Annotated in this window: 44 protein-coding genes and 1 pseudogene (1 of these 45 running past the window's edge); 19 read left to right on the forward strand and 26 right to left on the reverse strand. The window is 39.0% G+C overall.

All coding sequences use genetic code 11. The features are described 5' to 3' along the window. Positions 1-538 carry the 5' portion of a pirin family protein gene (locus tag NRL14_RS12955; protein ID WP_008135012.1) on the reverse strand. It extends 305 nt beyond the left edge of the window, so the window shows 538 of its 843 coding nt (coding positions 1-538); it begins with the start codon at positions 536-538; its stop codon lies off the left edge, out of view. A gap of 482 nt (positions 539-1,020) precedes the next feature. On the opposite strand from NRL14_RS12955, the gene NRL14_RS12960 reads away from it, so the two are divergent. Then, the gene (locus NRL14_RS12960) at positions 1,021-1,902 is read left to right on the forward strand and encodes a LysR family transcriptional regulator (RefSeq protein ID WP_008135010.1); all 882 of its coding nucleotides are present in this window, start codon (positions 1,021-1,023) and stop codon (positions 1,900-1,902) included. 39 nt (positions 1,903-1,941) lie between these two features. On the opposite strand, the gene NRL14_RS12965 is transcribed toward NRL14_RS12960, so the two are convergent. Further along, a complete protein-coding gene (locus NRL14_RS12965; protein WP_008135009.1) occupies positions 1,942-2,895 on the reverse strand; it encodes a YihY/virulence factor BrkB family protein in 954 nt (317 codons plus the stop codon). Between the two features lie 116 nt (positions 2,896-3,011). Here NRL14_RS12965 and NRL14_RS12970 point away from each other — a divergent pair, with 116 nt between their 5' ends. Further along, on the forward strand, positions 3,012-4,091 hold the full coding sequence (locus tag NRL14_RS12970) for a mechanosensitive ion channel family protein (protein ID WP_149606501.1): 1,080 nt from the start codon (positions 3,012-3,014) through the stop codon (positions 4,089-4,091). Positions 4,092-4,302: 211 nt separating this feature from the next. Next, positions 4,303-4,770: a YcxB family protein gene (locus tag NRL14_RS12975; protein WP_149606502.1), complete on the forward strand. Its 468-nt coding sequence runs from the start codon at positions 4,303-4,305 to the stop codon at positions 4,768-4,770. Between the two features lie 212 nt (positions 4,771-4,982). Here the strand turns inward: NRL14_RS12975 and csrA are convergent, their stop codons facing one another. From csrA to ribA, 6 genes are all read right to left on the reverse strand, one after another. After that, positions 4,983-5,174: a carbon storage regulator CsrA gene (csrA, locus tag NRL14_RS12980; protein WP_011327236.1), complete on the reverse strand. Its 192-nt coding sequence runs from the start codon at positions 5,172-5,174 to the stop codon at positions 4,983-4,985. A 91-nt stretch (positions 5,175-5,265) separates the two neighbouring features. After that, on the reverse strand, positions 5,266-6,483 hold the full coding sequence (locus tag NRL14_RS12985) for an aspartate kinase (protein ID WP_306724816.1): 1,218 nt from the start codon (positions 6,481-6,483) through the stop codon (positions 5,266-5,268). A 6-nt stretch (positions 6,484-6,489) separates the two neighbouring features. Further along, positions 6,490-9,090 carry an alanine--tRNA ligase gene (gene alaS / locus NRL14_RS12990; RefSeq protein WP_024594513.1) on the reverse strand — a complete coding sequence of 867 codons (2,601 nt, stop codon included), beginning with the start codon at positions 9,088-9,090 and terminating at the stop codon, positions 6,490-6,492. A 19-nt stretch (positions 9,091-9,109) separates the two neighbouring features. Then, entirely contained in the window at positions 9,110-9,562 is a 453-nt protein-coding gene (locus NRL14_RS12995) for a regulatory protein RecX (RefSeq protein ID WP_306724817.1), read from the reverse strand. Then, positions 9,562-10,350 (reverse strand): BPSS1780 family membrane protein, encoded by a 789-nt coding sequence (locus tag NRL14_RS13000; protein WP_306724818.1) that lies wholly within the window; start codon positions 10,348-10,350, stop codon positions 9,562-9,564. Before NRL14_RS13000 ends, NRL14_RS12995 begins: the two co-directional genes overlap by 1 nt. An 81-nt stretch (positions 10,351-10,431) precedes the next feature. Continuing rightward, positions 10,432-11,055 (reverse strand): GTP cyclohydrolase II, encoded by a 624-nt coding sequence (ribA, locus tag NRL14_RS13005; RefSeq protein ID WP_007378959.1) that lies wholly within the window; start codon positions 11,053-11,055, stop codon positions 10,432-10,434. Between the two features lie 260 nt (positions 11,056-11,315). On the opposite strand from ribA, the gene NRL14_RS13010 reads away from it, so the two are divergent. Then, the gene (locus tag NRL14_RS13010; RefSeq protein ID WP_306724819.1) at positions 11,316-12,428 is read left to right on the forward strand and encodes an energy transducer TonB; all 1,113 of its coding nucleotides are present in this window, start codon (positions 11,316-11,318) and stop codon (positions 12,426-12,428) included. 61 nt (positions 12,429-12,489) lie between these two features. On the opposite strand, the gene NRL14_RS13015 is transcribed toward NRL14_RS13010, so the two are convergent. Further along, the gene (locus NRL14_RS13015) at positions 12,490-12,999 is read right to left on the reverse strand and encodes a hypothetical protein (RefSeq protein WP_149606505.1); all 510 of its coding nucleotides are present in this window, start codon (positions 12,997-12,999) and stop codon (positions 12,490-12,492) included. Between the two features lie 419 nt (positions 13,000-13,418). Between NRL14_RS13015 and galE the strand changes: the two genes are divergently transcribed. Next, on the forward strand, positions 13,419-14,435 hold the full coding sequence (galE, locus tag NRL14_RS13020; RefSeq protein WP_306724820.1) for a UDP-glucose 4-epimerase GalE: 1,017 nt from the start codon (positions 13,419-13,421) through the stop codon (positions 14,433-14,435). 630 nt (positions 14,436-15,065) lie between these two features. On the opposite strand, the gene NRL14_RS13025 is transcribed toward galE, so the two are convergent. Further along, positions 15,066-15,746 (reverse strand): Fe2+-dependent dioxygenase, encoded by a 681-nt coding sequence (locus NRL14_RS13025; RefSeq protein ID WP_007378971.1) that lies wholly within the window; start codon positions 15,744-15,746, stop codon positions 15,066-15,068. 75 nt (positions 15,747-15,821) lie between these two features. Further along, on the reverse strand, positions 15,822-18,002 hold the full coding sequence (locus tag NRL14_RS13030) for a TonB-dependent siderophore receptor (protein WP_008134679.1): 2,181 nt from the start codon (positions 18,000-18,002) through the stop codon (positions 15,822-15,824). A 196-nt stretch (positions 18,003-18,198) separates the two neighbouring features. Here NRL14_RS13030 and NRL14_RS13035 point away from each other — a divergent pair, with 196 nt between their 5' ends. Genes NRL14_RS13035 through NRL14_RS13060 form a run of 6 tightly spaced genes read left to right on the forward strand, consistent with a single transcriptional unit; the run spans position 18,199 to position 23,166 of the window. Beyond that, the gene (locus NRL14_RS13035) at positions 18,199-18,972 is read left to right on the forward strand and encodes a DUF3450 family protein (protein WP_306724821.1); all 774 of its coding nucleotides are present in this window, start codon (positions 18,199-18,201) and stop codon (positions 18,970-18,972) included. Beyond that, positions 18,972-20,285, forward strand: coding sequence for a MotA/TolQ/ExbB proton channel family protein (locus NRL14_RS13040; protein ID WP_306724822.1), 1,314 nt, complete (start codon positions 18,972-18,974; stop codon positions 20,283-20,285). The genes NRL14_RS13035 and NRL14_RS13040 overlap by 1 nt, the downstream gene beginning before the upstream one ends. Then, positions 20,278-20,658, forward strand: coding sequence for a MotA/TolQ/ExbB proton channel family protein (locus tag NRL14_RS13045; protein WP_007378976.1), 381 nt, complete (start codon positions 20,278-20,280; stop codon positions 20,656-20,658). The genes NRL14_RS13040 and NRL14_RS13045 overlap by 8 nt, the downstream gene beginning before the upstream one ends. A 5-nt stretch (positions 20,659-20,663) precedes the next feature. Further along, positions 20,664-21,068 (forward strand): biopolymer transporter ExbD, encoded by a 405-nt coding sequence (locus NRL14_RS13050; protein ID WP_306724823.1) that lies wholly within the window; start codon positions 20,664-20,666, stop codon positions 21,066-21,068. A gap of 1 nt (position 21,069) precedes the next feature. After that, complete coding sequence (locus NRL14_RS13055; RefSeq protein WP_033031925.1) at positions 21,070-21,726, forward strand: energy transducer TonB; 657 nt, start codon at positions 21,070-21,072, stop codon at positions 21,724-21,726. 27 nt (positions 21,727-21,753) lie between these two features. Beyond that, positions 21,754-23,166 carry a lipopolysaccharide assembly protein LapB gene (locus tag NRL14_RS13060; RefSeq protein ID WP_306724824.1) on the forward strand — a complete coding sequence of 471 codons (1,413 nt, stop codon included), beginning with the start codon at positions 21,754-21,756 and terminating at the stop codon, positions 23,164-23,166. Between the two features lie 762 nt (positions 23,167-23,928). Here NRL14_RS13060 and zapE read toward each other — a convergent pair. Further along, positions 23,929-25,038, reverse strand: coding sequence for a cell division protein ZapE (gene zapE / locus NRL14_RS13065; RefSeq protein WP_306724825.1), 1,110 nt, complete (start codon positions 25,036-25,038; stop codon positions 23,929-23,931). Positions 25,039-25,097: 59 nt separating this feature from the next. On the opposite strand from zapE, the gene rsuA reads away from it, so the two are divergent. Next, entirely contained in the window at positions 25,098-25,796 is a 699-nt protein-coding gene (gene rsuA, locus NRL14_RS13070; protein WP_306724826.1) for a 16S rRNA pseudouridine(516) synthase RsuA, read from the forward strand. Positions 25,797-26,224: 428 nt separating this feature from the next. Here the strand turns inward: rsuA and NRL14_RS13075 are convergent, their stop codons facing one another. Both NRL14_RS13075 and NRL14_RS13080 read right to left on the reverse strand, forming a co-directional pair. After that, positions 26,225-26,998 (reverse strand): YggN family protein, encoded by a 774-nt coding sequence (locus NRL14_RS13075; protein WP_007376785.1) that lies wholly within the window; start codon positions 26,996-26,998, stop codon positions 26,225-26,227. Positions 26,999-27,740: 742 nt separating this feature from the next. Next, positions 27,741-30,170 carry a zinc-dependent metalloprotease gene (locus tag NRL14_RS13080; protein ID WP_306724827.1) on the reverse strand — a complete coding sequence of 810 codons (2,430 nt, stop codon included), beginning with the start codon at positions 30,168-30,170 and terminating at the stop codon, positions 27,741-27,743. Between the two features lie 154 nt (positions 30,171-30,324). On the opposite strand from NRL14_RS13080, the gene NRL14_RS13085 reads away from it, so the two are divergent. Beyond that, positions 30,325-31,293 (forward strand): class 1 fructose-bisphosphatase, encoded by a 969-nt coding sequence (locus NRL14_RS13085; RefSeq protein ID WP_008137851.1) that lies wholly within the window; start codon positions 30,325-30,327, stop codon positions 31,291-31,293. Between the two features lie 185 nt (positions 31,294-31,478). Here NRL14_RS13085 and NRL14_RS13090 read toward each other — a convergent pair whose 3' ends face one another. After that, on the reverse strand, positions 31,479-31,805 hold the full coding sequence (locus NRL14_RS13090; RefSeq protein WP_306724828.1) for a hypothetical protein: 327 nt from the start codon (positions 31,803-31,805) through the stop codon (positions 31,479-31,481). 43 nt (positions 31,806-31,848) lie between these two features. Here NRL14_RS13090 and NRL14_RS13095 point away from each other — a divergent pair, with 43 nt between their 5' ends. Further along, the gene (locus NRL14_RS13095; protein WP_306724829.1) at positions 31,849-32,208 is read left to right on the forward strand and encodes a DUF5522 domain-containing protein; all 360 of its coding nucleotides are present in this window, start codon (positions 31,849-31,851) and stop codon (positions 32,206-32,208) included. A gap of 286 nt (positions 32,209-32,494) precedes the next feature. Here NRL14_RS13095 and NRL14_RS13100 read toward each other — a convergent pair whose 3' ends face one another. The 8 genes from NRL14_RS13100 to NRL14_RS13135 form a co-directional block, all read right to left on the reverse strand. Then, entirely contained in the window at positions 32,495-33,328 is an 834-nt protein-coding gene (locus NRL14_RS13100) for a sulfurtransferase (RefSeq protein WP_306724830.1), read from the reverse strand. Positions 33,329-33,331: 3 nt separating this feature from the next. Then, positions 33,332-33,757, reverse strand: a complete 426-nt coding sequence (locus tag NRL14_RS13105) for an adenylyltransferase/cytidyltransferase family protein (RefSeq protein WP_007376780.1) — start codon at positions 33,755-33,757, stop codon at positions 33,332-33,334. A 70-nt stretch (positions 33,758-33,827) separates the two neighbouring features. Continuing rightward, positions 33,828-34,892, reverse strand: a complete 1,065-nt coding sequence (locus NRL14_RS13110; RefSeq protein WP_306724831.1) for a CDP-glycerol glycerophosphotransferase family protein — start codon at positions 34,890-34,892, stop codon at positions 33,828-33,830. Between the two features lie 64 nt (positions 34,893-34,956). Continuing rightward, positions 34,957-35,376, reverse strand: a complete 420-nt coding sequence (locus NRL14_RS13115; RefSeq protein ID WP_306724832.1) for a group 1 truncated hemoglobin — start codon at positions 35,374-35,376, stop codon at positions 34,957-34,959. Beyond that, entirely contained in the window at positions 35,376-36,209 is an 834-nt protein-coding gene (locus tag NRL14_RS13120) for a DUF3034 family protein (RefSeq protein WP_306724833.1), read from the reverse strand. The genes NRL14_RS13115 and NRL14_RS13120 overlap by 1 nt, the downstream gene beginning before the upstream one ends. Further along, the gene (locus tag NRL14_RS13125) at positions 36,196-38,511 is read right to left on the reverse strand and encodes an EAL domain-containing protein (protein ID WP_008137361.1); all 2,316 of its coding nucleotides are present in this window, start codon (positions 38,509-38,511) and stop codon (positions 36,196-36,198) included. Before NRL14_RS13125 ends, NRL14_RS13120 begins: the two co-directional genes overlap by 14 nt. Beyond that, positions 38,504-39,160 (reverse strand): methylamine utilization protein, encoded by a 657-nt coding sequence (locus tag NRL14_RS13130; RefSeq protein ID WP_306724834.1) that lies wholly within the window; start codon positions 39,158-39,160, stop codon positions 38,504-38,506. The genes NRL14_RS13125 and NRL14_RS13130 overlap by 8 nt, the downstream gene beginning before the upstream one ends. A gap of 122 nt (positions 39,161-39,282) precedes the next feature. Then, positions 39,283-40,386 (reverse strand): phosphoribosylaminoimidazolesuccinocarboxamide synthase, encoded by a 1,104-nt coding sequence (locus NRL14_RS13135; RefSeq protein WP_033038686.1) that lies wholly within the window; start codon positions 40,384-40,386, stop codon positions 39,283-39,285. 390 nt (positions 40,387-40,776) lie between these two features. Between NRL14_RS13135 and NRL14_RS13140 the strand changes: the two genes are divergently transcribed. The 4 genes from NRL14_RS13140 to NRL14_RS13155 all read left to right on the forward strand — a co-directional run bounded on the left by NRL14_RS13140 (position 40,777) and on the right by NRL14_RS13155 (position 44,908). Beyond that, positions 40,777-41,463, forward strand: a complete 687-nt coding sequence (locus NRL14_RS13140) for an ABC transporter ATP-binding protein (protein ID WP_149606516.1) — start codon at positions 40,777-40,779, stop codon at positions 41,461-41,463. Then, positions 41,460-42,746: an FtsX-like permease family protein gene (locus tag NRL14_RS13145; RefSeq protein WP_007376771.1), complete on the forward strand. Its 1,287-nt coding sequence runs from the start codon at positions 41,460-41,462 to the stop codon at positions 42,744-42,746. Before NRL14_RS13140 ends, NRL14_RS13145 begins: the two co-directional genes overlap by 4 nt. Before the next feature lie 14 nt (positions 42,747-42,760). Then, positions 42,761-43,261 carry a DUF3299 domain-containing protein gene (locus NRL14_RS13150; RefSeq protein WP_306724835.1) on the forward strand — a complete coding sequence of 167 codons (501 nt, stop codon included), beginning with the start codon at positions 42,761-42,763 and terminating at the stop codon, positions 43,259-43,261. Between the two features lie 582 nt (positions 43,262-43,843). Then, complete coding sequence (locus NRL14_RS13155) at positions 43,844-44,908, forward strand: CDP-glycerol glycerophosphotransferase family protein (RefSeq protein ID WP_306724836.1); 1,065 nt, start codon at positions 43,844-43,846, stop codon at positions 44,906-44,908. A gap of 400 nt (positions 44,909-45,308) precedes the next feature. Here the strand turns inward: NRL14_RS13155 and NRL14_RS13160 are convergent, their stop codons facing one another. From NRL14_RS13160 to NRL14_RS13170, 3 genes and pseudogenes are all read right to left on the reverse strand, one after another. After that, the gene (locus tag NRL14_RS13160; RefSeq protein WP_007376768.1) at positions 45,309-45,722 is read right to left on the reverse strand and encodes an adenylyltransferase/cytidyltransferase family protein; all 414 of its coding nucleotides are present in this window, start codon (positions 45,720-45,722) and stop codon (positions 45,309-45,311) included. A 346-nt stretch (positions 45,723-46,068) separates the two neighbouring features. Continuing rightward, positions 46,069-46,542, reverse strand: a complete 474-nt coding sequence (locus tag NRL14_RS13165) for a peroxiredoxin (RefSeq protein WP_033041057.1) — start codon at positions 46,540-46,542, stop codon at positions 46,069-46,071. 76 nt (positions 46,543-46,618) lie between these two features. Next, a pseudogene (locus tag NRL14_RS13170) lies at positions 46,619-48,550 on the reverse strand (methyl-accepting chemotaxis protein). Positions 48,551-48,847: 297 nt separating this feature from the next. Here NRL14_RS13170 and NRL14_RS13175 point away from each other — a divergent pair. Then, a complete protein-coding gene (locus NRL14_RS13175; protein WP_306724837.1) occupies positions 48,848-50,284 on the forward strand; it encodes a capsule assembly Wzi family protein in 1,437 nt (478 codons plus the stop codon). The last annotated feature ends 294 nt before the right edge of the window (positions 50,285-50,578 follow it).

The following is a 50,578-nucleotide window of genomic DNA, read 5'->3' on the forward strand; positions in this document are numbered from 1 at the left end:
TGTCAGCAAGTAGAGCATTAGCAGCTAAACCCTGCAAACTACTTGTAAGCGTTTCACTTTCGAACTGCCACGATCCCGCAAGTGCTTTTAACGTCACACCGTGCGTATTTGTAAAACTCGGAGCTGAATTTTGCGTAGTATCTTGATAACGTGGATCGCGCATCTTATCCAAACTTGGCATGTTGATCCAAATTTGAAAGCCATGCAATCCATCAACGGTATCAGCGAGTGGCATCTCACTGTGCATAACGCCGCGCCCTGTACTCATCCATTGCACATCACCTGCTTTAATTGCTTTTTTGTTACCCATTTGGTCACGATGTTCAAAGCCACCTTTTAAAATATAAGTAAACGTTTCAATTCCTCGATGGGGATGCTCTGGAAAACCTCCCATATAATCTTTTTTGTCGTCTGACTTAAGTTCGTCAATCATTAAAAATGGATCTAAATATTTACCATCAAATCCTGGGATACGACTAATACTTACGCCATCGCCATCTTGAGTTGCATAAGCTGTAAGCACTTTTGATATTTTCATTTTTTAATTCACTTTAAAAAAGAAGTTGATGAGGGTATTAAATCATTCATTAAATAAAACAACTATGTCTTTAAATTGGCCATAACATTCTAAAAAATAGAAAGCTATGCTTTATTGTTCATATTTCAAACCTTGTATTACCGTGGTTATTTTTACTTATTTTTTAAATATCCGCTTTATCAATTACTTAAATTGCTGAGTAATTGATTGTTAATCCTGAAGTACTAATGCAAAGTTGTTTAATAATGATTAGTAAAATTAGAATGCAGCTTGCTTTCGACGGCTTTGATACAGGCTCCTCATCACTTACTTACAATAAATGGATACGACTACTTAAAAATAGAAATGATTTTATGGCGTTTCGAAAAATAAAAAATCATTCTATCTAAATAATCCAACAAAAAGTTTAACTGTTACGCAATAAATAATGAGTCTATGCGGTCAAGTTATGCAATCAGATAAAAGTGGTAGTAGGATAAAATATGGCGAAAGCAACACTAGAGCAGTGGAGAATGTTTAAGGCTGTTGTTGACCATGGTGGATTTGCTGGTGCAAGTGCAGCTGTTCATAAAAGCCAGTCAACGGTTCATCACGCAGTGCAAAAACTAGAAGTCGCTTTGCAAATTAAATTACTTGAAGTAAAGGGTCGCAAAGCCTTTTTAACAGACAGCGGGAAACTTATTTTACGCCGCGCAGAGTTTTTAATTGAAGAAGCGAGTAAAATAGAATCTGTCGCCAATACGCTCAGCGAAGGTGTGGAGAGCACATTAAAAATTGCAGTTGATGAAGTATTCCCCCACCCCATTTTGTATCAAGCACTGGCCAGAACCAGTGAACTTTATCCGCTTTTAAAAATCGATTTAATAGAAAGCGTGTTAACGGGCGCTAACGAGTTATTAAATAATGCCGTTGTTGATTTAGCTATTTCTTCAATTCCTATTTACGGTATTAGTTGTAACCAGCTTTGTGATATAGAATTTGTCGCTGTAGCACACCCAAATCATCCGCTGCATCAGCGCACAGAGACTTTGTCATTTCGTGATTTAAAATTGTATAGGCAAATTGTAGTTCGTGATTCTGGCACGCAAACTAGCCATGATGAAGGTTGGCTAGGCGCAGATATGCGCTGGACGGTTAGTCATTTACGAAACTCTATTGATATGGTTAGCCAAAATTTAGGTTATGCATGGCTTCCTCGTACACAAGTATCTCACCTAATTGAAGAGGAAAAATTAAAAGTACTAAATCTAGAGCAAGGGACAACCCGTGCCCTTAAGTTATATTTAATGTGTAATGACACAGACAGACTAGGGCCTGCTGCACAAGAGTTTAAAGAGCAATTAATTAACCTGAGTTTAGATTAACAATCTTTAACTCATCGCCCTAAGTTATAGTAAATTAAATCACTTGTTTTTCACATCGAGGTGGTCGGCTACATATGCGCCTCGATTGCCTCTTTTTTTTGCGGGGCCTATTGTGCTGTCTATCGCCGTTTGTTGTTCCGTTGCGGCGTTAGTCGAAGCGCCTAAAATAACAATATAGGCACTTATATAAAGCCACATTAACATAATAACTACCCCACCTAACGAGCCATAGGTTTCGTTATAGCTCGAAAAACGCGACACATAAAATGAAAAACCAATAGATGCCAAAATCCAAAGCACGGTAGCAATGGAGGATCCTATTGTGATCCAACGCCATTTAGCTGGCTTTCGGTGCGGGGCGTAGCGATATAAGAGCACTAATGTAAAATTAAATATTAAAGCCAATAATGGCCAAGAAATAAGCTTGATCAGTAAATCTATGCCTTCTTTAAGTCCAACTAAGTTAAGTACAATTGGCAAGATACCAATAATTATAAGTGAAAAAATAGCAACGATAATCGCACCCATAGAAAATAAAAAGCGCACTAGTAACGCTTTAAAAAATGAGCGTTTTTCGTATTCTCGATAACTAATATTACACGCAGTAATAAGCGCCTGACTCCCTTTAGAGCTACTCCAAATAGTAAGTACTAAAGTTCCCAATGCACTGATACTTAAACTAGCGTTTGAACTTTGAGCAAGACTTGAAACTTGAGACAAAATGAGTTCTCGTGAGCTGTCAGGTAATAACGTAACAAACAAACTCAAATGTTCACTAATATCAGTAGGAGAGGAAAAATAAGCATAAATAGAAACAACGGCGGCAATAGCCGGAAAAATAGCAAGCAGTGCATAAAACGCAACTCCTGCAGCAACAAGCGATAAATTGTCCTCGTTCATTTGCTTAAAAATACGCTTAACAATATCCCACCAACCTACTACAGGAATATGCACAGGTTGCGCTGCTTGCTGCCCTCGTTTAGTCTCTTTCATTCTAAATCCCAAAATTTGTGTTACGTTATCTCAGCAAAATGTTTGCCAAGTTATATTGAACATTTGGTACTAAACTTGCTGCTAACAATTATAAAAACTAAACACGGATGACAGCCATGCCCAGTAGCCAAGCAAACAACATAGTACAAAATAATGCCCCTCTCATAACACATAGTTTTGAAGGTGATATACTTTCATGGCATTTTTTCCACGAACAAAGTCTGCAATTACTGCACGCAACAGCGCAAATATTACCCACTCTATTACTTGGCACAGTCCTTTTAGTACTAAGCTATTTAATCGCAGGGCCGCTTTCGCGACTACTTATAAAACCCATCGATTATATGACCGACAGTAAACTCGTTCACTTAGTCGCAAGGCGCAGTATTAGCACCTTAATTATTTTATTAGGCGTGTACTTATTTTTACGTTTAGCTGGGCTTACTGAGTTTGCAGTCGCTATTATGAGTGGAACAGGATTAATAGGCTTAATATTAGGTTTCGCTTTTAGAGACATAGCAGAAAATTTCATCGCCAGTTTATTACTAAGCATACAAAGACCTTTTAAAATTGATGATGTAATAGAGGTAGATAATCGCTTAGGGATCGTTAAAAAAGTAACCGCACGGGCAACAACACTAGTGGATTACGATGGTAATCATATTCAAATACCAAATGCGACTGTGTACAAAAACACCATTAAAAATCTCACCGCCAATCCCAAAATGCGCGGTAAAGTAGAAATAGGTATTGGCTATGATAACGATATACGCAATGCACAAACTCTCGCACTCGACATTGCCAATCAGCAAAGTGCCGTACTAAGCGACCCACCAGCGCAAGTATTAATAAAAAACCTTGGCTCATCCACTATTAACTTTACCTTGTTCTTTTGGGTTAATAGCGAGCAGCACAGCCCATTAAAAGTAGGCTCACAACTTATGCGAGAACTTGTAAACGAATTTACCAAGCACAATATCAGCATGCCTGACGACGCAAGAGAGCGTATTTTACTTACCCCTTCTAACGAAACTATTTTTGGTTCAGAGCAAAAACAATCACCAAAAGTAAAAAACATAGTTAACGAAACAGACGATAAAACTAAAACACTCGATGATGTGAGCAGTGATACTGACGAAATACGTGAACAAGCAGATAAATCAAGAGATCCTGAACAAGGAAAAAATATTATTTAACCTGAGCTCTGATTAAGAGATTTTCAGTGAAAACAAGGCTAATTTACGCGTTAATAGCTGGCCTACTGCAAATAAATTTATTGCAGTTCGCGCTGACAATAACTGCTTGAGATAGATTTATTATCCAGAGTTCAGGTTCTTTATTATAAACACTGCGCATTTGCAGCTTAGCTTGCTAAAATAGGAAAAAATATGTTTTAAGTAAAACAATATGGCATTAACTACTACCTATACACTTGATAGACCTTACTTTTATGAATGCTTCGATGAGTCGCTTCCTTATAGTAAACGTGCGCAACCTAAATATTTTCTACTCATGCTATTAACAGCACTGGGTTTGTTTGGTATTTATGGTTTAAATGATCATTACTTAGGTTCTTTTTTAATCATGCTGGCAATTCTTGAATGCGTTGCCTTTTACTATCGCCGTCCTTGGTGGGTAACCAGACAAATGCTCAGCAGAGCATCTGGCTCAGAAGTCACCCTTACTTTTGATGACGAAGGCATTAAATCGGTTAATCATTACAAAAACTATCAATTAGTATGGCAAGATATAAACGAAGTTATAGATACAGAGCGCGGATTATTATTAAAAAATAAACGTGGTATGCAATATATTTCAAAACAAATTTTAAGCCCCGAAATTATTAATTATATAAACAAAAAAGCCACTCGATGAGTGGCTTTTTTGTTTAGCTAAGTAAATTACTCAGCTATTTTATACCAATCTGCTTATATATGAGATCTATTTAACGTTGAGAAAATTACGCTAGAACTAGGCAAAAATTTTTGTATCTAATTGTTCTAAATAAAAAATTTTTAACGACGTTATAGTGCAATTTAATTCGTTAAATTGATCAAGGATTTATGCAGTTTGGTATTACATGTTGATTAAGCATTGCCCGGCTCAGGGTTAGACTTTTCAGCTTGTATACGCATGTAAATTTCTTCACGATGCACTGAAACGTCTTTTGGTGCGTTAACACCGATTCGAACTTGATTTCCTTTAACACCTAGAACGGTAACTGTTACTTCGTCACCAATCATTAGGGTTTCACCTACTCTACGAGTTAGTATTAGCATTCTATTGCTCCCATGTTCCAATAAAAATTATAAGATTCCGCTTAAACATACTAATAAAAATTAGACTGAAAAGTAAGTAAAAACTCCCAATCTATTCATTTTCTGTTAAAAATACTTTGTGTAATGCACGAACAGCCAACTCTAAGTACTTTTCATCTATTAAAACTGAAATTTTAATCTCGGATGTTGAAACTAAAACTACATTAATGTTTTCTTGCGCTAATGCTTCAAAAAATAGACTCGCGACACCAGAATGCGATTTCATACCCATACCAACAGCAGACACTTTTGCCACTGTGGTTAATCCGCATATACTTTGAACACTTAATTGAACTTGCTGCTCAGTGAGCAATTCAATTGCTTGCAGGTAATCATTCGTGTGCACAGTAAAAGCATAGTCTATTTTTTCAAAGTTATGATTAACTTGATTAATCATATCTATTTCGATGCCATTTTCGGCAAAAAGTTTCAATATTTTTGAAAGATATTGCGTACCCGTTGGCACACCTTGTACCTTAATTAAACATTCGTCACGATTAAACGCAATCCCCGATACAACCTTGCTTGGCATATCGTTCTCCTCAAAACTTATTAATGTACCTTCATCGGGATTAAAGCTCGAAAGCACCCTAAGTGGCACATTATGTTTGCCTGCGGCTTCTACTGAGCGAATATGCAAAACTTTCGCCCCTAAACTTGCCAGTTCTAGCATTTCGGCAAAGGTAACTTGGCTCATTCTGCGCGCGTTAGGTTCAACACGAGGATCTGTAGTATATACGCCGTCAACGTCTGTATAGATCTGGCATTCGTCAGCTTTTATAGCCGCAGCTATTTCCACAGCCGATGTATCGGTGCCACCACGGCCAAGGGTTGTAATATTGCCCTCAACGTCACGCCCCTGAAAGCCAGCAATAATAGCAATGCGGTTATGCTCAAGTTCATGCTTTAAACGTGTAGCAGCAACGTCTTCAATACGGGCTTTACCAAACATGTTGTCGGTTTGAATATTGACTTGATCGGCTAATAAGCTCACTGCTGAGTGGCCACGTTTAATAATAGCCATAGCAAGCAGTGATACAGAAACCTGCTCTCCGGTGCTAATAAGTACGTCTAGTTCACGGTTACTCGGGCGAGTATCGATTTGTTTGGCGAGGTTAATTAAGCGGTTGGTTTCTCCCGACATAGCCGAGAGCACCACAACCACTTGATGTCCTTGTTGTCTGGTTTTAACAACAAGGTCGGCGACTGCTTCAATTCGCTCTATTGAGCCGACCGAAGTGCCACCGAATTTTTGAACAATAAGCGCCACTTAGGCTTAAGTGCGCTCTGTTAACCAAGCTGTAACGCTATCTAGTGCAGCAGCAAGGTTTTGTGGCTCACTACCACCGGCTTGTGCCATATCTGGACGACCGCCGCCTTTACCACCTACTTGGCCTGCCATGTGATTAACTAACTCACCGGCTTTTACTTTGCCTGTTAAGTCTTTAGTTACACCGGCAATTAGGCTTACTTTGTCACCACTGGCAACACCGAGGGCAATAACACCTGAGCCAATCTTGTTTTTAAGGTCATCAACCATACCGCGAAGTGCTTTAGATTCAGTACCTTCAACGTTTGCTACAAGTAGCTTAACACCATTAATTTCAACAATCGAATCAAGTAAAGACGCGCCCGCTGCACTTGCGAGCTTATCGCTAAGTTGTGCAATTTGCTTTTCAAGACCTTTAGACTTTTCAAGCAACGCGGTTACTTTTTCAAGTACCGATGCGCTATCGCCTTTAACTAAAGCTGCAACATCGCTAAGTTGTTGCTCTTGCTCGCTAACGTACGCTACAGCCTCTGCACCAGTTACCGCTTCAATTCGGCGAACACCTGCGGCAATACCGCTTTCAGATACAATTTTGAATAAACCAATATCGCCAGCGCGCTCAACGTGAGTACCACCACAAAGCTCAATAGAGTAGTCGCCAATAGTAACTACACGTACTTCGTCATCGTACTTTTCGCCAAATAATGCCATAGCGCCTTTCGCTTTAGCATCATCAATAGCCATAAGCTCAGTATTAAGTGCAAAGTTACGACGAATTTCGTCATTAACTACACGCTCAATTTCACGTAGCTCATCTTTAGTAACTGCTTCAAAATGCGAAAAGTCAAAACGTAAACGATCTGGCTGAACAAGTGAGCCTTTTTGGCCTACATGGTCGCCTAATAATTGGCGTAGTGCTTCGTGTAAAATATGCGTAGCTGTGTGGTTTTTCTTAATGCTGTCGCGGCGCGTATCATCAATAGTTGCATCCACTTTATCGTTAACACCAATGCGGCCTTGCACAGTACCGTGGTGAGCAAAAGCATTACCAAGCTTAGTGGTATTAGTAACATTAAATTCGCCACCAGCAACTGTAATAGTACCCGTGTCACCCGTTTGACCGCCTGATTCAGCGTAAAACGGTGTGCGGTCTAGTACTACAATACCTTGTTGACCATCTTCTAATAACTGAACAGCTTCGCCACCGGCAAAAATTTCAATAACGGTCGCGCTGTAATGTGTGCTGTCGTAACCTTTAAAGTCAGTGTGTTTATCTGATTTTAATTGGTCATTGTAATCAGCGCCAAACTTACCCGCTTGTTGCGCTGTTTTACGTTGTACAGCCATGCATTCTTCAAAGCCTTGATGATCAATTGTCATCTGGCGCTCACGCGCAACATCGGCCGTTAAATCAGCTGGAAAACCGTACGTATCGTAAAGTTTAAATACTAAGTCGCCCGGTATTATATCGCCTTTAAGGTCGCTTAAGCTTTCTTCTAAAATAGCTAAGCCACGCTCAAGTGTTTTACCAAACTGTTCTTCTTCAATGCGTAATACTTTTTCAATAATTTCTTGTTGCTTAGCAAGCTCAGGGTACGCTTGACCCATTTGCTCAATTAGCGCAGCAACTAATTTATAGAAAAACGAACCTTGTGCACCTAATTTGTTACCGTGGCGCACAGCACGACGAATAATACGGCGCAGTACATAACCACGGCCTTCGTTAGATGGCATAACACCGTCTGAGATTAAAAACGCACACGAACGAATGTGATCGGCCACTACGCGTAGTGACTTGTCGTCCATGTCTTGTGCATTAGTAACACTTGCAGCAGCAGCAATTAAGCCTTGGAATAAATCGATTTCGTAGTTTGAATGCACGCCCTGCAAAATAGCAGAAATACGCTCAAGGCCCATTCCCGTATCAACAGATTGCTTAGGTAGAGGCAACATTGTACCGTCGCTTTGACGGTTGTATTGCATAAATACAAGGTTCCAAATTTCGATGAAACGGTCGCCGTCTTCCTCTGGAGAGCCCGGAGGTCCGCCCCAAATATGCTCGCCATGGTCATAAAATATTTCAGAACACGGACCACACGGACCAGTATCGCCCATAGACCAAAAGTTGTCTGAGGTCGCAATACGAATAATACGATCCTCTGGTAAGCCAATTTCGTTAGCCCAGTAACCAAACGCTTCTTCATCATCGTGATAAATAGTTACTAAAAGTTTTTCTTTAGGTAGGCTTACTACCTCAGTTAAAAACTCCCATGCAAACTTAATCGCGTCTTGCTTAAAGTAATCACCAAAGCTGAAGTTACCTAACATTTCAAAAAATGTATGGTGGCGAGCAGTGTAGCCTACGTTTTCTAAATCGTTATGCTTACCGCCAGCACGTACACAGCGCTGCGAGCTTGTCGCACGTGTATAAGGGCGGCTTTCTGCGCCTAAAAATACATCTTTAAATTGCACCATGCCGGCATTGTTAAATAACAACGTGGCATCGTTACCCGGTATAAGCGAGCTAGAAGGTACTATTTGATGTTGCTTGCTGGCAAAAAAGTCTAAAAACTGTTGCCTAATTTGTGCGGTAGTCATGTGCTGCATTTGAAAGTCTCACCTGTATTTACTGTGCTTGCATTGCAAAATTAATTTCATCGTAGCTAAAACCCCGATACATTAAGTAGCGCACGCGCTTAGCTTTATCTTTGTAATCGAGGTTTGGCGGTGTATTCGAATATTTTTTATTGTACGCATCCTGCGCAAGCTCAAACCAATCTATTTCAAGCTCTTCAACTACCATTTCAAGTAGCGAACGATCAATCCCTTTGCCCATAGCTTCGCTTTGTATTCGCTTAAGCCCGTGGCATTTAAATATGTGTTTTCTTACAAAGCCTTCACAGTATCGCTGCTCGTTAATAAAATTGTGCTTTTCGCACCAATCAAGCAGCGTTTCAATAAACTCTTCTGTCGCTTCTTTTTGCTGTAATTTGAGCGTTAACTCACGACGCGAATATTCTTGGCGCCCTAGTAACCAAAGTACATAGTTTTTTAGTTTTTGCTTTAATTTATCATCCATTAAGCGTCAAAACGCCCGCTTGTTTCACTACTAAGTGGCTTAACATTAATGTCGTCACTCGGTGGTACAACAGGCATAAAAATGGCTTGATAAGATACAAAAAAGCTAATGTAGCAAATCGGCATTAAAATCAACAGTGGTAAGAACGATAAGAACATCGAAAGCGCCATAAATAATGCGCAAATAAGACCAAAAACGCCAAGTGGCAAAATATTATGATAAAACACCATTAACGACTTTTTAAGCGCCGTTAAAATGCGTGTTTCTTTACTAAAATAAACAAGCGGTACAGCGTAAGCAAACGCCGTTAAATAAATTAGCATTGCCATAAAAAATAAAATTACATTCGCGCCCGAAATACTCTCAAGCATTTGTTCAAGTGCTACGTTTGGATCAAGTCCTGGTTGGCTCATAACAGCCACTGCATCGGCAAATAAGCTATTAGCAAGTAACGCCATTAAAATACCCGCACCCATTTGATAAAGTGCTAAACGTAATAACCCTAAACGATTTCCCTTAGCCGTAAATGGCTTGAGAATATCGGCTAGCATAATTTTTCCGCCCTGCTGCTTACTAAGCACCGCTTGGTAAAACCCTGCGGTTAAAAATGGCGTAGCTAGTGCTGCAACTACTTGCAGTAAAGGTAAAAATAAAGACAGCAGCCCTACAATGCCAATAAATAAATGCATAAAAATAAAGGTTGCTGGCTGGGTTTTAAAAATAAGCCATCCGGCTTTTAACCACTTTAGCCCTGCATCGGCTTTAAAAATTCGTAATTGTGTAGACATACTTGCTCTTAATTTAAAACGAAACACGCCAAGTATAACTTGGCGTGAGGGGGGATTAATAGACGAAACGTAATTAAATGGTTAAGGTTTTTTAATTTTCTTAATATCTAACATATGCGCGCCATGCTTAATTTTTGTTTCTAGGTACGATTTATTACCCGCAACACCCGCTTTAATGTGTGCATGCGTGCCCACAACCGAGTCAACACTAATACCGGCATCCTTTAATGCATTAAGCTTCTTAGGATTATTGGTCATTAATTTAACGTGGCTTAAATTAAGCGCATTAAGCATTAATACCGCATCCGAAAAGTCACGTAAATCATCAGCAAAGCCTAAGTGATTATTAGCTTCGTAGGTGTTCATCCCTTGCGATTGCAGTACATAAGCGTCAATTTTGTTGTATAAACCAATGCCACGGCCTTCTTGGCGTAAATACAATAAAATACCGCCTTGCTCGTGCATCATTTCAATACATTCATTTAGCTGCTCGCCACAATCACAACGCGATGAGTAAAACACATCACCCGTTAAACACTCAGAATGCATACGAATAAGCGGTACATCTTGCTCTGTATCAGCGTTGTTAAACACCATAGCAATATGTTCTTTACCATCTTTTAAATCAGTAAATGAGATTATTTCTGCAGGGATATCACTATTTCTGCCAACATTAAGCTGGACTCTTGCTCTTACTTGCGCCACGACAAATCCAAATATTTAAATAACTACGACACGACAATAAAGTGATAATATCACAAAACAGGATAAATACACCGATAAATACACCGTAGTACAAGACTTTTTATGGCAAATATATGGCGACGACATAGGTTATTTTCAATGACTATTAGCAATAAATTAATACAAATAACAGCCAATGTTATTTACGTTGATTTACCTTAATCAGTGACACTTACGGGCGCGTTTGGTATTTTGTATTTTAAACAACGATAGGGATTATTATGAAACGTCAGCAACTCGCTTTATTTATAGGCTTAAGTTTATCTGCTTTAAGCGCAACAACTTTAAGTACTACAGCACTTGCCAGCCAAGCAAGCGATCCTCAAACGGTATTTAGCCAAGCATACCAAAGCTATTTAGCAGCAGTTAAAGCAGACGAAAACGTACAACAAACTGCCAAACTTGCTTACACATCAGGTAAAGCCGTTTACGGTAAAAGCGACGACAATACTGCCAACTTAGCTATTAATTACGCTAAAGCAATTAAAGGCTACGGCGATGAGCTAAACGAACAGCGTTTTGCACTCTATAATGAAGCACATACTATTTTAGCTGCAAACCACGGCAAACAATCAATAGAAACAGTTGATGCACTGCTCGGCCAAGCTAACTACACAACATCGGCTTACAAAGCAGCTAACTTTTTAGAACAAATAATAGATATAGCTAAAACACAAAATAAACCTAAATTTGTAGCCGACATGAAACTAGAAGCGGCATCACTGCTTGCTAAAAAGTTTAGCTCTAAAAAATATCGCGAAGCGAAAAACTACCTAGAAGAAGCCGACGAGTACTACCAAGAAAACTTACCAGAAAACTCACTAGAGCGCATAAAAGCCGATTTTTTAATGGCCTCATTCGCAGAAGGTCGTAAAAAATACAATCAAGCAATTGAAAGACTAAACCGTGTAGTGGGTGTATTCGATAACAACTTAAACTTTGATCACAGCGCAGAGCTAAGCGCGCACTCTAAGCTTATTGGCCTGTACGAAAAACAAGGCAAAAGTGATGAAGCAACTAAACACTGCCTAGCAATTGCTAAAATGGTGCCATGGAAAGAATCGCAAGAGCAAACGCCGCTTTACCGTGTTAATCCCGATTATCCTTTAAATAAGGCAAAGCAAGGTAGAAGTGGCAGTGTTGCTATGGAATTTGAAGTAGACACAGCAGGGTTTGTAAAAAACGTTAGTATACTAAACTCTGATGGTGGTGTCTCTTTTGAAAAATCGGCGATAAAAGCTGTTGAGCAATGGCGCTATGCACCAAAATTTGAAAAAGGACAACCCGTTTCTGCGACATCTCAAGTACGACTAGACTTTAAAATTAATCGCTAAACTAATAGGCATAAAGGCGCCATTTAGCGCCTTTATGCCTTAATTATTATTCTCAAAGCAGTTAAAATTCATAACTTAAACTAATACCGCCATCGGCTCTTTTTTCATTGCTGTCACTTGTTTTACCGTAGCCTACATCTAATTCCAGTCTAAAACCGGCATTGTTTAATCCATTAAAGTTATAGCTGTAAGTAAGCCCTATGCCGTTAGTTGTTTCCTCATCAAAAATACTGCCAATTGCGCAGCCTAGCGTATTAGCAAAGTCAGTTGCTATATCATTTGTTGAACTTTCACATTCTTGGTCTGTATCTCTTGCGCCAATAGCGCCCACAAGCGCGCCAAATGCATGCTTTTTATTATCGCTTACTGCTTGTTCAAAACCTGCTGAAAATCCATCATCAAGGCCTATTTTATAGTTTGCATACCAGCGTTGTTGATTCTCATTAGCCGATAAAGACACTTCTGGAATAACTAAGTAAGGATAGCCACCCCCAATCGAAAAACTAACATCGTTAGCAAAAGTAGAACAAGAAGCGATAGATAAAGTGAGTAGTAATATTTTTGTTTTCATAAAATTCCCTTTGAGTAAGCACCAAATGTACCTATTTTAGTTCCTTTTCACAATGTAACAAAAGTCCTAACCGTGCTTTTTGTGATTTTAAAACTTCCTGTTGCGATTAAAGCTGGCTTCTCTTCCTAGCTAGAAGTTTCAGTAGTACGCTGATTTTAATATGGTTATTCTCCATACATAGGCGATAACGCAAGAGCAGTTGCCGAACCGACTAGGTTACACACCTCTCGCCGCGATTAAATACTCCTTAGATAGAACAAATTTTAATCCTGAAAGACCAATTAGCTCTAAACCACATTAACTGTATTTAATTTAAAAAAGACTTTAGTAGAGCAATAATAAATACAGATAATGCATGTAAATAATCATAATTTATGGTGAAATTAGCTTAATTGATAAAAGGTACCCACGGAGCTTTCATGACTATTTTAGTAACCGGTGGCGCAGGCTATATTGGCTCGCACACTGTTTTAGAACTTTTACAGCAAGGTAATGATGTTGTTGTTATTGATAATTTGAGCAATTCATCGCAAGAATCTCTTGCTCGTGTTAAAAAAATCACAGGTAAAGATACTACCTTTTACCAAGGTGATATTCTCGATAAAGCTTTTTTAGATTCAGTGTTTGCTAAACACTCTATTGATAGCGTTATACATTTTGCAGGCTTGAAATCGGTTGGTGAATCAGTGGCTAAACCAATTGAATACTACCAAAATAATGTACAAGGTACGTTAACGCTTGTTGATGCAATGCGCGAAGCTGGTGTATTTAAATTAGTATTTAGCTCATCAGCTACCGTTTATGGTGATCCGGCTAGTTTACCAATTAAAGAAGACTTCCCTGTAGGCGGTACTACTAACCCTTACGGCACATCTAAGCTGATGGTTGAAATGATGCTGCAAGATATCGCTAAATCAGATGAGCGCTTTGCGTTTGCTATTTTGCGTTACTTTAACCCTGTTGGTGCACATGAATCGGGCCTAATTGGTGAAGATCCTAACGGTATCCCGAACAACCTTTTACCGTTTATCGCACAAGTAGCGGTAGGTGAATTAAAGCAACTTGCTGTATTTGGCGATGACTACGACACAGTTGACGGTACAGGTGTGCGCGACTATATACACGTTGTAGATTTAGCAATTGGTCATTTAAAAGCGCTTGATAAAATTGCCAGCAGCACGGGGGCATTAGTTTATAACCTGGGTACTGGTAACGGGTATTCTGTACTGCAAATGGTTAATGCATTTATTAAAGCCAGCGATCAGGCTGTGCCATATCAGGTTTCACCTCGCCGCCCAGGCGATATAGCCGCCTGTTATGCAGCACCAGAAAAAGCACTAAATGAACTTGGTTGGGAAGCGGTGCGTGGCATTGATGAAATGATGCAAGATACATGGCGTTGGCAGTCAAATAACCCCAACGGTTATAAAGGTTAAGTAAAAAGTAATTTATAAGCTTTGCCTGTTGCAGCAGCAGGTAAAGCGCCCTTTACACTCTATATAAATAAATTATCTAAAACGCTATTGCACAAAAAAAAGAGAATAAAGGTAAGTGAGAAGACACCAAAGCATGAGATTACGAGCGTTGCTCGTCACGCCAGCAAGCTGCGCGTCTACACGTAAATCAAACCACACTGTAAAACTTTGGCTGTAGGCGTAGAGCTTGCTCACGCGAAAAGCGCAGCTTTTAATATCTACAACTGATTGCTAAGCTATTCTTTATGAATAAATCATTTAAATAAATTACGAGCGTTGCTCGTCACGCCAGCAAGCTGTGCGTCTACACGTAAATCAAACCACACTGTAAAACTTTGCCGGTAGGCGTAGAGCTTGCTCACGCGAAAAGCGCAGCTTTTAATATCTACAACTGATTGCTAAGCTACTCTTTATGAATAAATCATTTAAATAAATTACGAGCGTTGCTCGTCACGCCAGCAAGCTGCGCGTCTACAAGTAAATCAAACCACAGTGTGAAACTTTGCCGGTAGGCGTAGAGCTTGCTCACGCGAAAAGCGCAGCTTTTAATTACTTATATCTAAATCTAACACTTAATAACGAGTATCTTCGTTATGTCTGTGCCCACTGCCTAAGCAAATTATGATAAACCCCCGTTAACTGAATAATCTCAGGGCTATCTTCTACTTTGCTGCGCAAACTTTGAATCGACATATCTAAATCAAATAATAAACCACGTTTTTCGTCGCTGTTAACCATGCTTTGCAACCAAAAAAATGAGGCTAACCTTCGCCCACTTGTAACTGGCATTACACGGTGCAGGCTGGTTGATGGGTACAACACCATACTCCCAGCTGGTAATTTTACGCTGTGCGATCCATACGTATCTTCAATAACTAATTCTCCACCCTCATAATCTTCAGGCTCATTAATAAAAAGCGTCATTGATACATCTGTTCGTACTTTTACAGGCGTACCAGGAACCTGCCTAATGGCATTATCGACATGCACACCAAACGATTGTCCGCCTTGATAACAGTTAAATAATGGAGGAAATATTTTTGCAGGAAGTGCTGCCGACATAAACAAATTGCTACGAGCGAGAGCTGCCATAATAATGTCGCCAAGCTCTTGGCATTCAGGACTATTTTCAGGTAACTGTAAGTTATTTTTAGCTTTCGTTGATTGATGCCCAGCCGTAATACTACCATCTGCCCACTGTGCTTTTAGTAAAACCTCATGACAATAAGCAACTTCTTCTTTAGTTAACAACTCTGGTATTTTAACTAACATGTGCGCCCTCTCACATAATAAAAAGAAAGGGCAGAAATTTCTGCCCTTAATGATTATGTACTCTTAAAGTAAAGTTTAAAAAGAGTAACTTGCCGTTAAGCTAAACTTACGACCTTCACCAGGAACAAAGTGTCCGCCACCTAACTGGTTAACGTAATCTTTATCACCTAAGTTTTCAGCATTAAGCTGCAAGCTCAAATCTTTTGATACATCATACGCAACCATTAAATCAAAAATAGTATAGCTTGGAGCACGAGCGCGAGTAGACGATGAGCTACTGTAACGCTCACCTAAATACTGCATACCTGCACCAAATGATAATTGCTCAGATATTTCGTATGTTGTCCATATGCTCGCACTATTTTTAGGCGTACGTGGTAACTCATTACCTATTTGAATAATATCGTCACCTGATGCTTTAGTTACTTCGCTATCTTGATAAGTATACGATGCAATAACGGTCCACTCTTTGGTGATTAAACCTGTAGCTGATAACTCTAAACCCTGAACTCGTTGTTCGCCATTTAATAAATCAGCTCGTGTATCTTCTGCAAATGGATCATCGGTACGAGCATTTGTTTTTTCAGTACGAAAAAGAGCTGCATTAGTTTGTAAGCGACCATCCATTAAGTTCCATTTCGTACCTAATTCATAGCTATTACTTTCTTCTGGATCAAGATCTGCTGTATTTCCGCGAGTAGATACCGTAATACCTTCGGCTGAAGGATTAAACGAATTACCTGCCCCAAAATAAATACTGCCGTTTTCTGTAGGTTTATAAACTACAGCTGCATTCCAGCTGAATAAGTCGTCACTTGTAGAAATTAAAGCACTTGGGTTCGCGTAATCGTAATGGTAATCCGTAGTAAAGCTATCAAAACGAATTCCGCCTGTAACTTCCCATTGCTTATTAAGGGTTACTGTATCAAATGCATAAATAGCTTGGTTTTTAGCTTTAGCTTCAATACTTGTACCGTTACGACCGTACACACCCGTAAATGCAATTGTTGCATCAGGATTGTATAAGTCGTTACGGATTCCATCTTCAATTAGATTATCAGCCGTAGTTGCAACAAAGTTATGGCGTGTAAACGTTTCGTTTGCAAGTTCAATACCCACTACAACATCGTGAGTAAAACCAGCAAACTCGTAGTTACCAATTAAATCAACTTGTAATGCAGCCAATGAATTTTCTGTATCACGTGTTTTTTCATCTGCAAAGGTAATATCTGTATCGGTTGTAACTGAAAAGAAACGTGGTGCAGTTGTTACCGATTCACGCTTAACTTTACCTAAACGGACTTGTGTACGTAACGTAGTATTTTTAGAAAAATCATACTCATGACGGGCAGTTGTTGAATAAGCTTCTATGTCTTCATAATCACGGTAAACGTTACCATAAAAGTTATCAAAATCGACTGGTGGTGGAGCGTATTCATTGCCAACTAGTTCAGCAACTGGGGTATCACTTCTAACCCATGCAATACCGTAATCTGGTAAATTATCTTGTCGTTGGTATTCAAAATTAAGATCAAATCGACTGTTGGTTCCAAGCCCTGTAGCCAAAGCAACAGCAATTGCATTTTTTTCGTTTTCAACATAATCACGGCCAGCAACATCACCTGAATCAGACAATAAATTAACACGTAATGCGCTTGTTTCGTTTACTTGAATATTAGTATCAAGACGACCACGGTAATCGTTTTCTGTGCCTAAACGTAACGAAACATCATTAAAGTTGTCTAATTTCGCCTTTTTAGTTTCTAGATTAACGCTGCCGCCTGTTGCACCACGACCAGAGACTGCAGAACCAGGGCCTTTAGCTACTTCAACGGCTTCAATGTTATAAACATCGCGAGTGTATCCAGCAACATCACGAATACCATCAACAAAAATATCACTTGCGGCACTAAAACCACGAATAGACATGCTATCGCCAGTAGGAGAACCACCTTCGCCTGCAGCTAAAGAAATACCTGATACATTGCGTAATGCATCTTGTAAGCTATCTACGTTTCTATCTTTCATTACCGCTTGGTTAATTACAGTAACTGTTTTAGCCGTATCGAGTAGCGGTTGAGTATATTTATGCGATGTTGATTTTTCTACAACATAGCTAGACTCAGTTTTAGTTTGCGCTTTCGTTACCGATAACTCTTGAACATCCTGTGCACTTGCCCAAGTTGAAAGAGTGGCTGTAACAACCGCCGCAATTGGTTTTGCGTAGGTATTCCCTTTATTCGATGGCTTACTCATGGTTACTCCGAGGTTTAAACTAATTAGGTACATGTTGAATTTCGGCAAAATCCTACCACCGCCACAAATAAATGTAAACGCCAATTGTTATCAGTTGCGTTGTTATACCTGTTGTTATATTGTATGCGCACTTAAAAATTAACAGTAATTGCTCCGTGTAATTACTCGTCGTAACTTTCAGGGTCTTTGTTGAACAATGCGAAGTTTAATTAAACCAATCAGTATGGTTATCGCGCTTTGTTGCGCTATGACAGTGCAAGCCGATACCGTTAGCGAATTAGAACAACTCATCAACAAATGGCTGCAAATAGAAAATCAAAACAATAAATTAAATACTCATTGGCTTGAACAAAAAAGCAGTATGGAGCAAACATTAACGCTTTTAGATGCTGAGCAGCAGCAACTTAGCGAGCTTAATCAGCGTAGAAAAAAAAGCACCAGCGAGCTTACTCAAAAACGCGAACAGCTTGTTACTAAACAATCTGAACTTGAAAACGATCAACAACAATTAAACGAACAACTTACACGCATTTCCAAGCAATTACTTTCATTACAAGTGCAATTACCTCCGCCACTTTTAAGTAGTTGGAAAAACACAGGTGATTTAACTAACTCACAACTAAATACCACAGATAAATTGCAAACAGCACTCAAGATGCTGGGGTTATTACGTGATTTTCAGCAACGGATTTCTATACACGAAATGGCAATTCTGCACCCTGACGGCCAAGAAGTATGGGTAAAACAGCTTTACTTAGGTGCAGCCCAAGCTTGGTTTGTAAGTGAAGATTTAAGTTATGTAGGCATTGGCTTTCCAAGTGATTTAGGCTGGCAGTGGGAGTTCGATCCGAGTATTAACGCTGAGCAAGTTGCATTAGGAATAGCTGTTCAACAAAAAAAGCGCGCTGCTGACTGGGTAACACTACCTATCTTAAGTTATGCAAAAAATACACAAAAAGGGGCTAAATAATGATTTTCGCCCGCATCCTTAAAATAGCTAATATTTTAGCTTTACTCTTTAGTGCAAACATCGTTTTTGCAGCAAGCAGTGATGACGCGCAACAAAGTATTTTAAGTGACATTAAAACAGCTCAACGCGCGTTGAATAAAACTCAAAATAACATTGCCAAAGAGCAAGCCGCTCTTGCTAAAAATATATTTAACAAGCAGCAATCACTGAGTAAATTACGTGAGCAGGCTGCCATTAACCGCCGCCTTGCTGATGAAGATACTTTGAGTTTAAATCAGCTGCAAACACGCCTAGATACATGGCAACAGCAGCAACAATATCAGCTAAATTTGTTAAATCGATTTGTACGCCAAAATAGTAAAAACCAACACATTACTAATGATCAAAACGAATTGTTGAAACAAGTAGTATCACTTATTAATGACCAAAAACAGGCACTTTATCCACAATTTAAAAAGCAATCGGTTGTGCTAAGTAATGGCGAATTAAGCCAAGCGAATACCCTGCAAGTAGGCCCAGTTGCTTGGTTTAGTACACAAACCCCAAAACTAGCTGGATTACTCGATTTAGACGACAAATCTAACGCGTTAAAGGTAGCGCTAGTGCAATCTACGAGTGACGATAACCCTCTCGATAATACCTTAAAACAAAATGGCGTAGGATCTACACTCCTCACTTTTGATCCGAGTTTAACGCATTTAGTAACGAGTCAGTCTCAACAAGAAAGTCCGCTGGAGCATTTAGAAAAAGGCGGTTTATGGGCTATTCCTATTATTTTATTTGCCTGCTTTGCACTAACTATCGCATTACTGAAAGCAGCTCAGTTACTGCGTTTAAATAAAATAAAAATGCACTCGCAATTGCAATTACAGAAATTGTTTATAAGTAAAAATAGCAGCGAATTTAATGGCATGCAGCAACAGCTATTTAACCTAACCTTGCAAAGCGAAAAAGGCCAAATACGAGATGATCAGTTATTTAACCAACTTATCCACGATAAACACAAGCTCGATAACTTTATTGGTGCAATAGCCGTTACTGCAGCAGTAGCACCACTACTTGGCTTACTGGGTACTGTAAGCGGTATGATCGAAACATTCAAAATGATGACCTTGTTCGGATCAGGCGATCCTGAGGTCGTATCAGGTGGCATTGCACAAGCACTCATAACCACAGAACTTGGTTTAGTCGTTGCTATACCAGCTCTGGTACTAAACGCTTTGTTATCGCGTAAAGCTAAAGCCTATTACAGCCAATTAGAAGGCTTTGCATTACAGCTAAGTCAGCTAGATGAAGGAAAAAACAATGTTTGATCAAATCATTAGTAACCCTATTTGTTGGTGCATTATTTTACTGGCTTTATTTGTGTATCAATTGATTTTTCATGACTTACTACATCTGAAACATTATCAAACACAGCGCAAAGGTTATTGGCAAGAAGTAAGCTCTATTTTAACTGCGGCTTTGCCACTACTTGGTTTACTAGGCACAATTGTTGGCTTACTCGATACCTTTAAAGTTATGGCTCAGGGTCATAATGAGTTAATGAGTGATGCAATTGGCCATGCATTACTAACCACTCAACTTGGTCTGGTGTGCGCTATTCCTGCTTGGTTAATGCAAGCCTATTTAGCATATTCGCAGCGCAACCCTAAATTACATGCACTAAGTAAACAATTAGGGTAATAAGCATGCAATCACGTTTAAAACATCGCTTAGAACAAGAATCTGGCCAACATATTGATATGTCGCCGCTACTTGATGTGGTATTTATATTGCTAATATTTTTTATTGTGACTACGGTATTCGTACGCGAGAGTGGCGTTGAGGTTGATAAACCACAAGCCGTATCGGCCAGCCGTCTAGAACAACAAGTTATATTTTTAGCCATAACAGACACCCAACAAGTATTTTTTGATGGCAGCCAAATTGGTGTTGCTGGCGTGCGCAGCAGCGTTGAACAAATGCTAAAGCAACAACAGCGCCCTGTGGTTATTCAAGCCGATAAAACAGTACCTACCGAGTTGCTTGTTCAAGTGATTGACGAGGCAAAGCTTGCCGGTGCTGCACTAGTTAATTTAGCGACCAAACAATAATATGTACGCGATTACACCGACCCAAAAATCACGAAATATTCGTCATCCATTGTTTGCATTTGCGCTAAGCCTAATAGTACTTACTGCTGCATTGTTACTTTTATGGCTCGCTCAACTAGCTGAACATATAGTGCAAGATAAAGTTATTGTACGCGAGGTAGCTATGGTGGCATTACCGCCACCACCTCCGCCTTCAATACAACAGCAACAAGCAAATGAGCCTGCGCAAAGCTTAATGGTGGAAGGCGCTGGCGCTTCTATTCAAGCAGTTAAAATTAAAATAAAGAGTAAACTAAAAATTGTAAGACCCGATACGCCAAGCGTAAAAGTAAGTACGCCACAATGGCAATCGGTCAATGTAAATTGGGATGCACTTAGCCTAAACCAGCTCGACGGCCTACCCACTTTACTCACACCAGTAAAAGCATTACTCCCAAAAAGCTTAACTCGCCAAGGTATTGATACATTTACCGTAAAGCTCGATGTACTAATTGATGAGGGTGGCAATGTAAGTTTGATTGAAGTGGTGCAAAATCCGTATCCGTCGCTTAAACCTGCAATCGATAAAATAATTAAACAGAGTCGCTTTAGCGCACCTAAAAAAGAAGGCGAAGTCGTACGCGCTCGCTTTATTTGGCCCATCGAATTTAAACCTTAAGCTTTAAGCCTTATTAAAATGAAAAATATGAACGTAATTAAAACGCTAAAACCTTTCACTCACGCATTACTAACAACTTTAATGTGCTCATTGCCTTTATTAGCTGTTGGTAATGTGAATGCAAACACAGTAAGTACTCCACTGAAAGTAATTTTATCTCCTAGCGATCCAACATGGCAATTGGCCATAAATAATAAATTACTTAGTCCTACTGAAATGCTTATTGAACCGACTGAACGTGGCTTTGCACGCCAAGTGCAACCATTACTACAAGCAGGTAATTATAACGAAGTAGCCGCGCTATTTAAAAACCGCGACCTCACGCAAGATAGCACCGCACTCAATTTATTGCGTGCTCAGGTTTTACTCACCTTAAAAGAGTTCGATAACGCCGAAAATGCATATTTAGCATGTTTAAAAGCCGCACCTAACTTAGTAAAAGCACACCAAGGCTTGAGTCTTTTATACATGCAACAAGCAAATTACAACAAGGCACAAACACACCTAGTACACAGTATTGAACAGGGCCAAGCAGATGCACAAAGTTATGCGCAACTTGCTTATATTCATGTACAACACAGCCAGCCTTGGAGCGCAGTAGCCGCTTATCGTCAAGCACTGATGCTTGCTCCTGAAACGCCTCAGTACCAACAAGGGCTATTGTTTGCCTTAATTGAATCGGGCGATTTAAATCAAGCAAATGCATTATTAAAAGAGTTACTTAATAAAACACCTGATAATGCTCAATTGTGGTTGCAACGTGCACAAATAGCACTGCAATTAGAGCAAAATAAAAAAGCACTTGCCGCCATTGAAGTGGCCTTAAAACTCAACCCTAAAGATACCAGTAACCAGCTTTTAGCAGCTCAGCTGCATTTAAGTGAAGGCAGCACTGAACGCGCTGTTAGTTTATTAAAGCAAGGTTTAAAACACGCCACTAAACAGCAGAAAATTGAGGTTATTAATACCACGATGCAAACTTTAGGCTGGATTGTATCTCAACAAAAATGGGATTTAGCTAAAGAGCTAATAGGCAGCGCAAAAAGATTAACTAAGCAGCTACCCCGTGATGAACAAGCGCAGTTTTCTGTATACAGCGCACAAATTGCTATGCAACAAGGTAATACTAAGCGTGCTCTTAAAAGCTTAAATAACGCACTTAAAATAAACCCGAATTTAGGTGATGCTTTACTTAGTTTAGCGAGTATATATCGCAGTAAAGGCCAACTCACCCAAGCTAAACTTATGTATGTTCGTGCACTGGCACTTCCTGATTACCAACTATCGGCATGGCTTGGGTTATCGCAAATAGCAATTGATTCTAAAGACTACCCGAGTGCGCTGAAGCATCTTAGAAAAGCATTGCAAGCTAACCCGCAACGCCAGGATTTGATTACCAATATTCGTGCACTTGAAAATATTGTGCGCCAAGAAGGGTAAGTTTATAGCTTTAACGTGAGCAAGCGAGGCGTCTACATTTTCAGCCATTGAGTTACCCTGTAGACGCCCAGCTTGCTGGCGTGTAAAAACGCCGTTTTTAAAATAGCTTTATAACTAGAAGCTATGCTTCTCGCGTGAGCAAGCTCTACGCCTACAGATAAAGTTTAACGCCGTGGTTAAACTCACTTGTAGACGCACAGCTTGCTGGCGTGTAAAAACGCAGTTTTTAAAATAGCTTCTCGCGTGAGCAAGCTCTACGCCTTCAGATAAAATTTAACGCCGTGGTTAAACTCACTTGTAGACGCACAGCTTGCTGGCGTGTAAAAACGCAGTTTTTAAAATAGCTTCTCACGTGAGCAAGCTCTACGTCTACAGATAAAATTTAGCGCCGTGGTTAAACTCACTTGTAGACGCACAGCTTGCTGGCGTGTAAAAACGCAGTTTTTAAAATAGCTTCTCGCGTGAGCAAGCTCTACGCCTTCAGATAAAATTTAACGCCGTGGTTAAACTCACTTGTAGACGCACAGCTTGCTGGCGTGTAAAAACGCAGTTTTTAAAATAGCTTAATAACTAGAAGCTGCGCTTCTCGCGTGAGCAAGCTCTACGCCTTCAGATAAAATTTAACGCCGTGGTTAAACTCACTTGTAGACGCACAGCTTGCTGGCGTGTAAAAACGCAGTTTTTAAAATAGCTTAATAATTAGAAGCTCACGCTTCTCACGTGAGCAAGCTCAACGTCTACACTATATATCAAACCAAAGCGTTACCAATTTTGCATTTCGACTATGCGTGATTGTGTGCGTGCATATTCAAAGCGCAATTTTTTACCTTTATACAAATGTTCAATGTCGGTTTGCGCATTTATTACCAGCAATTTATGGCAATCGTAAAATTCATCTACTAAGGCAATAAAGCGACGCGCTTCGTCGTCAAAAGTGTGCTCATCAAGCGTTTGTTTTTCGCGCTGATAACTATCTTCTATACCGTGAACTATAACTTTACCCGTCGCCTTAACACCCATTTGTGGCACATTCGATACATATAACACATAAAATTGCGTTGCTAAAAACATATAATCGTTAGCACTACGCGGGCCGGAGCATAGCGCCATAAAATCAATCATTAAGGCATTATCGGCTTTTAATAAATAAGGTAAATCGCGGCCATGCACGCTAATTTTATTGCTGTATGTTGCAGCAGGATAAGAAACTAAAAACTCATTTTGAAAATCATGTTTAGGTAAATTAATAAAATAGTGCCGGCTGTTTTTACCATATCTAAAGCGGTGATCGTCCTCCCCTGCCACGTTAATTATATGGCAATGGTTATTAATTAAATCGATAGTAGGTAAAAATCGCACTCGTTGTAGGCCGTTGTAATAAAGCTGCTCTGGCTTTGCGTTCGATGTGGCCACCAGCACAACACCTTGTTCAAACAACGCATTGAACAATCTGGCCATAATCATGGCATCGCCAATGTCGCTCACAAAAAACTCGTCAAAACACAATACACGAATATTTTTAGCCCACTGTTTTGCAATTAGAATAAGTGGATTTTTTTGACCTTGTAGCTGCGAAAGTTGGGTATGCACTTGTGCTATAAAATGATGAAAATGCAGCCGTTGCTTTTGCTCAATAGGTAGGTTTTTATAAAATAAATCCATCAGCATAGATTTACCGCGCCCTACTGGTCCATATAAATAAACACCTTTTGTTAAGGGCGCTTTTTGCCACCATAATGTGTGAACTTGAAGTTGCTCGCCTAGCGTATTTAAAGCTTCCACCGCATTTTGCTGCGCAGCATCAAAACACAGTTCACCCGTGTCTATTTTTGCTTGGTAAAGGCTTAATATTTGTGTGCTGTGCACTGTCATGGTATTTCACTATCGGCTATAATCGCGCCCATTGTAGCCGACTAAAAATGTGAACCAAAATGAAATTCCCTTGCCGCTTAGATAAATTTATTAGCCACTTAGCTGAAATACCGCGCACCCAAGCTCGCGCTAGTATTAAGCGAAAAGAAGTAAGCGTTAATGGCGAAATAATTACCTCACATAATTTTCAGCTAGCCCAGCAAGATGAAGTACTGCACCAAGGTACGCCTTTGGTATTTTTAGGTAAGCGCTATTACATGCTAAATAAACCTGTTGGCTATGTATGCGCTAATAGTGACGAGCTGCACAAAACCGTTTTTGACTTACTTGATGAGCCAAATATGAGCGACTTTCACGTGGCAGGCCGCCTTGATATAGATACCACAGGATTAGTTATAATTACCAATGATGGCGATTGGTCACATAAAATCACGTCACCTAAAAGTAATAAATTTAAAACCTACTTAGTCGAAACTCAAGAGCCTATAACCGACGAAGCGCTTGAGCAATTACGCACAGGTGTGATGCTGCATAACGAAAAAGATTTAACCCGCCCAGCGATTGCCGAACGACTTGCTAATTACGGACTGCGTTTATCAATAAGTGAAGGTAAGTATCATCAAGTTAAGCGTATGCTTTACGCGGTAGATAACAAAGTCGTTGAGTTACATCGCGAGCAGATTGCAGGCATTAAATTAGATGAAAACTTGGCAAGTGGTGAATATAGATTGCTAACAGCTGATGAGATTAAATTATAAAACCTCACCTACGATATGTAAAACCCTGTAGGTGCGAATTTACTTCGCGCTCATGTAACGTGGCTTGGGTGTTTAAAAAAGCGAGGTATAAAACCTCACCTACAATATGTAAAACCCTGTTGGTACGAATTTACTTCGCGCTCATGTAACGTGGCTTGGGTGTTTAAAAAGCGAGGTGTAAAACCTCACCTACAATATGTGAACCCTGTAGGAGCGAATTTACTTCGCGCTCATGTAACGTGGCTTTGGTGCTAAAAAGCGAGGTGTAAAACCTCACCTACAATATGTAAAACCCTGTAGGTGCGAATTTACTTCGCGCTCATGTAACGTGGCTTTGGTGCTAAAAAGCGAGGTATAAAACCTCACCTACAATATGTGCAACCCAGTAGGTGCGAATTTACTTCGCGCTTTTATAGTTAATATTTAAATTACGATTTTATCTGTACTAAATCAAAGTCAGCCATGCCTGGTACAATTGCCTGCAGGCGAGACTCGGTAACATCGAGCGCGTTCAAGCATTCGCAATATTCTGAAGCTTTTAGCTCAAGTTGATGTGCTTTTTTTTGCAATGATTTATCAATTTCTTTTGAAATGATATCCATTCGCTGTCCCATATCGTTAATACGATCTTCTATATTACCTTCTCGCGACTTAAACGCATCACCTAGTGACACCAAAATGGCACCGAGAGACCCATGAACTGCGGAATGAATTTTTTGGCTGATCTCTTTAGTAAAAAAATCATCTATTTGAGAAAGTGATTGTGGGGCTATAAAAAAGAAATCATCGCCGCGCTTAAATTTATCCATTAGCGCACGCTCTACATATTGCAGTTGGGTTTTAAGCACCTCAGGCTCTTTATCTGACATACCTTCAACCACGTGCTCAATAGCACTTAAACCTAAATTAACACCATCGGTGGCTAAATTAACTAGTTCAGGGACTGTATGGCGAATACCATTACTAAACTGCTCGAGCACTTTACTTTCGTCATCACTTAAATCAACCCAATAACCGCGAATAAACAGTTGGTTATTGTTGTTAATTTGCACACGTGTTTGGCCTTTATCAACAATTCGAATTACATCGTCGGTGATGATTAACCCATGCCTGAGTTCTACATCACATTGCTTTTGAGCAAATACACTGGTGCTTGAAAGTGCTATGGACAACGCCAATATCGAACGAGATAGAAACGCCATAAACACCTCAAAAAGACTAAAATGGAAGGCGAGTAGGTTAACAAAAAACCAACTTTATGCAAGTAAAAGAACATGCACAATACAAACACTACACAGCTAATTAAGCGAGGTGTAAAACCTCACCTACAATATGTAAAACCCTGTAGGTACGAATTTACTTCGCGCTCATGTAACGTGGCTTGGGTGTTTAAAAAGCGAGGTGTAAAACCTCACCTACAATATGTGCAACCCAGTAGGTACGAATTTACTTCGCGCTCATGTAACGTGGCTTGGGTGTTTAAAAGCGAGGTGTAAAACCTCACCTACAATATGTGAACCCTGTAGGAGCGAATTTACTTCGCGCTCATGTAACGTGGCTTGGGTGTTTAAAAAGCGAGGTGTAAACCTCACCTACAATATGTAAAACCCTGTAGGTGCGAATTTACTTCGCGCTCATGTAACGTGGCTTGAGTGTTTAAAAAGCGAGGTATAAAACCTCACCTACAACATACACCAAACCGTAGGTGCGAATTTACTTCGCGCTCATGTAACGTGGCTTGGGTGTTTAAAAAGCGAGGTATAAAACCTCACCTACAATATGTGCAACCCTGTAGGTGCGAATTTACTTCGCGCTCATGTAACGTGGCTTGGGTGTTTAAAAAGCGAGGTGTAAAACCTCACCTACGATATGTGCAACCCTGTAGGTGCGAATTTACTTCGCGCTCTTAAACATGCCATTGGCGCTCAAGAGCGAGGTTTATAATTAAATTGGCGATCCAGGTGGTATTGGTAACACTTTAAAATTATTTGGCCATTGCCCTTTAATTAAAAATTGATTTACTTGTTCGGCTAAATATTGCTTAAACGCACTCTCGCCAGTACTGGTATGGCTCAATATTGAGTTTTGGTTAAAGTCTTCACTCAATTTAACTAAGTAGTAACGTAACTGCGCCTGCACTTCAGGGCTTGCACTATCGCTTGCTACTAAGTCAGCCATGGTTTTTGCTGTTAAAAATTGTACGCGCTGAGTTATTTTACCTGTCATTGTATTAGGCGACGATACGTTAAAAACGTGGCTATAAAGCGTTTTTAATAGTTCATCTAAACTATAAAAGTCGTTACTACGTGCTTGTTGCTGCGCTAGTCGATTTAAACGTTGTGCGTTTAATAAAAACGACAAGCTGTGCTGCACTGCAACCTCGGGTAATGCCATTGCATCGAGCGTTAACCCTGTGCGTCCAACTATGCTCTCGCGCGACTTAGACTCGCCATACGCTTTTGGCGGAATTAGCGATAATACAGATTCAGGAAGTAATAAGTTACTTGGCTTAAGCGTTGCAAAAAGAGCGTTTACCGCTTCTTGTTGCATTTTTTTATCAACGACTTGTGCACCTTTTACGGGTGAATCACCACGTGTTTCGTATTCGTAATCAACGCCGGCTATGAGTTTCACTGCAGCCTCAACCTGAAAACGGTGAAACAGATAAAGCGGAACTAGTTTTTCCTCTAATTGCGATAGTGAGTCGCCCGTTTTAATATTATTAATACCAAACTGCGAAAGCGCTTTTTTGCGTACGTCGAGTACTCTTAAAAGTTCCTGCGAAGGATTAGTGCCGTTATCCCATAAATGAGCGGTTGGATGCGCGCCACCTTTAGCACGAGCGTCGCTATCTGATATAAACTCAAGGCCTTTAGTTTTATTCTCCTTTAAAATAGCAGCGAGTTCTGCGCTTTCATCTTGGTTAGTAAAATCGCTATAACCATATTTAACTACTTGGGTATCCCACACGCCCATACCTGTTGCATAGCCGCGCGTTACATCAAGCTTACCTTGTTCATTAAAACTAAGTAGCGGATGTGGGTAATCCATTACAGAAGCTCTATCACCTACCGATGCCGCAAAGTTATGAGCAATACCTAACGTGTGACCAATTTCATGCGCGCTTAATTGACGAATCCGATCAAGCGCCATTGCTTGCAAGTTTTTAGCAACTTCATTGCCTTTTAAATAAGGAGCAGCGAGTGCTTCAGCTATTAAAATATCTTGGCGAACACGCAATGAGCCAAGTGTTACGTGCCCTTTAAGTATTTCACCTGTACGTGGGTCGATCACCGAACTACCGTATGACCAACCACGCGTTGCGCGGTGTACCCACTGAATGACGTTGTAACGAATATCCATAGGGTCGGCATTACTTGGCAGTACTTTTACTATAAATGCATTTTTATATCCTGCAGCAGTAAATGCATCGTTCCACCACTTTCCACCTTCAAGCAAAGCGCTTTTTACAGGCTCTGGAACGCCAGGATCAAGGTAATAAACAATTGGTTTAACAGGTTCACTAATAGGTAAGCTTGAGTCCTTTTTAGTTAGACGATGACGCGGTATATAACGCACATACATAGACTCACCAAGCGGCGCTGCGTAATCTTTATGTTCTATACTCCAAAAACCTGATTGCGGATTAAACTTACGAGGCGTGTAGTTATCATCTGGTAATTGAATAAGTGAATGATGCATATGAACAGTAAGCGCATAAGGGTCGGCACTTACTTGGCGAACAAATTCACCTGGTTTTGTGCCCTTAAATGTAAGTACGGCTTCAAGCTCGGTGTTTTTTACAAATGCTTTTGAGCGATTTATATAAACGGCGCTGCGTGATTCATCAAGGCTAAAGTTGCCTTGTTTACGTGCTGCAAGCGTCCGGCTTACGCCATGTACATCACTTAATAAGTAAGGTGTGTAATCAATAAGTGCTGTGGCTTTATCTTCTGCAACCACTTTAAAACCAGCAAGTATACTTGATGCAAACGCTTCTTTAATGCTTTGCTGCTCAGCCTTGTTACTTGTATTAGCACGATAGTAAGTATTTACAGCCCGCAGCATTACCTTGTCGCCAAAACGCTCAAACTGCACAAGGTGAGTATTACCAAGCTGACCTCTATCAAGGCCTATATCGTTAGAGCCAATACCGTAAGGCAAGCTTTGCTGCAGTAAAAATTGTTGTTCAAACTTATCAACTTTTAAATATACTTTTGCGTTTTGGGTATCGTAAAAAAACGAATAATAGCCCGGAAAATGATTCATTTGCGTAGTAAATTCATCAATTGACTTAATTGCTGCGTGCGCTTGAGTTATGATAGAGCACAGCACAGTAAAGAATATGTAACTTAGTAGTGGTATTTTTTTCATAATCTTATCTTTGTTATTTGTGTTTTAAGTACGATTAGGTGGTCCCATTATAGGGTGCTATTTAAACAATACAGTTATTTAAGACGAATTTCAGCGCTCTAAGCTAATCTCTCTCACATTATGATTGGTTTTAACACGTTATCAGGAAAATAGAATGCGTAGACTCCCTCCAGTATTACTTGAAGATGGTTGTTCAAGAGAACTTTTATCATTAATTCGAACAATTTTAGCAGCATGTAAAGAAATTTCGTTTCGCGTTGGTCAAGGCGCGCTTTCTGGCGTATTAGGCTCAACCCTTGATGAAAACATTCAGGGGGAAACTCAAAAAAAGCTCGATGTATTATCTAATCAGCTGTTAAAAGATATTTTACTGGAATCTGGTACGGTTAAAGCAATCGCCTCTGAAGAAGAAGACTACACAGTAGCAGGTAATCCAGATGCTAAATTTATAGTGGCATTTGACCCACTTGATGGCTCGTCAAATACTGATATTAACTCGCTTGTCGGTACTATATTTTCTATTATGGAAGCGCCTGAAGGCTCTGACGCCGCTGATGAAAGCATTTTTATGCAGCCAGGCCACAAACAAGTTGCAGCAGGTTACGTACTTTACGGGCCATCAACAATGCTTGCGCTGACTACAGGTAAAGGCACGCGTATGTTTACCCTTGATAAAACACAAGGCAGCTTTTTACTTACACAAGATTTTGCTGATATTCCTGCTGATACAAACGAATTTGCCATTAATACGTCTAACCAACGCCATTGGCAACCAGCTATGCAAAACTACATCGATGATTTGCTAGCAGGTGATACAGGCCCGCGCGCTAAAAACTTTAATATGCGCTGGATTGCAGCAATGGTGGGCGATGTGCATCGCGTACTTAGCCGTGGTGGTTTGTTTACTTACCCTACCGACACCAAAGATCCTAAAAAGCCAAATAAATTACGCCTACTTTACGAAGCAAATCCAATGGCTATGTTAGTAGAGCAAGCTGGCGGTATCGCTTCCACCGGTACTGAGCGTATTATGGATATTCAGCCTGATGCAATCCACCAGCGAGTAGCTGTTATTTTAGGTTCTAAAAACGAAGTAGAAACGTGCTTGGGATATCATAAATAATCGCTTAAAACGATTATCTTCAATTTAAAAAACCGCATTCAATTGAAGTGCGGTTTTTTTGTAGGTAAGGTTTTACACCTCGCTTTTTAAACACCCAAGCCACGTTATATGAGCGCGAAGTAAATTCGCACCTACGGTTTGGTGTATGTCGTAGGTGAGGTTTTACACCTCTCTTTTTAAACAAATCAAATTTTTACTAACGCAACTATTTGAGCAAGCTTTTGATGATTAAGCTCTCCCATTTGCTCGCTATTACTGAGCGCATAAATAAAACCTTCATGCTCAGCACAATCAATGTCATCTCGCGATTCAATTACGTTTGCCCAAAGATCTAAATCATCCAAGTCTATTTCGTTATTTAGGCAACGTTTAAGTACATCAATTAAAACCTCGGTTGAGAGAGTATAGTGAGTTTTATTGCTATCAGCAGGGCTTGAAACGATAACCGATATAGCTTCATCTCTTTGCTCACCAAACGTAATAAATTCAGCTAATGCTTTTTGTGTATTCATAATATTTGTTATTCTTGGCTCACTGTTACTAAAAAGAATTATAATGACTCAACTTAACTGCACTCAATGCCACAGTACTCTAACGTGTAATGTAGACGATATATCAGCGTGTTGGTGCAATGAGCTGCCAGCTATTTTACCGCTTGATATCACAGCAACAAGTTGTTTATGCCGCAAGTGCACGCTTAATAAAATAAATATTTTTTTAGAGAGGATTTATACACAGCCTATTAAAACCCAAATAAACTTTGCAAAGCAATTTAGAGGTAACGACAATTTAATTGAAGGGCTCGATTACACCATGCAAAGTAGTTACATGATATTTAGTAAGTGGTTTTTTTTAAAGCGCGGTTCGTGTTGTAAAAACGGTTGTAAAAATTGCCCTTATGGTTATAAAAAATAAAGCAAAAGCTGCGCTTTTAACGTGAGCAAGCTCTACGTCTACAGCTAATCTTTACTCGGTGTTAAATTTATCTGTAGATACGCAGATTGCAGGCGGACTAGCGAAGCTTGTAAATTAAACCGCAAAGCTGCGCTTTTAACGTGAGCAAGCTCTACGTCTACAGCTAATCTTTACTCGGTGTTAAATTTATCTGTAGATGAGTAGATTGCAGACGGACTAGCGAAGCTTGTAAATTAAACCAAAAGCTGCGCTTTTAACGTGAGCAAGCTCTACGTCTACAGCTGTTTTATGTCTCGTTCGTAGCAATTGGAAACGAATCACTTGCGCCCCATTCACTCCACGAGCCATCGTAAACACTTAAATTTTTGTACCCACATTCAGTAGCCAATAACGCTAAAACACACGCCGTAATACCTGAGCCACAGCTAAATTGTAACTGCTGCGCATCACCGACTACGTCATTAAATATCGCTTTAATTTCAGTAAGTGGTTTGGCTTCACCTTTATTAAGTAAATCCATAAAAGGTAACGAGCGACTATTTGGGATATGCCCGCTACGCATACCTTTACGAGGTTCACTTTCTTCACCAGTAAAACGTTTATAAGCACGTGCATCAAGCAATAAAGTATTAGGATCATCTATTACGTTAAGCACTTGTTGACTATTAATAAAATACTCACAATTATAGCTTGTCGTAAAATCACCTTTACCTGACGCCTCGCTATAACTTTGTTGTACGTCGTAGCCGTACTCCAACCACTTTTTAAGACCACCGCTGAGTATTTTAACATTGTGATGCCCCATAGCTTTAAACATCCACCATGCTCTTGCTGCGCTAAATAAACCGCCATCTTCGTATACAACTATAAACGAATTGTTATTTACGCCTGCATTTTGCATAACATGAGTAAATTGCTGCTCGCTGCATATCGTACTTGGTAGCGGGTTTGACCTATCAGCCAGTTCGTTTTTTATATCAAAACGTTTAGCGTTAGGCAGCATTGCTTGCGGCGAATAAGTACCCAAAACACCTGGGCGCAGCATACCTGCATCAAATATCACTAATGCAGGATTATTAAGTTGCTCGTGTAATTGCAGGCAGGAGATAAGGTTTTTCATGATTTATTTCGTGTTATTTATTTTATCTAATACGTTTCTTAACATTGTACTCGACGTATGAGATGTATACGAAAAGTAACATATCTCTACATTAAACTTTGCAAAGTCAGCTTCAATCTTTTGCCACTTTTCAGTGCCCTTCCAGTCATCACCAACAAACATTTTATCAAACTTTAAATTGTTCCACGCTTCTTCTTTATCATAATTAACCTGCGGGACAACTTCGTCAACAAACTTAATTGCTTCAACTATTTCCATGCGTTCTTGAAAGGGAATTACTGGCTTTTTATTTTTAGCTGACTGGCTTAACTCATCCGTTGTTATACCTACAATTAGGTAATCACACTCTAATTTTGCTCTTTTAAGAATATTTAAATGACCAATATGAAATAAGTCAAAAACACCCGTTGTATATCCAATTTTTTTCATTTAACAAACCTAGTTTATTATTTTTTAGTTTAAGAAATCCTTTTATAAAATATAGTAACGTCCAGTTAGCTTAGTTATTTTCAATTATGTACTCAACAATTCTTTGGCTCGCTTTGCCGTCTAACTTGCCCGCGAGTTTTTCCGATAAAGCTAACCTAGTATTAGCTAGCTTTTCTGGTTTAGCTAATTGTTCTACAACTAGTTTTTTTAGATTTTTATATTTACTAGCATGCACCGCAATATTTGCGTATTCCCCGTAATCTCGGTCCATACGTTTTTTAAAACGAAAAGAAAAAATTCCTTTATAGCTCCATCTCAACTTTAAAAAATCACACCAAATAACCGGCTTATTTAATAGTGCGAATTCAAATAAAGCTGACGATGCATCACTAATCAACAAGTCGGCTTTATCTAAAAAAGGCACCAGAGAATAATCCTCAACCTTAGCCAAATAAACATTTGGGAAAGTAGACCAGTGATTTAGCAGCGCTAAATGGCATTTATACTTTTCTTTACTAATCGAAAAATAATGAGGCTTTATTAAAATATTGTAATCACTAAAATGTTCAGGCCAGTTTTCAGGAAACAGTTCTAAGCTACTTGGATAAAATGTTGGCGCATACAAAATGGTCTGCTTTTTATCACTAAAGCCTTCTAATGAGAGTGCTCCATCAATTTCTTCATTATTAAAAATAGGATCTAATTTACAAAAACCTACATCAATAAACGTATCATCAGGGTACATACTCTGTAAGCGGCTTAATCTGTATTCACCTTCTACAAAACGTACAGTCATAGCTTGGCTAGATTTAGTGTAATAACTTGATTTAGGGCCGATCCCATGTCCAAGCTGAGCACTTTTAGATACCTTATGTAAACGCTCTAGATGGCAAAATGAGTTAGCAAAAAATACCCAATCAGATTTTTTTTGCTCGTAGTAATCAATAGCTTGTAGCTGATTTTCAACCCATATATGTTCTAAATTGTAGTTATCTATAACACCTTGAATCAAATCCTGATGACTATTTTTATAAAAAACAAACTGACTTTTAATGCCTTTTTCGCATAACTTTTTAAATACTGGAATGTACTGGGGAAGGTAATAAAGGCTTTGAGTGTCAAAAATTATATTCATAGTATCGTCACAGTTGTTTTCTTTATATTCTACATTGAAAGCCACATAACAAAAACCAAGGTACTTATATTTTTATTATTCCACCACGTAGTGGTGCCATTTTTGAAAGTATTTTATTTTGCACGTTATAACTAATATTTTGCTCATTCATTGCGTTAATGAGTAAATCGACCACATGATTAAAGTCTTTTTCCGATATATTCATACCCGTATGAATAGCAATCATAGAATCGCCCCTGTACTCACATGGGCCTTCAAATAACATACACATATGGGAAATAAAACCATCACGAAAATGCGTAATATTAGCGTGTTCAAAGTAATGAAATACTTGCTCGTCGTTACCTATTTGATAGATAAAACTATCAACAAGCTTAGCTATACCTACTTTTCCATCTAACTGCTGATAAAGCGACAGTGCAGGTTTATTTGCACAGCCTACTAATAACCCTGCGCATAATAAAAATACGGCTATATTTTGCATCACCAATACCCTGTTACCGAAAAATACCAACCAGTTTGATCATTAGCACCGGCAATGCGTCCTAAGTCTAAATAAGCCGCTGTTATACTCACGTACTTATTTGGCACCCAAGCCACAAATACATCTTTCCAATCTTGTTCGCCTAAATTAAGATTATTCGCTTTTTGACGATACTCAACACCTACGGCCAATTCACGGCTTAAAAAAAGTGCAGTACTGACTTCAAACAACACCCTAGTACTGTCGCTTTCACCACCATAGCCTAGCAAGCCTAATTCATTTGCTTCGCTGTAGCGTGTCGTTAAGTTCCAAAACCAGTTGTAACCTGCAATCGCGCCTAAATGTAATTTACTGGCCGCTAAATAAAAATCGGTTCCACTGGTACTTTTCGCGCCAACTAACTGTGCAATAGAACCATCATCCAGTGATTTATGTAAAATGCCTGCACTTAATTGTGGCCACTCACTGTAAACAATATCCCCATATAAACGAACTTTAACGCCGCTAATATTTTGCTCTATCTGCGCATTGAATGCCGGTACATCAAATTGCTGTATTGCGTAACTAAATTCAACACGATTAAACAAGTTTAACTGGGCACCGCACACATCAAGAGTGTAATCGGTTACATCTGCCCGGCTACAAAAGCCATTTATCGAAAACTCATCATCACTGGCATAACCAGCTAGTTGCGCCCAAGGAACAATGCCTCCACCCGCATTGCCTTCAATTTGAGACACACCAGGAGTGGCCAGCAGTTTTCCACTGCTGGCTACACACGGTAAACTCATTAAACAAAAAGCAACTACGCTCCAATATTTAATGTGATACATAATGATCTAGAAGCCATTCTTCAAGTAATTCAGCTTTTAACGGTCTACTTAAATAATAGCCTTGTGCATGATCGCATTGCATATTTTTAAGCAACTCTAAAGACCCCAATGTTTCGACACCTTCAGCAACAACAGAAAATCCTAATTGATGACCTAACGTAATCGAAGACTGCACAATAAACTGATCTTTTTGTGACTCATCAAGTTTTAAAATAAAACACTTATCTAATTTTAACTCATCAATAGGTAGCATTTTTAAGCGCCCAAGTGACGTTTGCCCTACGCCGTAATCGTCTAGTGATATTTTAACGCCAATTGCCTTTAAGTTTTCGAGTGCTTTAATACCTTTCTCTTCATTTTCGATCATATCGCGCTCGGTAAGTTCAATCGTAATCAACTTAGGGTCTACTTTGTGTTTTTCAAGCGTACTGACCAAAGCTGAATGAAATCCCGAAAAGGCAATATCTTGCGCCGATACATTAATAGCGGCTTGTAACTCAATGCCTTTTGATTGCCAGTTAGCCACCTGTGCAACAACGGTATTAACCACCCACGCGGTTAGCTCAACAATAAGCCCCGACTGCTCAGCTAAATCAATAAATAGCTCTGGATTAACCCAGCTACCATCTTTTCGTTGCCAACGTATAAGCGACTCAACTTTATCGATTTTTTGCGTTTTCATATGCAACTTAGGCTGATAGGTCATAAATAACTGGCCATCATCGTCAATAATTGCTTGTTTTAACTCATCAAGCATTATCAAGCGCTCTAAATGCGCCTCATCTTCGCCACTTTGATAATAATGAATACTTTCATGATCGCTCGCAGCACTGTCGACAGCAATCAATACACGGCGCATTAAATCATCGCTAGTAATACCTTGCGCTGGGTATTGCACAATACCGGCACTAAACCGTAAATTAATTTTTAACTTTTGAATGGTATAGCAAGCCTGTAACTGCATCATTAAGCCGTCAATGCCACTTTTTAGCTCTTGTGCTGCAGTTGCTGGGAATACCGTTAAAAATTCATCGCCGCCAATTCGCGCATGAAAACCACCTAGCTCATCAGAAAACTCACTTATACGACTTGCTACCGCTTTTAAACAGTCATCCCCAACACGAGGGCCTAACTTATCGTTTATGTGTCGCAAACCCTTAATATCAATAGCAACAAGTGTGTATTCATTCGTTGCATCTAATTCATCCCCCAACACATCTAGCATTGCTGAACGATTATAAAACCCTGTAAGGGAGTCATGGCGAGCCTGAAAACTAATTTGTTTCTCACGTTCATTAATATCGTTACCCATGCTATTAAATGCATCAACTAGGGTTGTTATTTCTGTACTTTGTTTTTTTCCTTTAAATTCGAAACTATAGTTACCTTGTGCAAATTGCCTAGCAATAACAGCGAGTTGAGATAAAGGAGTAGTAAGGTTGTTTGCTAATAAGCTACTTGTTATAACACCTACAAACATGGTTAAAATAGCCAATATCATTAATGTAAAAAATAGCTTTTCAAAATCACTGTAACTTTGCGTTAAATCGGCACTGAGTAAAATAACTATTGGGTGAGAAAGTAGCGACGGTAAATCAATATCACGATTGCGATACACTAAATATTCACCAAAAAAGCGTGATGTGGTTAATGTATTAAAATAGTTCACAGGTTCGAAAGGGGTTGGGCGTTTAACTAAAGAGCTAATAACTAAATTATCCGCACTGCCTATAAAGCTTACATCCATACCTGTTAAGCTTTTAAGCTCGGCGGCCACTTCGTTATTTATTTTAAATCCAACTAAACTATAAGCAACTGTACGTGGCGCTTTAACGGGAAGTAAAATCACTTGGTAAAGTTCGTTATTTAAAACAACAAAACTAGATTGCTCCGAAGTACTTAATAATTCTTTCATTAGCGGCTGTAAATCATGCCCGTAAATATCTTCGCTAGTATTAGCCGAAATTAATTTACCCGACAAATCAATTAACAACATTAGCTCGGCGTTTATACGCTGACTGTGGTTAAATAATACGCTACTTATTGTACCGGCGTCTCGTGTAGCAACAGCTTGTTTAAAGCCAAAGTCAGAGGTAAGTACTTTAGCGGCGGTTAATAATAGGCTCTCTTTTGACTTTAAGTATTGCTTGTATACACTTTGGGCAACGCTTATATCTTGGTTAACTTTTTCTTCTTGGAATTTACTCGTAGACCACCAAAAACTAAATAAGCTAACCACAGTGGTTAATAGCACTAAGCCAACGCAGAGTATGGTTATACGGTTTTTTAAACTATTAGTCATTTTGGGCCTTAAATTTACTGCCAAATGTATTTCGAAGCTCTGGGACCGAAGTATTTATGGTTATTAAAAGCTGAGTTTGAGAATTAATAGTAATTATTTTTTTATTCTCCAATGCGGCACGCTGAAGAGGATGCCATACAGTCACCTCAGAAGAAGTGGCTGGCAAAGTAACACGCCCTCTTTCATCTGTTTTATAAACAAGATCATTATCTGCCACATAAATATAGCCAATCATAGAGTCATGAATATTGCATCCTAAAACAACCACACCGGGCTTATCAAATACAATAGGGTCTTTTGGTTGCCCTGAATATAATTTTAGCTGAAAAGGCTTGGCTTGTGAAAAAGAATACACATGATGGCGAATATTATCGCTATTAGGAAAATTTACTTGCTGCCCCTTTTGAACAATTAATAATTCAGGTGAAAATTGCTTATTAACTTGATCCATTGTCGCAACCGTCTTTGGTGTAAAAGCAGACTTTATATTATTTTGATTTAGCTCAACAACCGCATCTGGTAATGCTTGCCCATGTTGGTCTTGTATAACTAAATCAATATTTGCGCTCAAAGCAAAATGGCTAAAAAACAAACCTATCGCTAAAAAACAACGATTTTTTGCAATTTTTTGCAATGCTCGCTCTAACATAACAACACCAAACTATTAACGTTAAGCTAAGTTAATTAGAGACGAGCACTAATTGCAAGAATTATAGCCCAGTAACCACAAATAAAGACCGAGTAACTAGGTTAAGCCATCCTTTAGTCGTGTTATTTTACAATCAATCCGTATTCAGCATCTAAAATAGCAATTACTTCTTGGCGAGGATCGCTAGGTATAACAATATCTTTGCCAACAATTTTACTCGCAATACCTACATAGGTATTTGACACTTCAAGCATGACTGATTCTGGTAAAATATAATCTTTAGCAAGTTGTTCACGTTCACTCATACGGTCTTTATTTAATAATACATCGCTTTCTGGCACATTATTAATTAGTAACTGGCGAAAGCCTTCTTTAGAGTTTTCAACAATTTTGCCATCGCGATAAGCGGCTTCATCCCAAATACGTGACGAATCAGGCGTACCTACTTCATCAATATAAATAAGTTGCTGCGCGCCATTTAAATCTTCCACATAACCAAACTCAAATTTTGTATCCACAAAAATTTGATCAAGCTTTGCAAGCTCATCGCTAATTAACTTAAAGCCTTCAACTAGCAGTTTTTCGTACTTAGTTACATCATCTGCCGACTTAAAGTTAAATACATCTAAGTTATTAGTAATATTAGCACGCGTGATATTTACATCATCAACAGGTGGAATGTCGGCAACACCTTCAATAATACCTTTTGTTGAGGGTGTAATTAAAACGTTATCAAGCTTTTGGTTTGCTTTTAAGCCTTCTGGTAAATCAATACCACAAAAATTACGCACGCCTTTTGCGTAATCGCGCCACATGCTGCCTGTAATGTATTGGCGTGCAATCGCTTCTACTTTTACTGTACTGGCTTTGCGTACAATCCATACGTAAGGATGCGGAATATCAACAATATGGTTACCTGCAAGGCCTGCTTGATCAAATAATTTAAACCAATGCGATGCAACCGAGTTAAGGGCGATCCCTTTACCTGGCACGCCATTTAACCCGTTTTCGCCTTGCCAAATACAATCAAACGCCGAAATTCGGTCTGAAATAACCATAATTGCAAGCTCAGTGCCTGCAGGTACTTTATAGCCTTTGTCGCTAATTAATCGCGCGCTGTCTTCATCTGTTAGCCAATAAACTGAACGAACCTTACCGCTATGTACTTCACCTTTGGTACGAATTGGTAAATCATCGTTTACATCTAAAACTTTATAGCTAGTCATGCTATCTCCGGGGTTAGGGATGCTCTTTGAGCAAAGTATGGTATGGGGTTATGTGAGCTGTATAATAATCTAGCCAACCCTAAAGCTCAATCGGATGCTTAAAACAAATAAAGGCACATATTTATATGCTCGTTGGGATAAGGTAAACTTTACGGGTAAGCTAAATAACCTGAACTCTGGATAGTAAATCAATCTTAAGCAGTTATTTTCAACGCTAACTGCGTTGAATTCACTTGCAATAGGCTCACTATTGACGCGTAAATTCGCCTTGTTTGCACTTAAAAATTTTGACTAACAAAAAGCAACTTTAATTATATTTACAGGTCAACCTCTTAGTTAGTTTCTTAACCCGAGTTTTATCTTCGTCAGATTTATACAGGTATACATTTAATGATCAGCCTAAAAAACGTTACTTTTAAATGGCATAAAAACGATAAAAAACCGACTCTAAGGATTGCAGAGCTGGCTGTAAAAAAAGGCGAACGTATTTTTTTATATGGCCCAAGCGGTTCAGGAAAATCTACTTTATTAGCGTTACTTACGGGAATTAATACAGCCACCAGCGGTGATGTGTATATTTTAAATCAATGCCTAAACACACAAAGTAATACCAAGCGCGATGCATTTAGAGCCGACCATATTGGCACCATTTTTCAAAACTTTAATTTATTACCTTATTTAACACCTATCGAAAATGTCATTTTAGGGTGTCAATTTTCTAAAGTACGGCAAAGCCAAGCACTTAAACACGCCACAACATTACACAAAGAAGCTGAGCGCTTATTAAACGCACTTGGCTTAATTGAGCAATACCATCATAAAAACGTAGCACAGCTCAGTATTGGCCAACAACAACGTGTTGCAGCAGCCCGTGCTTTTATTGGTAACCCTGAGCTAATAATAGCTGACGAGCCAACATCAGCACTTGATGCTAATAACCGCGAAAGCTTTATAACGTTATTATTTGAACAGGCATTGCATTTAAATAGCACCTTAATATTTGTAAGTCATGACGAAAGCTTAAAACCGTTATTCGATCGTTCAATAGATTTAACCCATTTGCAGGAGCAAATATGATCCTTGCTAAACTGGCTTATAAAAGCTTATTAAATCGTCGTGCCAGCGTATTTTTAACACTGTTTACTATTGCAATTAGCGTTATGTTATTGCTAAGTATTGAGCGTGTAAGAGTTGATGCAAAAAGTAGCTTTAGTAATACAATTTCGGGCACTGATTTAATTGTGGGCGCACGCACTGGTGATATTCAATTATTACTTGCGTCGGTATTTAGAATTGGCCATACCAACAATGGCGTAAGCTGGCAAAGTTATGAATATATAACCAATCAGCGAGGCGTAAAATGGAGCATACCTATAAGCCTAGGCGACAGCCATAAAGGCCAAGCTGTACTTGGCACTACTCTTGACTACTTTGAACATTACCGCTTTGCTAAAAAACAAAACTTAAGCTTTAACCAAGGCCATCCATTTTTAAATATTAACGAGGTTGTACTGGGGAGCAGCGTAGCTAACAAATTAGGTTATAAACTTGGCGATCATATCGTTATATCACACGGTATGGGCAATACTAGCTTTCACCATCATGACGACAACCCATTTAAAGTTGTCGGTATTTTAAACCCCACCGGCACACCTGTTGATAAAACGTTACACATACCGCTTGCCGCTATCGATTTAATACATGCCAGAGCTAGCACCAAACATGACGAACATGACGAACATGACGAACATGACGAACATGACGAACATGACGAACATGACGAACATGACGATCTTATAGGACATCCAAAACAAATCACTGCATTTTTAATGGGTTTTAAATCACCGCTATACACATTGCAAATTAGGCGCAATATAAATCAATATAAGCAAGAAGCATTGCTTGGTATTATGCCTACCGTAACACTGAAAGAATTATGGCAAATGCTCGCCATAGTAGAAAAAACACTGCAACTATTTTCCGCAATCGTCGTACTTGTTAGCTTACTAGGCATGCTAACCACACTGCTTGCAAACCTAAGTCAACGTCGCCGTGAGCTTGCTATATTACGTTCAGTAGGTGCTCGCCCTTGGCAATTATTCACACTTATAAGCATAGAGTCACTGTTAACTACTTTATTAGGCTGCTTAGTTGGCTGTGCATTATTTTATTTAGTTATGTATTTAGGTGCCGGCTACCTACAAAGCCATGCAGGTATTAGCGTAAATATAGCGATGCTCTCTTACTATGAACTCACATTAATAGGCGTTATTATGGTAGCTGGTTTTATTATTGGTTTAGTACCTGCCACACGCGCTTACTTTTATTCTCTCAGCGATGGCATGAGTATAAAAACATAATTTTTAGGTATCCCATGACGTTTTTTAAAACAGCTTTTCAATATATTACTATTATTAATTTACTACTCGTAAGTTTTGCAAGTAATGCAAATCCACCAAAAGATATTTTTTGGGAAGACTTAATCCCTAAAAATCACGTGCAAATAGACACACAAGCACAAGCCAATCACGAAGGCAGCGATCAAAATTGGGTGCAACCCGATCTAGACGCACCTGTAGTTAATGCGTTAAACGGTCAGTCTGTAAGCTTACCTGGCTTTGTAGTACCACTTGAAGGTGACAGTGAAATTATTACTGAGTTTTTACTCGTCCCATATTTTGGTGCATGTATACACGTACCGCCACCGCCGCCAAATCAAATTGTGCATGTAACTATTAAAGGTGGCGTACCTATAGATAGCCTGTATGACGCAATCGTTGTAACTGGCATTATAAGCACAGAAACGTGGTCAGGCGAAATAGCCCAAGTAGGCTATAAAATGAAGGCAGTTGGCGTTGCGCCATTTGAACTTTAATTAACTAACCTGAACTGCTGATAAATTTATACCAATCTGCTTATATATGGGACCTATTTAACGTTAAGAAAATTACGCTAGAACTAGGCAAAAATTTTTGTATCTAGTTATTCTAAATAAAAAATTTTTAACGACGTTATAGTGCAATTTAATCCGTTAAATTGATCAAAGATTTATGCAGGTTGGTATTAAATACCAATATAGCGCAATATGTTATTAGGGCGTGTTGTTCTCTGGTGGTTTAATTTGCAGTAGTATGTTTGGTTTTTAGGCAAGGCAGAACCTATGTTGTGTGGTGTTCTTGTGTGGTGTTCCCCATAAATAGGCGATACGCAGCATAAATGCCAAACATGCGCCACCCTTGGGTTCGCCCTAGGGCCGATTGACTCTTTGTTGCTCGGCTTTGACTTATTCTTACATGGATGTAAGCCAGTAGGGTAAAGCAGGAGCCGTTATCAGGTTACAAATCTCGAGCCGAGATTAAATTGCCCCTAGATTGAACAAATTTCAACATGCCCTAAACCGCTTAGTCAAAGTTTAGGTTAAATACTTTTACTTTTTCAGTTAAAAAAGGAACCACCAGTGCTAAATAAAGATCTGCCTTCTCTAAACAAAACAAGCGAATTTAAATATTTGTTTTTTGTAAATTTATCGTACTCGTTTAACGTTTTAAGACCCATAGAGCACGAAATAAAAAAGCGAGGAGGCAGCGTTGCTTGGTTTATTCCTACTGGAAGTGAGGCAGAGGGTTTTTTACAGCCTGATGATTACCAGCTACTCAACATAAAAGAAGTTAAAGAATATAACGCCAATGCCACACTTGCGCCTGGTAACGTGATCCCTCATTTTTTTCCTGGAATTAAAGTGCAGGTTTTTCATGGTTTTGATTCGGGCAAAAAGAACAAATTTAATATTAGAGGATTTTTTGACTTATATTGCACACAAGGTCCAAATATTACTCAAGGGTTTAATGATATTAACGATGGCACTTGCGACGTAGTCGAAACCGGCTGGTCAAAGTTAGATCCTTTATTTACTGAGCATAAAGACATAGCGCTATATCAATCTGATAAGCCTACCATATTATATGCCCCCACTTTTTCGCCAAAGCTAACAAGTACCTACAAGCTTTACCCTTATATTAAAGCGCTATTAAAAACACAAAACTGGCAGTGGATAGTAAAGCTTCATCCAAAAGCAACAAGCGAAGAAATTGAAATGTATAAATCACTCGCCTGCGAAAACCTCACCTTTATTACCACCGGTGATGTGATTCCAATTCTACAGGCTACCGACATTATACTGTCTGACACATCATCAATTATTATCGAATTTGCATTACAAGAAAAAGTAGCCGTTGCGTTTAACAACCGCAAACCTAAAGACTGGATGATTAACTTTAGTAACGAAGCCGACCTAGAAAGTACTTTAATAAGCGCTTTTCAAAAAGATGAGCACACATTAGAAAAAGTAAAACAATACTGCGACAGCGTTCATCCATACAGAGATGGCAAGTCGAGTGTGAGGGTATTAGGCGCTATTAATAATTTAATTTGTTCTGGTACATCTCACCTAAAAAGAAAACCTTTAAACTTACTTCGTAAATTTAAAATTAGAAAAAGCCTAAATTACTATTGGTGGTCATAACTTTAAAGCCAAACAATCACATATAAAACAAAGGATTATTGGATTTTTAGGGTTGAAACTTGTTTTAGCTAGGCTTTTATATCAATTAGCTTAATTAATACCAATTCACTTAATTAAGTGAGCTATTTTGAGGTAAGAAAATCGTGTCGATAACAAGGCAAAAATTTCGTTATTTAGTTATTCTATATCAGAAATTTTTAACGCAGTTAACGTCAGATTTGATCCCTCAAATTGATTAAGTATTATTGCGGATTGGTATAAGTAACCTGAACTTTGGATAATAAATCTATCTCAAGCAAAGTTCAGGTTAAGTATTATTGCGGATTGGTATTTATGCGCCGTTATAACCTATGTATGGGAAATAAAAACACTCTAAACTAGATACGATTTTAATCAGGTTTTATATTTTACTAAGTACTTCACGTAAAATAGTGCTCGAAGTATGCGTAGTGTAAGGGAAATACATTATTTCAACTCCCCGCTTAGCAAAGTCTTCTTCTATTGCGTTCCACTTGTCAGTGCCTTTCCAATCGTCTCCGACAAACATTTTGTCAAATTTTAAATTATTCCACGCTTCTAGTTTGTCATAATTAACTTGAGGAACAACCTCATCCACAAACTTAATCGCTTCGACAATTTCTAGCCTTTCTTGAAAAGGGATTACCGGCTTTTTGTTTTTAACCGATATAGATAACTCATCGCTTGTTACCCCAACAATAAGGTAATCACACTCTAGCTTTGCGCGTTTAAGTACATTGAGATGACCAATATGAAACAGATCAAAAACCCCAGTGGTATAGCCTATTTTTTTCATTTCAAAACCTACGACTAAAAGTAATACCCTAACAATTTAGTACGTAGGATAACATAAGCATAAACATGAATAAAAATCAGGAACAGACCAATACAAACCTGCACTAAAGCTAACATAGTATAATTAACCTAAACTCTGGATAATAAATCTATCTTAAGCAGTTCTTTTTAGCGCTAACTGCGTTAAATTCACTTGCAATAGGCCAGCTATCAATGCGTAATTTCGCCTTATTTTCACTGAAGCTTTCTGACTAGAGGAAATAAATTTAAATACCATTATGGTTAAATGAAGTTGTAAAAAGCCTGAATTTTATCCACGTTTAAAATGTAACTCTACTTTTTATACTTTACAGCTTTTCTAAAACGTATTCTGCGCGGCTTACTGCAAATTCTTTATCTTGTTCTACAAACAAACCGGTTACTACCGAGTTATCAACAATCATTGCGTAACGTGAAGAACGTATACCGCCAAAGCCAGCGGTGTCTTTATCAAGGCCTAATGCCTTAGTAAAGCTTGCATCACCATCGGCAAGCATGGCAATCTCTTGTGCGTTTTGTGAATCGCCCCATGCTTTCATCACAAATGCATCGTTAACTGATACACAGTAAATAGCGTCAATACCTTTTGCTTTAATTTTATCAGCGAGGGTAATAAATTCTGGTAAATGAGCATTTGAACAGGTTGGTGTAAACGCGCCTGGCACAGCAAACAGCACAACTTTTTTACCTTCAAATAACTCACTGTTCGTCAATGTTTGCATGCCGTCGTTAGTTAATTGCGTAAGTGTTACAGCCGGTAACGTTTGGCCTTGTTCAATCATAATAAATCCTTAAAAAAATATTGAAACGTAATGAATTTTTAGCTTATCGCTTAATGCGACTAACATACAGCTTTGTTTATTTTTTAAGGCCCAAGCTACCTTTTATTGTTTGCATTTGCTGCTGTAGCTGATTACGAATATCATCAACAAGTAAACTTGATTCACTCACTTGCCCTTTCATGCTTTGCATTGATTTACTAAAATTGTCGAGTAAGCTACTTTGTTGCTTTGCCAGTTCCATTGCCTCAAAAGCAACGCTGTTTGCACTTTGAGCATTACTAGCTACCCCTTCGGAGTTTAGTTTTAGCTCTTGAGCATTTTGTGTTTGCGACTGTGCACCGTTGGCCAATGCTGATATTTGCGTAGACACCACTCGCGAGTTTTCAGTTAGCAAGCTTAGTTGATCGTTTATATCGCTAAGCGATCCTTGTGTTTGCCGCGCTAACTGCCTTACTTCATCAGCCACCACAGCAAAGCCACGTCCGTGCTCTCCTGCACGCGCTGATTCAATCGCTGCATTTAGGGCTAAAAGGTTAGTTTGATCGGCAATATTACGAATAACCTCAATAATTTTACCCACTCCATCAACACCTGTTAGTAACTCTTGTATGCTTTGCATTCCTTGTTCTACACGCACTTGCGTATCAGAACTGGCATCTAACATATTTGCTGAAAAGCCCAAGCTTTGCTCCATTGCAGTAAATGTACTTTGTGCGTTATCGGCCACCTGTGCATTTATATCATTTACCTGCTCGCCAATACGTTGAATATCGCTTAATAAGTTTTGATTTTGTTCTACTTGCCCATGGCTAAGCGATGCTTGTTGACTAATAGTGTATAAGTTTTCGCTCATTTGCTGCATAAAACTGTTAACCACCTTTAGCATTTGTGCCCGCTCTTGCGCTTCAGTTCGCTGCCTATCGATGAGTTGATTAAAAAACTGCGCAATCTCACCAATCTCAGTTTTTGAATTTTTACTTTCAATACTCTTAAGCTCATTACTTTCAATTAAAAAAGCAAAGCCATCTCGCAATTGCCTAAGCGGGTTTAGTACTTGATTACGTTGTACAAAATAAACGCTCGCAGCCAATATAACCAACGTACCTATTGCAACACAAAATACCCAAAGTACTTGCTGCTTTAAATTATCTTGCTCCGCCTTTAGCGCCTGCTCTGCATTAATAACCGTATTTGAAAGTGCACTAATTTGTGAGCGTAACGCATTAGAGCCATTTTCTCGTAACTGAGTTTGCTCAAGAGTACTTGCTAAATCACGCGGATAACGATTAGGCCAACTGACAAGCTCTGACTTTATTTCGTCGCCAAGGTCCTCAGCTTCTTCATCAATAAATAGAGCGTCTTCGTCAACGGCACTCATAACACCTAAATTAGGAAGCTGCTCAATAGCTTGTGCTAATTTATTTAAATTTACGGTGCTTTGTTGCAAGCTTTGTTATGTGTTTTTATCGTACTGAACAATAAGTTGATAGGTAAATAAAGATAAATTAATTACTTCAGTGTAATAATCACTCGCCAGAGAGTAATACATTAGCGCATGGTTGTTTTGCTCAGGTGCTTTTTTAGCATAGCTAATTAATGTTGATGCTGAGCCTGCCATTTGCCTAAGCGCGTTATCAAGTAGTGCGGTTTCGTTACCCGAAAGCTTACCAAGTGCACGGTATTTGCCATTTATGTCATTGTTGAGGGTCGTTAATTGCTGTTCAAGCGTTGTGCTTAACTCACTTGGCAATATAGATAATTGATTAACTTTAACATTGTTAATTAAAGTAGAGGCTTGATTTAAATATTGGTTGTCACCTTGGTCTAAGTAACGCCCTAAATAACCGGCTAAATCAACTAAAATAGTATTTTTTAGTTGGCTGTATGCGGTATTTTGCTGCTCTAGCTTAAGTAAAGTTTGGCTTGCCCAAAATAAGGTAGAGCCTAATAAAATACTCGCCAAAGCCAATAATATAGCCAGTAACCGGGTAATAGATGACACGCGCATAAATCTTAGCTCCAATAGTGAGTGCGCGCTTAGAGTATTAACTATTTATGACAGTTTTATGTAAACCATCTTTAAAGGCCGAGTTATACAACAATTTTTAATGTAACCAATACAAAAGAACTGCTTATAACAATATGACAAGGCTGCGCCTAATAACCATAAATACCCTCAATGATTGAAAGCTCAAAGCGGTAAACTTTTCGTTTAGCCTTTGCTTTTCTTCTTTCTTACTCAAGCGTTTATTGTTAACCTCGCATTTACGTTTTTACTTGAACTAATTTTGCTAACGGAATAATTATGCTAAAAAAAATATCGCTGCTCGTCGGGTTGGCAATCAGTGCAAATGCGATGGCTAAAGGTGGCGTATCTCCTTATTTACCTTTAAATCAAGCACCCGAACTTGAGCACCAAATACAACGTCTTTTAGCGGTTAGTAAAAATACACATATAATGAGTAAGCCTTATAAAGCGCACGATATTTACAAGGTTTTGCAAACTGTAAGACACTCCTACCCTGAGCTTTATCAAACATTGTCGTATCAAATTAGTCCTTACGTGCAAAGCGATGCCGGCACTTTTGCCAAAGTAACACTCGCTGCGGGCACAAAAGATAAAACTCTCCCTAATCAACGCGGCCAAACCACTAAAACTAACTTAATAGTTGAAGGCGGTGCGTATGCTAATTTTGGCCGTTACTTTGGTGTAAGTGTTGCTGGTATAGCCAACGAAGACGAAATACTCCCAACACAAAGCTTTGTTTACCTTGGTTATAAATATGCTCAGCTAGATATTGGCTACCGCGAGCATTGGTACTCACCATTTAACGACAGCGCCATGTTATTAAGCACGCAAGCTAAAACCACGCCTTCTATCACGCTGAGCAATGTAGAGCCAATTACCAGCTTTAATATTCGTTACGATATGTTTATTAGTAAAATGACAGAGCAAAGCGGGATATTAAAAACGGCTAAAATTACAGGAACTAAAAGACTGTATGAACAAGGAGAACCTTATTTATTTGGTTTACATACCAGTTTCGCAGCAACCGATAATTTAACAGTAGGTTTAAGCCGTTTAATGCAGTTTGGTGGAGGAACTCGCAAAGTTAGCTTAAAAGACTTCCTTGAAGGCTTTTACCAACCAGGTACAAAAGATAATGTGGGAATAGGTGACTCAAGTGATGCCAACTTTGAACTTGGTGATCAATTAGGCTCAATAACCTTTGCCTATAATAACAGTATTTATGCACTACCGTTCGAGCTTTATGGTGAGGTAGCGCTTGAAGATACATTGGGTGGTGGTAGAAATAACTCTTATAGCTTTGGGCTATATTTACCATTTATTACAAATAATCACAGCTTGCGTATTGAACACAGCAACTGGCAAGATGGTTGGTACTTTAATGGTATATATTTAGATGGCAACCGAAACTCAGGTAATGTAATTGGCCACTGGGCAGGTGATGAACACGATTACAACGACTATACACCTGCTAAATCGATGAGCGTAAACTGGCATTGGCAATTAAGTAAAATAGAGAGCTTAAATACCACAATTCGTATGCTTAAAAATAAAAATGAAGCTTATAAAACAAGCTACGAATTACAAACAGCGTACACGCGTAAATTAAGCAAACCTATTATGGGCGCAAAAAGTTGGGGCGCGGAGCTATATCAAGGGAAAGATGTATACGGAGAAACATTTGCTAGGTTAGGCTTATTTGCTAATTTTTAACACCTCGTAGGTGCGAATTTACTTCGCGCTTTGTAACGTGGCTTAGGTGTTTAAAAAGCGAGGTGTAAAACCTCACCTACAACATACACCAATCCGTAGGTGCGAATTTACTTCGCTCTCATATCACTCATATCACTTAAGCTTTAATGCTTAAAAAGCGAGGTGTAAAACCTCACCTACAACATACACCAATCCGTAGGTGCGAATTTACTTCGCGCTCATATCACTCATATCACTTAAGCTTTAATGCTTAAAAAGCGAGGTGTAAAACCTCACCTACAACATACACCAATC

The organism is Pseudoalteromonas sp. 20-92, assembly GCF_030847595.1.
GTDB lineage: Bacteria > Pseudomonadota > Gammaproteobacteria > Enterobacterales > Alteromonadaceae > Pseudoalteromonas > Pseudoalteromonas fuliginea.

What these genes read in the sequence shown, in the direction of transcription:
- csrA (WP_011327236.1), bottom strand. Translation starts at nt 5,174, where the DNA reads ATGCTAATACTAACTCGTAGAGTAGGTGAAACCCTAATGATTGGTGAC.
- NRL14_RS13100 (WP_306724830.1), bottom strand. Translation starts at nt 33,328, where the DNA reads ATGAAAAACCTTATCTCCTGCCTGCAATTACACGAGCAACTTAATAAT.
- NRL14_RS13145 (WP_007376771.1), top strand. Translation starts at nt 41,460, where the DNA reads ATGATCCTTGCTAAACTGGCTTATAAAAGCTTATTAAATCGTCGTGCC.
- NRL14_RS12960 (WP_008135010.1), top strand. Translation starts at nt 1,021, where the DNA reads ATGGCGAAAGCAACACTAGAGCAGTGGAGAATGTTTAAGGCTGTTGTT.
- NRL14_RS13090 (WP_306724828.1), bottom strand. Translation starts at nt 31,805, where the DNA reads ATGAATACACAAAAAGCATTAGCTGAATTTATTACGTTTGGTGAGCAA.
- NRL14_RS13075 (WP_007376785.1), bottom strand. Translation starts at nt 26,998, where the DNA reads ATGGCGTTTCTATCTCGTTCGATATTGGCGTTGTCCATAGCACTTTCA.
- NRL14_RS13095 (WP_306724829.1), top strand. Translation starts at nt 31,849, where the DNA reads ATGACTCAACTTAACTGCACTCAATGCCACAGTACTCTAACGTGTAAT.
- NRL14_RS13165 (WP_033041057.1), bottom strand. Translation starts at nt 46,542, where the DNA reads ATGATTGAACAAGGCCAAACGTTACCGGCTGTAACACTTACGCAATTA.
- NRL14_RS13135 (WP_033038686.1), bottom strand. Translation starts at nt 40,386, where the DNA reads ATGACTAGCTATAAAGTTTTAGATGTAAACGATGATTTACCAATTCGT.
- NRL14_RS13050 (WP_306724823.1), top strand. Translation starts at nt 20,664, where the DNA reads ATGCAATCACGTTTAAAACATCGCTTAGAACAAGAATCTGGCCAACAT.
- NRL14_RS13045 (WP_007378976.1), top strand. Translation starts at nt 20,278, where the DNA reads ATGTTTGATCAAATCATTAGTAACCCTATTTGTTGGTGCATTATTTTA.
- NRL14_RS13110 (WP_306724831.1), bottom strand. Translation starts at nt 34,892, where the DNA reads ATGAATATAATTTTTGACACTCAAAGCCTTTATTACCTTCCCCAGTAC.
- NRL14_RS13120 (WP_306724833.1), bottom strand. Translation starts at nt 36,209, where the DNA reads ATGTATCACATTAAATATTGGAGCGTAGTTGCTTTTTGTTTAATGAGT.
- NRL14_RS13015 (WP_149606505.1), bottom strand. Translation starts at nt 12,999, where the DNA reads ATGAAAACAAAAATATTACTACTCACTTTATCTATCGCTTCTTGTTCT.
- NRL14_RS13175 (WP_306724837.1), top strand. Translation starts at nt 48,848, where the DNA reads ATGCTAAAAAAAATATCGCTGCTCGTCGGGTTGGCAATCAGTGCAAAT.
- NRL14_RS12975 (WP_149606502.1), top strand. Translation starts at nt 4,303, where the DNA reads ATGGCATTAACTACTACCTATACACTTGATAGACCTTACTTTTATGAA.
- NRL14_RS13105 (WP_007376780.1), bottom strand. Translation starts at nt 33,757, where the DNA reads ATGAAAAAAATTGGATATACAACGGGTGTTTTTGACTTATTTCATATT.
- NRL14_RS13035 (WP_306724821.1), top strand. Translation starts at nt 18,199, where the DNA reads ATGCGAAGTTTAATTAAACCAATCAGTATGGTTATCGCGCTTTGTTGC.
- NRL14_RS13025 (WP_007378971.1), bottom strand. Translation starts at nt 15,746, where the DNA reads ATGTTAGTTAAAATACCAGAGTTGTTAACTAAAGAAGAAGTTGCTTAT.
- NRL14_RS13060 (WP_306724824.1), top strand. Translation starts at nt 21,754, where the DNA reads ATGAACGTAATTAAAACGCTAAAACCTTTCACTCACGCATTACTAACA.
- NRL14_RS13080 (WP_306724827.1), bottom strand. Translation starts at nt 30,170, where the DNA reads ATGAAAAAAATACCACTACTAAGTTACATATTCTTTACTGTGCTGTGC.
- NRL14_RS13160 (WP_007376768.1), bottom strand. Translation starts at nt 45,722, where the DNA reads ATGAAAAAAATAGGCTATACCACTGGGGTTTTTGATCTGTTTCATATT.
- NRL14_RS13130 (WP_306724834.1), bottom strand. Translation starts at nt 39,160, where the DNA reads ATGTTAGAGCGAGCATTGCAAAAAATTGCAAAAAATCGTTGTTTTTTA.
- NRL14_RS12995 (WP_306724817.1), bottom strand. Translation starts at nt 9,562, where the DNA reads ATGGATGATAAATTAAAGCAAAAACTAAAAAACTATGTACTTTGGTTA.
- NRL14_RS12965 (WP_008135009.1), bottom strand. Translation starts at nt 2,895, where the DNA reads ATGAAAGAGACTAAACGAGGGCAGCAAGCAGCGCAACCTGTGCATATT.
- NRL14_RS13000 (WP_306724818.1), bottom strand. Translation starts at nt 10,350, where the DNA reads ATGTCTACACAATTACGAATTTTTAAAGCCGATGCAGGGCTAAAGTGG.
- NRL14_RS13030 (WP_008134679.1), bottom strand. Translation starts at nt 18,002, where the DNA reads ATGAGTAAGCCATCGAATAAAGGGAATACCTACGCAAAACCAATTGCG.
- rsuA (WP_306724826.1), top strand. Translation starts at nt 25,098, where the DNA reads ATGAAATTCCCTTGCCGCTTAGATAAATTTATTAGCCACTTAGCTGAA.
- NRL14_RS13150 (WP_306724835.1), top strand. Translation starts at nt 42,761, where the DNA reads ATGACGTTTTTTAAAACAGCTTTTCAATATATTACTATTATTAATTTA.
- alaS (WP_024594513.1), bottom strand. Translation starts at nt 9,090, where the DNA reads ATGCAGCACATGACTACCGCACAAATTAGGCAACAGTTTTTAGACTTT.
- zapE (WP_306724825.1), bottom strand. Translation starts at nt 25,038, where the DNA reads ATGACAGTGCACAGCACACAAATATTAAGCCTTTACCAAGCAAAAATA.
- NRL14_RS13055 (WP_033031925.1), top strand. Translation starts at nt 21,070, where the DNA reads ATGTACGCGATTACACCGACCCAAAAATCACGAAATATTCGTCATCCA.
- NRL14_RS13115 (WP_306724832.1), bottom strand. Translation starts at nt 35,376, where the DNA reads ATGCAAAATATAGCCGTATTTTTATTATGCGCAGGGTTATTAGTAGGC.
- NRL14_RS13085 (WP_008137851.1), top strand. Translation starts at nt 30,325, where the DNA reads ATGCGTAGACTCCCTCCAGTATTACTTGAAGATGGTTGTTCAAGAGAA.
- NRL14_RS12970 (WP_149606501.1), top strand. Translation starts at nt 3,012, where the DNA reads ATGCCCAGTAGCCAAGCAAACAACATAGTACAAAATAATGCCCCTCTC.
- NRL14_RS13010 (WP_306724819.1), top strand. Translation starts at nt 11,316, where the DNA reads ATGAAACGTCAGCAACTCGCTTTATTTATAGGCTTAAGTTTATCTGCT.
- NRL14_RS13125 (WP_008137361.1), bottom strand. Translation starts at nt 38,511, where the DNA reads ATGACTAATAGTTTAAAAAACCGTATAACCATACTCTGCGTTGGCTTA.
- galE (WP_306724820.1), top strand. Translation starts at nt 13,419, where the DNA reads ATGACTATTTTAGTAACCGGTGGCGCAGGCTATATTGGCTCGCACACT.
- NRL14_RS13040 (WP_306724822.1), top strand. Translation starts at nt 18,972, where the DNA reads ATGATTTTCGCCCGCATCCTTAAAATAGCTAATATTTTAGCTTTACTC.
- NRL14_RS13140 (WP_149606516.1), top strand. Translation starts at nt 40,777, where the DNA reads ATGATCAGCCTAAAAAACGTTACTTTTAAATGGCATAAAAACGATAAA.